The sequence below is a fragment of the Actinomadura rugatobispora genome (assembly GCF_042656285.1).
Classification (GTDB): Bacteria; Actinomycetota; Actinomycetes; order Streptosporangiales; family Streptosporangiaceae; genus Spirillospora; species Spirillospora rugatobispora.
Genome location: NZ_JBHSON010000056.1, coordinates 1 through 57,671, shown reverse-complemented (window position 1 = coordinate 57,671; position 57,671 = coordinate 1). Strand labels below are relative to the sequence as shown.

Below are 57,671 nucleotides of genomic sequence, written 5' to 3'. Positions count from 1 at the left end.
GGCCTCCCGCCGGACGATCGTGTGAGCGGACCGGGCGCCGAACTCGGCCAGTTGCGCGCCTTCTCGCGACAGGTCGCCTCCGGCGGCGAACTCCCACCGCGGCGAGGCCAGGGCGGCGCCGAGCGCGGCGGGTGTGAAGTCGGGCGTGGGCCGCAGCAGCCGCTGCAGCACTTGGGCGTTCCAGGGCACCTGCTGCTCGCCGCCGGGCGTGGCGCCGAGGACCCAAGAGCCGGTGGTGTCCCGGGCGCCCCAGGCGTGGAGCGTGGTCGGCGGCCGGGATCCCGGATGGGGGGCGTTCGGGTGGTCAGGGATGAAGGTGAAGCCGCGGCCGGCCCGGTTGGACAGCACCAGGTCCAGCCCGGGCACCACCAGTCCGCTGCCGTACCTGGGGAACGAGTTGGAGTGCACGAGTACCACGAGGTTGCCCTCGGCGTCGGCCGCGGCGATCGTGGAGGTACCGTCGACCAGCGCGGGCGGGCGGCCGGTGGGGGCGCGAAGACCGGTCAGGGCCGCCCTCACCGCCTCCGGCGCGGAGCCCGCGGCCAGCGCCTCGAGCAGGGCCGGGCCGTAGGTCGGGGCGGGGGTGGCCCAGACCTCCGTCCCCTCGATCAGCGCGTATCCGGCGTCCGTCTCCAGCGGCGGGACCGGCCGCAGGTCGGCCATCTCCAGGACACCGCCGTGCCCGGCGACGTAGGTGCAGATCCGCTCACCGAGCGCACCGGTGAAGAGCTCGGCGCCGCGGCGCGCGAATTCGGCCAGGACGTCGGCCAGGCCGGGCAGGCGCACCCGGGAACCGGGCGGGATCGGGCCGCTGGAGGGAGAGTAGCGGGTGCCCTCCGGCTGCCAGGCGGTGAGCACGTCGAGGGACTCGGCGACCAGCCTGTGGTTGACCGAGGACCAGCTGAAACCGCGTCGGGCCAGGTCGATCGCGGGCTGGGCGAGTGCGGCCAGACCGAGCCGGCCGCGCGCGGCCAGGGCGGCGTAACCGGCGGGGGCGCCGGGCACGCCGACCGACAGCGGGCCGGTCACGGAGCGGGCCCAGCCGCCTGCCGCGGCGGCCTGGTAGAGCCGGGCCGGGGCACGGCCGATGGAGAGCAGGGATGCCGGACGATCGGCGCCTGGCCCCAGGTGCAGGGCCACGACGTCACCCGCCAGGCCGCATTTCGACGGCAGCAGGACGGTCTCGGCCAGGGCGGCGGCCACCGCCGAGTCGAATGCGTTACCGCCCTGGAGCAGCGTCGCGGTGCCGACCGCGGCGGCGGGGCGCACACCGGTCGCGATCGCGCCCAGGGTGCCGGAGGCGACCGCCCGTCGCGCCAGTTCGGCGTGCTGCGTCATTCGCCCGGGTTCACTTGGCTCGGACCGTAGTGGCGCAGTTCGATGGTGTTCCCGTCGGGGTCGTCGACGTACAGCAGGTCGGCCGGGCCCAGCGCGCCCCAGCGGCGGTGCGGGCCGTCGGCGCCCGCGAACTTCTCCTTCAGCGCGTACAGGTCGGTCTCGTCGATGACCAGCGCGAAGTGCGAGACGTTGGTGCCGGTCGCCTCGTTGCGGGCGTCCAGATCGAGGATCTGGCCGGGGCAGACCTCGACGGAGGGGAAGGGCACGGTGCCGGCGCGGAACTCCTCCAGCCGGTGCACGAGAAACCCGAACTTCTCGGTGTACCAGCGCACCGACGCCTCGGGATCGGTCACGCGGAGGACGATGTGGTCGATCTGCTGGACCCGCACGAGCGCGGTGTCGAGGGTGGCGGGGATGGAGGAGTACGCGATCATGGGGATTTTGTATCCCGACGTGGTAAACGGCAAAGACGCGCGTTGTAACAAGCCTGTTTCCGCCTGGCCTGGGGAGATCCGGCCCAGGGAGGAGGATCACGCGATGCGGGCGTCCTCCGTGGTGCATCATGTATCCAAAGATGGTTCTGTCTGATGTCGCCCGGTCACCGGGCACAGGGTGGATGGAGAGCAGAGTGACGACCATCGGCGCCCGGCACCGCAATCTGCGTGACGAAACGGTCGACGAACTACGCCGGCTGATCCTCAAGGGCGACCTCGAGCCGGGTGCCCACCTGACCGAGCTCGCGATCTCCGAACGGCTCGGTGTGTCCCGGCTCCCCGTGCGCGAGGCGTTCCGCCGGCTGGAGACCGAGGGACTGCTGGAGGCGCTGCCCCGGCGCGGCGTCCGGGTGGTGCAGCTGGACAACGACGAGCTGGAAACCGTGCGTGAGATGCGCGTCGCGCTGGAACTGATGGCCGTCAGACGCACGGTCGAGCGCGGCGACGAGGACATCCTCGCCGAGCTGCGGGCCCTGCTCAAGGCCGGAAACGAGCAGTCGCACGAGGTGGACGCCGCGACGTTGGACAAGCTGAACGACGAGTTCCACGAGCTGCTCTCCCGGGGCAGCGGATCCCGGTTCCTCGCCGACTCGCTGCGCGCCGTCCGCAACCAGGCCCACCACCTGGTCGGCGGCAAGAGCGCGGCGGTCGGGCACTCCTGGGAGGAGCACGCCCGGATCATCGAGGCGGTGCTCTCGCGCGACGCCGAGTTCGCCATGCTGCTGATGCGCCGTCACCTCACCGCCCGGCACGAGAACCAGGGCCGCGCCAAGGGCGTGGCCCGGGAGTCCTCGTCCTAACGGGTGAAGTACTCCACCGGCTCGCTCAGGTGAGGGCGGAGAACCCCGCAGGGGGTCGAGCCCGCACTCAAGGCCGTCTTCGACCCCAAGAATCTGCACGCGACAACCGCAACGGACCCTGGTCCTCACCGTCCAGGACAAGGCTCCTGCGAACAGGGTGTCGGCGCCGTCGGCGAGGCAGGTCAGGCCGACGATGTTCGCGGTGATGGGGAGAGCGCTTCGGCGATGCGTGCCAAGGGTCAGATCGCCGACTGTGAGACCAAGCTGGCCCGCCACCGTGCCGCCTTGGAGGCGGGTGCCAACCCGGTCACGGTCGCGACCTGGATGGCCGACACCGAAGCCCAGCTCGCGGCGGCCCAGGCCAAGCTTCGTGCCGCGTAGGGCGGCAGCGCCGGATCTTGACCGGGGAGGCGATCGAGAAGGCTGGTCACTGGGCTGGGTGATCTTGTTAATGCCCTGCGAGACGCCGATGCGGCGGCGCGTCAAGGCGTCTACCATCCCCTGGGCGTCCGGCTCGTCTACGTCCCTCAGAAACGCGAAATCCGGGCCGAGGCGAACCTCGACCCGGATCGGATCATGATGTCCACCGCCCCCATTTGGGGGAACGGTACGTGTCCGAGGGGGGACTTGAACCCCCATGCCCCGTGAAGGGCACTAGCACCTCAAGCTAGCGCGTCTGCCTATTCCGCCACCCGGACATGCCGCAAGGGCGTTGCGGCGGGCTTCACCATACCAAAGGTCCAGACTCGCGGCGAAGTCGAGGACGGGGCACGATGGTCGGGTACGAGACGGCGGCGCGAAGGTGATCACTGTGGACGAGGTCGTCCAGCTTTGTCAGGAACTGATCCGGATCGACACCAGCAACCCGGGTGATCATTCCGGGCCCGGTGAGCGGGTGGCGGCGGAGTACGTGGCGGAGAAGCTGGCCGAGGTGGGGCTGGAGCCGCAGATCTTCGAGTCGCATCCGAAGCGGACCAGCCTCGTCGCGCGGATCGAGGGCGAGGATCCGTCGCGGGACGCGTTGCTCCTGCACGGGCACTTGGACGTGGTGCCTGCGCGCAAGGAGGACTGGACGCACGACCCGTTCGGCGGGGAGATCGCCGACGGGTGCGTCTGGGGGCGCGGGGCCGTGGACATGAAGAACATGGACGCGATGATCCTGGCCGTGGTGCGGCAGCGCCTGCGGGAGGGGCGGAAGCCTCCGCGGGACGTGGTGCTCGCCTTCCTGGCCGATGAGGAGGCCGGGGGCAAGTGGGGGGCCCAGTGGCTCGTTCAGGAGCATCCGGAGCTGTTCGAGGGGTGCACGGAGGCCGTGGGGGAGGTCGGGGGGTTCAGCCTGACCGTCCCGGGCGACCGGCGGATGTACCTGATCGAGACGGCGGAGAAGGGCATCGCCTGGATGCAGTTGACGGCCGACGGGACGGCCGGGCACGGGTCGATGGTGCATCCGGACAACGCGGTGACGGCCCTGGCGGCGGCGGTCGGACGGCTCGGGTCGCACGAGTTCCCGATCCGGCTGACCAAGACGGTGCGGGCCTTCCTGGAGCGCGCCTGCATGGCGTATGGGGTGGAGTTCGATCCGGACGATCCGGAGAAGTGCCTCGCGGAGATCGGCCCGCTCGCGCGCATGATCGGGGCGACGCTGCGGAACACGCTCAATCCGACCCGACTGGATGCCGGATATAAGACGAATGTCATTCCGCAGGAGGCGACGGCCCAAGTGGACGGGCGCTTCCTGCCGGGGTACGAAGCGGAATTCTTCGCCACCGTGGACGAACTGCTCGGTCCGGATGTGCGGCGCGATTTCGTGCACCACGACCATGCCGTGGAGACCGAGTACGAGGGCGCCCTCGTCGCGGCGATGGAGTCCTCCCTGACCTCGGAGGACTCCGGTGCGCTGCCCGTCCCCTACTGCCTCAGCGGCGGGACGGACGCCAAGGCCTTCGCCAGGCTGGGGATGCGCTGCTACGGGTTCGCGCCGCTCCGGCTTCCCCCGGATCTGGACTTTTCGGGAATGTTCCACGGAATCGACGAACGGGTGCCGATTGACGGACTCCAGTTCGGGGTCCGGGTTCTCGACCGCTTCCTTGATCGCGCTTGAGATTTTTTCCGGGGAAAGACTCTTCGTATTGCCGTGCGTGGTGATACGGTTACTTTCCGTACGGGCGATTGGCTCGCCCTTGGGGGTTCCGCAACCGACGGGGAGCACTGGTGGCGCGTGGCGTGGTGAACGGAGGTGCGGTCGCCGTCCTGCTGCGCCGCGGCGCCACCACCGGCCGTAAGGTCCTCCGGCTGTTCGCGGCCGGTGGGCTCCTCGTCGTCGGGTGGTCGCCGGGTGGTACGGCCTGGGCTCATAGTGCCGTGCCGCCCGGCGACGCCCGACGAGCAGCCGCGGATGAGACGCGGGGGCGGGTTGTCTCTGGTGCATGGGCCCGGGGTCGTCCCCTCCGGCGGGGCGTGCGTACGCAGCCTCGCCGAAGACCGCGGGCCCGGCCGTCCGTACGACCGCGGAGACCATCACCGCGGAGGTGATGGACCCGGGTGTTTCTTGGATGTCAGGGCGTACCGTCATGGACGCACAGGGCGCTCCGCATTCGATGTCGCCCCATCGTGTTAGCGCGGCCGCCGTTTCGGGGGCGTCCAAGACCACCCGGGTCAAATCCGTGTCGTTCTGTGAACGCGGCTGTGTTTTCTTCTTCGGCCATGACATGGCTGGTCAGGGGTGCCGTCGCGGGGTGACGGACAGAGCCGGGTGTGATGGTGGGAATGGTGTGCCCTCGGGGATGGTGTTTCTTCGGGGAGTGGTTGGTGGATGGGTATGAGTGTGGTGGGGCCAGCTTTGTTTCTGTGGTGTGGTGATGGGGTGGGTTGACGGCGGCCCGGTAAGTGCGGCTGTTCTGCCCTGAGGAAACGTGCCGTTTTCTATGGTCGTGCGATCGGCGTGACGCGCCGCGGCTTCGGCCCGGTCGGAAGGCGTCGCCGCGGCTGAGCGCGCAGCCGTGCCGCGCCGAGCCGCCGGGCCGGGTTCGCAGACCGGTCGCCGGGCCGGGTTCGCAGACCGGTCGCCGGGTCGGGTTCGCAGATCGGCCGTCAGGTCGGGGTTCGTAGACCGGTCGCCGGGTCGGGGTTCGCAGATCGGCTGTCGGGCCGGGTTCATGGATTGGTGGCCGGGCCGGGTTTGCAGATCGCTGCCCGTCCCGGCGGCGGGACGGGCGGGGCGCGTGACGGCTTCACCCGCTCACCGAAGAGCTGCCGCCTCTTGCGCCGCACACGCTGCCGCAGGACGGTTTCTGCTGGGGCGGTGCCTGGATCCGGATGCGCTTCGCCCAAGGGCCGTTGCCCTTGGAAAGCGGGGGTGCGACTGATGGTCGCGCCGCTCAAGTGCCTGGGCGGCTTGCGCGTTGAACCGCGTCGACGCCGCGGCCGAACCGCTCGGCCTGGGTGATCAGCTCGTCGTCGCCGGGCGGCGCCAGCTCGTCGGCCACGGACGCCAGTCCCCCGCGGCGAAGATCGCGCTGGCGGCGGGCTGCGAAGCGCCCGCGGGCGCCTGCCGGCGCTCCAGTGGCGCAGGGGTGGCGGCTTGGTCCTCGCCTCCACGACACGCCAGTGCCGCTTCCGCCGGGCGGGTGGCCTGCGTCGGGTTTATCGGGGTGGGAGGCTTGGAATCGGAAATTTGGGTGGGGGGAGAGGTGTTGTCGAGGGGGAGTGAGGTCTTGACTACGACCTGTCATCGGTTTGGTGCTTAGTGCTACCATCCGGGCGAGGTGGTCAGAACGTGCGGACCTGGCGGATGATCTTGCGGCGGAGTTGGATTCGGCGGCTACCGTCTGGGTAGAGGCGCAGGCGGTCGAGTTCCCAGCCGCCGTGTTCGGCGTGCTCGGTCAGCACCTGCCGGGCGGTGTCACGCGTGGTGCCGCGCGGCAGTCTCAGAACGAGATAGGTGTACTCCACCATCGCGGACCATTATGACCTGGCCGCGGCCGGCGGGTAAGCCCGGAGGCGGCCTTGGTCCGCGGTTCCGGTGGCGACGTGTCATCCTGTCTGAGGTTCGCAGCGGTGAGACAGGTGGTTCGCTCCCACGGTGGGGGCGATGGGCAACGGTGGGAACTCTCGGGCATGAAAACGTCGTCAAGGAACGTTGTTAGCTAGCTCGTGCAAGAAGACCAGACAGCGAGGTTGGAGCGACTGTGCCAGCCAAGAACGGCACTGCGAAGCGTGGTCAGGGCGGGGGAGACCGGGGAACCGGCACCCGCCTGGTGATCGTCGAGTCGCCCGCGAAGGCGAAGACGATCGCCGGATACCTGGGCGGCGGCTACGTCGTCGAGTCCAGTATCGGCCACATCCGGGATCTTCCCAGGGCCTCGGAGGTGCCGGCCAAGTACAAGGGCGAGCCGTGGGCCAAGCTCGGCGTGAACGTCGAGAGCGGGTTCGAGCCGCTCTATGTCGTCAACAGCGACAAGAGGCAGCAGGTACAGAAGCTCAAGAAGCTGCTGGCCGAGGCGGACGAGCTCTACCTCGCGACGGACGAGGACCGCGAGGGCGAGGCGATCGCCTGGCACCTGCGCGAGGTCCTCAAGCCCAAGGTGCCGGTGCACCGGATGGTCTTCAACGAGATCACCCCGGACGCCATCCGCGCCGCCGCGGCCAACCCCCGCGACCTCAACCTGCTGCTGGTGGACGCTCAGGAGACCCGCCGGATCCTGGACCGGCTGTACGGGTACGAGGTCTCCCCGGTGCTGTGGAAGAAGGTCATGCCGGGCCTGTCGGCGGGACGGGTCCAGTCCGTGGCGACCCGGCTCGTGGTGGAGCGGGAGCGGGAGCGGATCGCGTTCGTCCCGGCGCACTACTGGGACATCCAGGCCGAGTTCGACACCGGCAAGGAGATCGAGGGCGAGCCGCCGGTGTTCAAGACCGGGCTGGTCTCGGTCGACGGGAAGCGGGTGGCGCAGGGCCGCGACTTCGCCTCCGACGGCACGCTGAAGACCCGTGACGTGCTGCACCTGGACGAGGACGCGGCACGCGCCCTGGCCGGGCGGCTGACGGGGCGCCCGTTCGAGGTCAAGTCGGTCGAGCGCAAGCCGTACACGCGCAAGCCGTATCCGCCGTTCCGGACGACCACGCTGCAGCAGGAGGCCAGCCGCAAGCTGAACTTCTCCGCCAAGTACGCGATGTCGGTGGCGCAGAAGCTGTACGAGAACGGCTTCATCACCTACATGCGGACCGACTCGATCACGCTGTCGGAGACCGCGATCACGGCGGCGCGGCGGCAGGCGACGACGCTGTTCGGGGCGCAGTACGTGCCGGACAAGCCGCGGGTGTACCAGAGCAAGGTCAAGAACGCGCAGGAGGCGCACGAGGCGATCCGCCCGGCGGGCGAGACGTTCCGGACGCCGGCCGAGACGGGCCTGAGCGGCGACCAGTTCCGGCTGTACGAGCTGATCTGGAAGCGCACGATCGCCAGCCAGATGAAGAACGCCGAGGGCCAGTCGGTGTCGGTGCGGGTCACCGGCACCTCGACGGGCGGCGAGGTGGCGGAGTTCGGCGCGACCGGCAAGACGATCACCTTCCACGGGTTCCTGAAGGCGTACGTGGAGAGCGCCGACGACCCGTCCACCGACCGGGACGACCAGGAGCGGCGGCTGCCGTCGCTGGCCGAGGGCGACGCGCTGGCGGCGCGGTCGATCCAGGCGGAGGGGCACTCGACCCGCCCGCCGGCCCGGTACACCGAGGCGAGCCTGGTCAAGGAGCTGGAGGACCGGGAGATCGGGCGGCCGTCGACGTACGCCTCGATCATCGGGACGATCATCGACCGCGGCTACGTGTTCAAGAAGGGTACGGCGCTGGTGCCGTCCTTCCTGGCGTTCGCCGTGATCAACCTGCTGGAGCAGCACTTCGGCAACCTGGTCGACTACGACTTCACCGCGCACATGGAGGACGGTCTCGACGAGATCGCCCGGGGCGAGGCGGAGCGGGTCCGGTGGCTGGAGCGGTTCTACTTCGGTGACGGCGACGGCGGCGAGGGCGGTCTCAAGGAGCTGGTCGGCGACATCGGCGACATCGACGCCAAGGGGATCAGCTCGTTCCCGATCGCGGGCACCGACATCATGGTGCGGGTGGGCCGGTACGGGCCGTACCTCGACCGGGACGGCGCGCGGGTCAACATCCCCGAGGACATGGCGCCGGACGAGCTGGACGCGGCCAAGGCCGAGGAGCTGTTCGCGCAGCCGAGCGGTGACCGGGAGCTGGGCGTCGACCCGGGGACCGGGCATGTGATCGTGGCCAAGAGCGGGCGGTTCGGCCCGTACGTGACCGAGATCCTGCCGGAGCCGGAGGCCCCGGCGGCGGGCGCGGACGGCAAGCCGGCGCCGAAGCGGCGGGCGAAGAAGGACGCGCCGAAGCCGCGCACGGGTTCGCTGTTCAAGTCGATGTCGCTGGACACGGTGACGCTGGAGGACGCGCTCAAGCTGCTGTCGCTGCCGCGGATGCTGGGCGAGCTGGACGGCGAGCCGGTGACGGCGCAGAACGGCCGGTACGGGCCGTACCTGAAGAAGGGCGCCGACAAGGGCGAGAGCCGTTCGCTGGGCTCGGAGGACGAGCTGTTCACGGTGACGCTGGAGCAGGCCAAGGAGCTGTTCGCGCAGCCGAAGCAGCGCGGGCGCGGGCGGCAGGCCGCGGCGGCGGCGCCGCTGCGGGAGCTGGGCGATGATCCGGCGAGCGGGAAGCCGGTGGTGGTGAAGGAGGGCCGGTTCGGTCCGTACGTCACCGACGGTGAGACCAATGCCAGCCTGCGTAAGGGTGACGAGGTCGAGTCGGTGACGATCCAGCGCGCTGCGGAGTTGCTGGCGGAGCGTCGTGAGAAGGTGGCCGCGGGCGGGGGGAAGAAGAAGGCGGCGCCTCGGCGTCGCACCTCCGCAAAGTCCGGTTCCTAGGACATCTACGCCGATACCCTGACCGACATGAACAGAACGGGCGCCTCCCGGCCGCTGCGGGCCGCCGAGTCACAGCCGGGCGAGTCGGCGATCAGGCCGTTCCGGCGGCTGTGGATCGCGCTCTCGCTGTCCAGTCTCGGCCACTGGCTGAGCGTTCCGGCGCTGACCGCGCTGGCCGGGACGCTGACCCGCGGCGACGACCTGCCGGTACGGGCGCAGGCGATCGCCGGGGTGCTGGTGCTGATGGTGCTGCCGGCGCTGCTGCTGGGGCCGCTGGCGGTGCTGGTGGCGGGACGGCTCGACCGCCGGATCACCATGGCCGTGGTCGACGTCGTCCGGTTCGCGCTGGTGCTGTCGGTGCCGCTGGTGGACGCGGTGCCGTGGACGCTGGCGGCGGCGTTCCTGGTGGCGTTCGCGACGCTGCTGTGGATTCCGGTGGCGGGCGGGGCGCTGCCCGCCCTGGTCGACGGGGAGCCTGAGGAGCGGTACGAGGAGGCCCGGCGGTCGCTGCTGCGGGGCGTGTACGGCTCGGCGCCGGTCGCCGCGGTGCTGTTCGCCGTGCTGGCGCTGATCGCGGACGCGGTGTTCGGGGTGGCCGAGCGGGCCGATCTGGCGGTGTACGCGACCGCGGTGGTGTTCCTGGTGGCGGCCGCGGTGACGTTCACCGCACGCGAGCTGTCGGCGGTGGATGCGGGCGCGGCCCGCGCGCCGGGTCTGGGCACGATGTCGGCGCCGCTGAAGCTGCTCTTCCAGGGCCAGCGCCGCTCCGGGCGGGCGCTCCCCGACGGGCCCCCGGTCGCCGGGGCCGGCGCGGACGCCGAACAGGCCGGCGCCCACGCCGCCGTGCCGCCGGGCGCGGGCGCGATCCGCGGGCTCGCCCTCGCCGGGACGGTCATCGCGCTCCCGGCCGCGGCCCTCATCGCCGTCGCCCGGCTGCACGCCCGCGACCTGGGCGGCGGGGACGCCGGCTACGGGTCGCTGCTCGGCGGGCTGGCGATCGGCGCGGCCTTCGGGCTGTTCCTCGGCCCGCGCATGCTGGCGCCGTTCAGCCGCCGCCGCCTGCTCGGCCTGGCCGTGATCACCGCCGCGCTGGCGCTGGTCCCGGTGGCGCTGGTGCAGAACCTGGCCGTCGTGGTGTTCCTGGCGGCGTTCCTGGGCCTGGCCTGCGGGGTCGCCTGGGCGGTGGGGACGCGGCTGGCCGGCGACGCCGCCCGCTCGTACGCCTACCTGCGCGCGCTGGCGCTGGTCACCGGGCTGATCGCGGTCGCCGCGGTGCCGCCGCTGGCCGGGCTGATCGGCGCGCACCGGATCTCGCTGGGCGAGGCCGTGTACGACCTCGGCGGCCCCGGCGTCGCGCTGCTGATCGTCGCGGTGCTGTCGGTGCCGGCCGCGGTGGTGGCGTTCCGCCGCCTGGACGACCGGCGCGGCATCCCGCTGCCGCCCGACCTGTCGGCGGCGCTGCGCGGGCACGTCTACACCCCGCCGGAGCAGGCCGAGGCCGGTCCGGCGGTGGTCCGCGACCGGGGCGTGTTCATCGCGTTCGAGGGCGGCGAGGGCGCGGGCAAGACCACGCAGGCGCGGCTGGCCGCGATCTGGCTGCGCGACCACGGCTACGACGTGGTGTCGACGCAGGAGCCCGGCGCCACCAAGATCGGGATGCGGCTGCGGGCGATGCTGCTGGACCGCGAGACCACCGGCCTGTCCGCGCGCGCCGAGACGCTGCTGTACGCCGCCGACCGCGCCGACCATGTGGCCAACGTCATCCGCCCGGCGCTGGAGCGCGGCGCGATCGTGGTCACCGACCGCTATGTCGACTCCTCGCTGGCGTACCAGGGCTTCGGGCGGGAGCAGAACGTGTCCGCGATCGCCCGGGTGAACGCGTGGGCGATCGGGGGGCTGCTGCCCGACCTGACCGTGCTGCTGGAACTGCCGCCGGAGCAGGGGCTGGGCCGGCTGGCCTCCCCGGCCGACCGGATCGAGTCCGAGCCGCCGGAGTTCCACGAGCGGGTCCGGGAGGGGTTCCACGCCCTGGCCGAGGCCGACCCGGACCGCTATCTGATCGTGGACGCGAGCCGTCCGCAGGCCGAGATCACCCGCGAGATCCAGTACCGGATCCGGGAGATCCTGCCCGACCCGATCCCGTCCGGCACCGAGGACGTCACCAGCACCTTCCCGGCGATCACCGACGCCTGACCCCGCGCCCTCCCGGTACGCGCCGTTCCGGTGCCGCCGAGCCCGTAGCCTTGACCCCATGAGCGTCTGGGATGACCTGGTGGGGCAGGGGCCGGTCGTCGAGCAGCTGCGCTCGGCCGTGGAGACCGACGGGAAGATGGCGCACGCCTGGCTGTTCACCGGGCCGCCCGGGGCGGGGCGTTCGGCCGCGGCCAGGGCGTTCGCCGCGGCGCTGCAGTGTGCGGAGAGCCCGCGCGGGTGCGGGCACTGCGCGTCCTGCCACCAGGTGCTCCAGGGCACCCACGCCGATCTCGAGGTGGTGCGGCCCGCGGGGCTGTCGTACGGGGTGAAGGAGACCCGCGAGCTGGTGCTGCGGGCGTCGTCGTCGCCGAGCGGCGGGCGGTGGCAGATCGTGCTGTTCGAGGACGCCGACCGCGCCACCGAGGCGGCCGCGAACGCGCTGCTGAAGGCGATCGAGGAGCCGCCGCCGCGGACGGTGTGGCTGCTGTGCACGCCGTCGCCGGACGACCTGCTGGTGACGATCAGGTCGCGGTGCCGGCTGGTGACGCTGCGCACCCCGCCGGTGGCCGCCGTCGCCGAGGTGCTGGTGCTGCGGGACGGCGTCGACCGGGAGACCGCCGAGTTGGTGGCCCGGGCCGCGCAGGGGCACATCAGCCGGGCGCGGCGGCTGGCGACCGATCCGGAGGCGCGCCGCCGCCGGGCGGAGGTGCTGGCGGTGCCGCGCCGCCTGACCGGGGTGTCGCCGGCCGTGACCGCCGCCGAGGCGCTGGTGAAGGCCGCCGAGGCGGAGGCCAAGGTGATGACCGAGGAGCTGAACGAGAGCGAGACCAGCGCGCTGCGGCAGGCCCTCGGGGAGAGCGCCAAGGGGCGGATGCCGCGCGGCACGGCCGGGGCGCTGAAGGAGCTGGAGGACCGGCAGAAGTCCCGGGCGACCCGGGTGAAGCGCGACTCCCTCGACCGGGCGCTGCTCGATCTGGCGTCCTACTACCGGGACGTGCTGACGCTGCAGCTCGGCGCGGGCTCGGAGCTGGTCAACACCGATCTGGCCGCGGAGCTCCGGACGGCCGCCGGGCGGGGCACGCCCGAGGGCACGCTGCGGCGCCTTGACGCGATCATGGACTGCCGGGAGCGGCTGGAGGCGAACGTGAACCCGCTGCTGGCGGTGGAGGCGCTCACGCTGGCGCTCCGCACCTCCTGAGCCTCTGACCTGCCCGGCCGGCCCATCTGGGGCATTGGGGGCGTTTTCCGGCGTTGGGGCGATAACAGGAGTTCTGCCCTTTCGTTACATATCCGTACGCCTTCCTCAACATCAACACGCGTAGCGTCTCCTGGCTGAGTCCATAAAACGGGCTCATCCCCCCAAACCAGGAGGTGTGCATTGCGGCGCGCCGTGATCACAGCCGCGGCAGCGTGCGCCGTCGTCACCACGACGGCACTCGCGCTGCCCGCGTCGGCAGTACCGAGCAAGCCTCAGGAGCCCGGAACGTCCAGCGAGTACGTCGTCCTCTACAAGGACGGCGCCTCCCTCGACCAGGCCCGGGCGGCCGTGAAGGCGGCCGGCGGCACCATCGTCCGCGAGAACACCGACGTGGGCGTCGCGACGGTCCGGACGTCCAACGCGCGGTTCACCGCCCTCGCCGCCCGGCAGGGCGCGCTGGACGGCGCCGCCGCCAACCGCGTCATCGGCAAGGCTCCCAAGACCCCCTCCGCGCCCGCCGCCGGCAAGGGCGTCGAGCGCGAGACGGGCGTGCGCGGCCCCGTCCAGGTGAAGAAGCCGGCCAAGGGCGAGGAGCCGCTGGCCGACATCCAGTGGGACATGAAGCAGATCAACGCGACCGCCAAGGGCTCGTACAAGACCGAGCCGGGCGACCGGCGCGTGCTGGTCGGCGTCATGGACACCGGCGTGGACGGGAACCACCCCGACATCAAGCCCAACTTCAACGGGAAGCTGAGCCGGAACTTCACCACCGACATCCCGGTCGACGCCAACGGCGGCGAGGTCGACGGGCCCTGCGAGGACGAGCCCGACAAGTCCTGCAACGACCAGGCGGACGTGGACGAGAACGAGCACGGCACGCACGTCGCCTCGACCATCGCGTCCCCGCGCAACGGCCTGGGCATGGCCGGGGTCGCGCCGAACGTGTCCCTGGTCAACATCCGGGTGGGCCAGGACTCGGGCTACTTCTTCCTGCAGCCCACCGTGGACGGCCTGACCTACGCGGCCAAGACCGGCATCGACGTGGTCAACATGTCGTACTACATCGACCCGTGGCTGTGGAACTGCGCCACCAACCCGGCCGACTCCCCCGAGGACCAGGCCGAGCAGCGCACCATCATCAAGGCCACGCAGCGGGCGCTGGACTACGCGCACAAGCGGGGCGTGACGCTGGTGGCGGCGGCCGGCAACGAGTCGGTCGACTACACCAAGACCAACGTGGACTCCTCCAGCCCGGACTTCGCGTCGGAGCCGGGTGAGGCGCCGTACGAGCGGACCGTCCCCGCCAGTTGCATCTCGCTGCCGTCCGAGGGTGAGAACGTCATCCCGGTGTCGGCGACCGGCATCAGCACCCGCAAGTCGTACTACTCCAGCCACGGCAACGGGTACGTCGCCGTGGCCGCCCCCGGCGGCGACAAGGTCGACACCGCCGACGGCAAGCCCGACGACGCGCGCGGCATCTGGGCCGCCTACCCCGAGGCGATCGCCCGCGCCCGCGGCGAGCTGAACCCGGACGGCTCCCCGAAGACCAGCCGCGTCGTGCGCGACTGCAAGGGCGGCACCTGCGCGTACTACCAGTCGATCCAGGGCACCTCGATGGCCTCGCCGCACGCGGCGGGGGTCGCCGCCCTGATCGTCAGCAAGTACGGGAAGCCGGACCGCGCGCGGGGCGGCCTCACCCTGTCGCCGCGGACCGTGGAAGGCGTCCTGCGCGGCACCGCCAACGCCAAGGCCTGCCCGAGCCCCAGCACGGTCGAGTACGTCTGGTACCGGCTGGAGAACGGCCAGTGGGTGAAGTACACGTCCAGCCAGACCTGCGAGGGCGGCAAGGAGCGCAACGGCTTCTTCGGTGACGGCATCATCGACGCCCTGGGCGCCGTCAAGCGCTGAGCGTTGAACACTGAGCGGTGAACGCTGAGCGTTGAGCTGAAGCCGAGCGTGGCCCCCGGCCGGGGAGGGTTCCCGGGCCGGGGGCCACGTCGTTGTCGGAGCATCCGGGGGGCTCGGGCAGGATGGAGCCATGCCGTACCGCGTCACCTTCGTCTGCACGGGCAACATCTGCCGCTCGCCGATCGCCGAGTGGGTCCTGCGCCACCATGTGGAGGAGGAGGGCCTCGAGGTCGAGGTGGACAGCTCCGGGACGGGCCCGTGGCACGCCGGGGACGGCGCCGACGACCGTACCGTCGAGGCCCTGCGGCGCGCCGGATACCGGTCGGCGCACATCGCGCGGCAGTTCGAGGCGGGCTGGTTCGACTCCTACGACCTGATCGTCGCCCTCGACCGCGGGCACCTGCGGGATCTGCGCGCGATGGCGCCGGACGAGAAGGCGCGCGCGAAGATCCGGCTGCTCCGCGAGTTCGACCCGGCCGCGGGCGGCGCCGATCTCGACGTCCCCGACCCGTACTACGGCGAGCACGCCGACTTCGACCACGTCCTCGCGCTGGTGGAGGCCGCCGTGCCCGGCCTCCTCGACGAGATCCGCCGGACGTAGGAGGGGGGCGGGCCGTGCTTCGCCGGGAAAGGGTCGAGGAGCTGCTCGGCGGGGGCGTACGGGTCGAGCATGTCAGTGACCTGGGCTCCAGCCACGCCTGGACGCTCCACCGGGCGGCCCTCTCCGACGGCCGCGAGATCTTCGTCAAGGCGGCCTTCGACCAGCCCGGGGTGTTCGCCGCCGAGGCGGCCGGGCTGCGCTGGCTGGCCGAGGGCCGCGGCACCTCCGGCCCGCCCCCGCCCGTGCCGGAGGTGCTGGCGGACGACGAGCGCATGCTGGTCCTGCCGTGGCTGCCGTCCGTGGCGCCCGGCGCCGAGGCCGCCGAACGGTTCGGGCGCGAACTGGCGGCCATGCACACCTCCGCCCCCGCCCCCGGCGCGTACGGCGCCCCCTGGGACGGCTTCATCGCCGATCTCCCGCTCGACAACACGGTCGTGGAGGGCCAGTGGCCGCGCTGGTACGCCGAGCGCCGCCTGGAGCCGTTCCTGCGCCGCGCGCGGCGATCGCTCACGTCCGCCGACGTGGGGCTGGTCGAGCGCGTCATCGAGGAGATCGACGTCCTCGCCGGCCCGCCCGAGCCGCCGTCCCGCATCCACGGCGACCTGTGGTCGGGCAACGTCCTGTGGACGGACGGCCGCTGCATGCTGATCGACCCGGCCGCGCACGCGGGGCACCGGGAGACCGATCTGGCCATGCTGGAGCTGTTCGGCGCCCCGCACCTGGACCGGGTCCTCGCCGCCTACGACGAGGCCGCGCCCCTCGCGGACGGGTGGCGGGAGCGTGTCCCACTGCACCAGCTGCATCCCCTGCTGGTCCATGTCGCCCTGTTCGGCGAGGGCTACCGGGCGCGGACGGTCGAGGCCGCCCGGGCCGCCCTGGCCATCGCCCACTGACCACGCTCCCCGGAGAGTCTCAGGCGCGGGCCAGTCGGCTCAGGTCGTGCAGCCGCACGGTCCGGTCGCCGTCGGCGCCGCCGGTGGCCATGACCGTCCCGCCGCGGTTCACCGCCAGCCCCCGGACCGGCCCGGAATGGCCGGTCAGCGTGGTGATCGGTGCCCGCTCCGGGCCCTCCCAGGCCGCCGCGAGCACGTCCCACACGCGGACGGTGGCGTCGTCGGACGCGGTCACGGCGATCTTCCCGCCGAGCCCGAACGCCACGGCGTTGACGTCCGCCGCGTGCCCGGCCAGCGGGCCGAGCGGACGGGCGCCGCCGTCGGTGCTCCACAGCCGCAGCTCGCCGCCGTCGACGGTGGCCGCGTGCGTCCCGTCCGGGCTGAACGCCAGCGACTCGCCGGGCGCGCGGTGCCCGTCCAGCGTCGCCACCAGGGGGCTGCGGAACCGCCGCCGCACGTCCCAGAGCCTCGGCTGCCCGCCGTGCCCCCAGGACAGCAGCAGCCTGCCGTCCGGGCTGAAGCACAGGCTCCACGGGTTCTCCCGCTGCCCGGTCAGCACGTGGAAGCGCTCGTTCCGCGCGGTTTCCCACAGCTCGATCTGATACTCGTCGCTCCCGTGGACGGCGGCCGCCACCGCGAGGACGCGCCCGTCGCCGGTGAAGGCCATCTCGCCGGAGGTCTGCTCGGCGTTGTCGCAGTCGACCCGCACGCTGGCCCCGCCGGCCTCGTGCAGCAGCACGCCCTCCCGGACGTCGGACTTGGTCGCCAGCAGCACCCGGCCGTCCTCGCGGCAGCCGACGGCGACATGGGTGAAGCGGCCGTCGGTGTCGAGGACCGGCTGCGGCGCCCGTCCACGCGCGACGATCGAGAACACGGCGCCGTCGCCGACGATCAGCCTGCCGTCGGCGAGGAAAACGGCGAGGGCGTCGTCCGTGCCGCCGGGCGAGCGGGCGACGGTGAGCAGCCTGCGGCCGGTGGCCACGTCCCAGAGCCAGGCCGCGGGCCCGCCGTCCACCGCGGCCGGTACCGCGGTCGCCAGCACCGAGCCGTCCGGGCTGAGCGCGAGCCGGTCGATCGAGCAGGGCAGGTCGTCCAGGGAGGTGGGCTCGCTCCCCTGGACGAACGCAGGCGCCGAGGGGCGTTCGGGGGCGGCGGCGGTTCCAGCCGCGGCGGACAGGAGCCGGGCGGCCTCCTCCGCTGCCATGCGCTGCCCGGGGTCCTTGCGCAGCAGCCCTTCGAGGACGGGACGCAGCGGCCCCGCCCTGCGCGGCGGCTCGGGCTCCTCGGTCATCAGCGCCGCCAGGACGGCCATGGGGGTGGCCCCCTGGAAGGGTGGACGCCCCTCGACCGCGGCGTACAGCGTCGCGCCCAGGGCCCACAGGTCGCTCGCCGGTGACGCGGCGTTCGACCGCACCTGCTCGGGCGCCATGTACGCGGGTGTGCCCAGGATCGCACTGGACGCGGTCAGGACGGTCATCCCCTCGGCGGTGGCGATGCCGAAATCGGTGATCACGACGCGCCCGCCGTCCAGGAGCACGTTGGCCGGCTTCACGTCCCGGTGGACGACCCCGGCCGCGTGCGCGGCGACCAGTCCCGCCAGCACCTGGCCGCCGATCTCCGCCGCCCGCGCGGGCTCCAGCGGGCCGGGCCGCAGCTCGTCGGCGAGGCTGCGGCCGGCGACGAACTCCATGACGATCCAGGGGCGCTCGTCGTGCCAGACGACGTCGTGGACGGTGATGATCGAGGGGTGCCGCAGCCGCGCGGCCGAGCGCGCCTCGCGCATCGTGCGCGCGTACCAGGCGGTCAGGTCGGCGCCGGGGACGCCGGCCGGGGGCAGCACCTCCTTGACCGCGACCTCCCGGTGAAGGACCTGGTCATGGGCGCGCCACACGGCGCCCATGCCGCCGCGTCCCACCGGCTCCGCGAGGCTGTAACGTCCGCGGAGGACGGGGTGCGGATCTTGCGGCATGGGGCGACTCTAGCCGGGACGCCCGGCCGGGCGCCCGGCCCGGCGTTCAGCCGGTGGTCGGAGGGCGGGTCGGACGATCTCCGGCGTGGTGCCGCATTCGCTTCGAGTTGGTAACTCCGCAAACCTGGCTGTTTGTCGCCAGGAAGATGAGATAGAAACGACGGGTCGATGAACGGGGCAGGATCGGAAGGGCGGGTGCGGCGTTACCCCTATGGACGGTAAGCACAAGGATCCGGCTCCGGGCGGCGGGCTCGGCGCCGCCTGGCGGGGCATCGTCCCGATCGGTGTCGCCTCGTTCGTGGCCCTCGCGATCGGCGGCGGCGTGGACATCGTTCACCGGCACCAGAAGTCCGGCGAGAAGGAGCGTTCCGCGCAGCCCGCGGCGGAGCGGGACGAGACGGGGCCGCGCCACGTGGTGGCGATCCGCGGGGCGGGCGGCGCCCTGGTCGTCCGTGACGTCCGCAGCGGGCGCGATGTCGGACTTCCGGTCGCGGCCCCGCGCGCCCAGCGCTTCCAGCGGGTGGCCGCGGCGGGCGACGGCTCGTTCGTGGTGGCCGCGGCGGCGTCCGGGCAGGTGACGTTCCAGCGGCTGCGGCTGAACGAGGACGGCGGCCCCGAGGAGCTCGCGGCGCTGCCGAAGGCGGCCGTGACGGGCGCGTCCACGGCCTGGTCCGACATGGCCGTGGCCCCGGACGGCGACCGGATCGCGTACGTGACGTACCAGAGCGGCGGCATCGGCCGGCTGGAGGTCGTCTCCGCGCAGACCGGGCAGCGCAAGGCGTGGACGACCAAGACCCCCGCCCGCGTGAGCAGCCTGTCGTGGGCCGGTGCGACGCTGTCGTTCGTGTGGAGCCCGACGCGCAAGGTCGGCGGGCGGATCGTCCACCAGGTCAGGACGCTCGACACCGCGGCGGCCCCCGGCGACCTGAAGACCAGCAAGCCGGTGCTGAAGCTGCCCGAGGGCAGCAGCGGCGCGGCCGTGCTGGGCCGGGACGGCCGCACCATCGTGGCGGGCCTCGCGCAGAACGCGCAGATCACGTTGCAGGCGTTCGCGATCGACACGGGCCGTCCGGGCGGGGTGCTGTGGCGGCAGAAGGGGGCGGGGCAGGTCACGCGGGTGTCGGCCGACCACGCCGGGGAGCACCTGCTGGTCCTGGCGAGCGACGGGCGGCTGCACATGGACGGCGCCCAGCCCATGCCCGCGGACGATCTGGTCGACGCCGCCTGGTGACCCGCGGCCGTGACGTGCGGCGGTGAATTCCGTTCGACTTCCGGGTGGTGGAACAACGTAGGGTGTTCCCACGAAACCGGGCGAACGGAGCGAAACCGTGGGCATGGTGATGGCCGTCAGTTTCACCCGCTACGGACGCCTCTACTACCTCGACCCCGGCCCGCACTCGCCCCGGGTGGGCGACAGGGTGCTGGTGCCCACGGACGCGGGTCCCGAGGTGGCCGAGTGCGTCTGGGCGCCGCAGTGGGTGTCGGAGGACATCGACGGGCTGCCCGTCTGCGCCGGGCCCGCCACCGACGAGCACCTGGCCCGGGACGAGGGCAACCGGCGCCGCCGGGCCGAGGGCAGGAGCATCGCCAAGCGCCTGATCCGCAAGCACGAGCTGCCGATGAAGGTCATCGGGGTGGACTACCTCGACGCCGACAACGTCTTCAAGATCTACTTCACCGCGCCGCACCGGGTGGACTTCCGCGCGCTCGTCCGGGACCTGGCCCGCAACATCAAGGCCCGCGTCGAGCTGCGCCAGGTGGGCCCGCGCGACGAGGCCCGCCTGCAGGGCGGCATCGGCCCGTGCGGCCGCGACCTGTGCTGCGCCACCTTCCTCAAGGACTTCGAGCCGGTGTCGGTGCGGATGGCCAAGGAGCAGGACCTCCCGGTCAACCCGCTGCGCATCGCCGGGGCGTGCGGCCGCCTGATGTGCTGCCTCAAGTACGAGCACCCCCTGTACATGGAGTTCAAGGAGAAGGCGCCGCGGCTGGGCGCGGTGGTCGACACGCCCGAGGGGCAGGGGCAGGTCATCGGCTACAACGTCCCGGGCGACAAGATCACGGTGAAGGTCGGCTCGCGGCGCTGCTCGTGCCCCTCGGCGTCGGTGTGCTCGCCGCGCAAGCAGCACGACGCCCACTACGGCGAGTCGTCCGACTGAGGGTGAGCGGGACGGACGCCGAGACGCTGGACGGGACGCCGGTGCGGCGGCTGCGCGTGGGCGACGACCTGGCGGCCTGCACCGAACTCGCGCAGGACCGCGACTGGCCTCCCGAAGAACACAAGTGGCGGCTGCTGTTCCGGATCGGCCGGGTGTACGGGGTGGACGATCCCGCCTCCCCCGGCAGGCTCGCCGGGACGGTCGTGTCGACGCCGTACGGGCGGGACGTCTCCGCGATCAGCATGGTCCTCGTCGCGCGCCGGTACGAGCGGCAGGGCCTGGGCGGGCGGCTGATGAGGCACGCGCTCGACCACTGCGGCACGGCCGGCGCCTGCCTGACGGCCACCGAGTACGGGCGTGTCCTTTACGAGCGGCTCGGCTTCCGCGCGGTCGGGAAGTGCGTCACGTACAAGGGCGAACCGTCTGGACGGGCGGGCTCCGCGGGTGCGGCGTCCCGGCGGTTCGAGGACGGGGACATGGCGGACGTGCTCGCGCTCGACGCCGAGGCGTTCGGCGCTCCGCGGACCGAGCTGCTCCGGCGCCTCCCCTCGTTCTGCGAGGACTTCCGCGTCGTCCGCGGCGAGGGAGACGGGCCGCTGCTGGGATTCGGGGGCGCGTGGCGCAACGGGGACCTGCTGATGGTCGGCCCGGTCACCGGACGGGACGCGACCACCGCGCTCGGCCTCGTCGAGGCCCTCGCCCTCACCGACGGGGTGGCCGGGACGGTGGTGCGGCTCGACGTCGACCGGCGGCATCCCGAGCTGCTCGAATGGGCCGAACGGAACGGGATGAAGGTCGCGTTCACCACGACCGTCATGGAGTACGGCGCGTCGGCCGGCGGCGATCAGTCGCGGCTGTTCGTCCCGGTGATGCAGGCACTCGGCTAGAGGCCGGCGTCGGGGTCAGTGGGAGCGGAAGCGGCCAGGGCCGCCGCGCCACCGTTGCGAGCGGGTGCGCGGGACGGCGCCCGCGCAGCAGCGGCTCTCCCGGGGCGCCGGCGCGGACGAGGCCGGTGATGGCGGAGCCGGGGCGGAGCGGGACGCGGGCGTTTGCGACGTCCGGTGGACGGGGAAATCGCCGCGCAGGATCGCCTCGTGCAGTTCGCGGAGCTCCCGTCCCGGCTCGAGACCGAGCTCCCTGGACAGGATGCGCTGGCCCGTGCGATAGACCTCCAGCGCCTCGCTCTGCCGGCCGGCGCGCACCAGCGCCATCATCAGCAGGCCGCGCATCCGCTCACGGAACGGATGCTCGGTGACCGGCCCCCGCAGGCCGCCGATCAGCTCGTGGTGGCGGCCCAGGAGCAGCCCCACCTCCGCGGCCTCCTCGATGGCGGTGAGCCGCAGTTCCTCCCAGCGGAGCGCGCCCGCGACGATGAGGGCGCGGTCGAGGTCCGCCAGCACCGGTCCGTCCCAGAGCGACAGCGCCGCCCCGAACAGCTCCGCCGCCTCCCGGTGGCGGCCCGCCCGCACGGCCGCCCGCGCCCGCCCGATCGTCCGCGCGGCCGTCACGGCGTCGACCGTGCCCGCCTCGGGCGCGATCCGGTAGCCCGGACCCGCGGTCTCGATCACCCGGCGGGTACAGCCCGCGTCCCGGAACGCGCGGCGCAGCCCGGAGACCGCGATGGCGATCTGGGTCTGGGCCGTGACGGGCGGCTCCCCGTCCCAGACCGCCTCCACCAGCCGGTCCACCGGCACGATCCGGCCCGGCTCCAGCAGCAGCGTCGCCAGGACGAGCCGGGTCCGGCCGTCCCCGAGATCGACCGGTCCCCGCCGCGCACCCGCGCGCAGGGGGCCCAGAATTCGGAACATCACGCTTTCGGTCACCCGATCCGTCACCCTTTCCGTGGCGGTCAATCCGTCTCGATCTCGCGCGGGAACGGCGGGGCGTGCGAGTCAGCGGGGTGTTGCGGGTACCCGGGGCCCGGGTCACCGCAGAAGGTTAGACATCCGGGCAGGCCGAGGGGCCGAGGGAACCGTGAACGGACCGTTCGGATCTGTTCAGAACAAGCACAAGCGCAGGTCAGGGGAGTGTTTCCCCGGGTCAACCAGCGGTGCCGCCCTTACCGCCGGGACACTGCCGCGTGACTGCGGGATCGGGATGCTCGGCGGCCTGGAGATCGCCCGCGGGCACGTACCCCCAGGAGTCCAGCTCCGGACGCTGCGCGGCCCGGTTGCCCCGGGTGTAGTACCAGACGTCGTTGCCGCCGGAATGCGGCTCGCCGCGCGTCCAGCAGATGAACCAGCTGGGATCGGTGTCCAGGACGCCGACCTTCGTCCCGAACCGGGCCTGCTCGTAGACGTCGGCGTGCGGGCGGTTCGGACACTGGTAGAGGTGCGGCCAGGTTCGCTTCATCCGCGAATCCTGGATCGTGCCACGCATGTACTGGCAGTGCGTCGCGGGATCGGGGCGCTCGGCGCCGGGGGCGACCACGAACGCCACCACGCCCGCCGTCAACGCCACGGCCGCCACCGCCGCCCCGGCGACCGCGTACCGGCGAACGCCGCCTCCGCGGGGATCTTGCGGGGCCGCGGCCGGAGGCTCCGGCTCGGTGGCGTCGTCGGGAGCGGGCGGTGGCGGAACGTCGGGCGCGGCGGGCAACAGCACTCTCCTGTGGCGAGGTCGGGTGTGCTCATTGTGACCGCCCGACCGCTCACCCGCTAAGTCCCGCCCCGGCGCCGCGCGCGGTCAGGCGGCGGCCGGCTCCCTGACCGGGGCGGACGGCTCCGGGGCGGACCGGCGCGGCCCGGGGAACGCGTACCGCACGATCTTCTTCCAGGTGCTGCCGACCTGCCTGGCCAGCGGCCCCGTGTGGTACGGCAGCCCGTACCGCTCGCACAGCGCCCGGACCCGGGGCGCGATCTCGGCGTACCGGTTGCTCGGCAGGTCGGGAAAGAGATGGTGCTCGATCTGGTGGCTCAGATTGCCCGACATCAGGTGCAGGAGCGGCCCGCCGCTGATGTTGGCCGAGCCGAGCAGCTGCCGGACGTACCACTCGCCCCGGGTCTCCGCGTCGAGCCGCTCCGCGGTGAAGAACTCGACGTCCCCCGGGAAGTGCCCGCAGAAGATGATCATGTGCGCCCAGACGTTCCGGACCACGTTGGCGGTGAAGTTGGCCGCCAGCGTGCTGCCGAACTGCGGCCCGCTGAGCAGCGGGAACACCAGATAGTCCTTGGCCCACTGGCGGCGGATCTTCCGGCCGATGGCGCGCAGCTTCGCCCGGGTCTCCTCCGGATCGTTCCGGCCCGCCAGAACCTTGTCGATCTCCAGGTCGTGCACCGCGACGCCGTACTCGAAGAACATCGCCAGCAGCAGGTTGACCAGCGGCTGCGGCAGGTTCGCCGGATGCCACCCCTGCTCGGCGGAGACCCGCAGGATCCCGTAGCCGACGTCGTTGTCCCGGCCGACGATGTTGGTGTTGGTGTGGTGCACCACGTTGTGCGAGTGCTTCCACTGCCCGGCGGGCGAGACGTTGTCCCACTCCCAGGTGGTCGAGTGGATCTTGGGGTCGCGCATCCAGTCCCACTGGCCGTGCATGACGTTGTGCCCGATCTCCATGTTCTCCAGGATCTTGGCGACGGCCAGCGTCGCCGTCCCGGCCAGCCAGGCGGGCGGCAGCGAGGAGGCCATCAGCAGCGCCCGCCCGCCGATCTCCAGCCCGCGCTGCCAGCGGATGACGCGGTGGATGTAGGCGGCGTCGCGCTCGCCCAGATCGGCGGTGATCTCCTCGCGGAGCGCGTCCAGCTCGCGGGCGATCGCCTCGTAGTCGGCCGGGGTCAGGTGCGCCACGGTGGCGGAGGCGGTGGCGGTGGTCATGACGTCAGGTCCCCCTCGGAGGTGGTGCGGTCACAGGTCGATCTCCACGGCCCCGGCGGCCGCCGACACGCAGGTCTGGATCATGTGGCCCTCCTCGCCGTGCAGCTCGCCCGTGCGCAGGTCGCGGACCCGCCCGGACCGCAGCCGCCCGACGCAGCTGTGGCAGATGCCCATCCGGCACCCGCTGGGCAGCAGCGCGCCCGCGCCCTCCCCGGCCTCCAGCAGCGGGGTGGCCCCGTCCGCGTCGGTCTCGACACCGCTCGCGGTGAACCGCACGCGCCCGCCCCCCTCCTCGATTCCGGCGTTCGGGAAGGAGGTCTGGAAGCGTTCGATGTGCAGCCCTCCGGCGGCGCCCGCGGCTGCCCAATGGGCGGAGATCTCGTCCAGCATCCCGGCGGGCCCGCACGCCCAGGTCTCGCGGGACGCCCAGTCCGGGCAGAGGTCGTCCAGCGCGGCGGGCTTGAGGCGTCCCTCGACGGCGGTGTGCCGTTCGTGGAGCCGCAGCGTGCCCGGGAAGCGCGCGGCGATCTCGCGCAGCTCCGCTCCGAAGATCACCTCGCCGGGGGTGCGCGCCGAGTGCACCAGCACCACGTCCGGCATGGGCCGCGCGCCGTCCACCAGCGCCCGCAGCATCGCCCGTACGGGGGTGACGCCGCTGCCCGCGGTCACGAACAGGATCCGTCCGGGCAGCGGATCGGGAAGGACGAAGTCGCCCTCCGGCCGCCCCAGCCTGACGATCGTCCCGGGGGCGATCTCGTGGACCAGGTGCCGGGACACCCGACCCTCGGGGCCTGCCTTGACGGTGATCGTGAGCCTGCCGTCGGACCGGGGCGGCGAGGACAGCGAGAAGCTCCGCCAGTGCCGGACGCCCCCGATGTCCACGCCGATCTTCAGCCACTGGCCGGGACGGTGCCCGGGCCAGGTGACGCCCGGCCTGATCAGCAGGGACGCCGCGCCGGGGGCCTCATGCCGTACGGCCTCGATCCGGCCGCGCGGGTCGGCCGCGGACCACAGCGGGTTGAGCAGGGCGAGGTAGTCCTCGGGCAGCAGCGGCGTGGTCAGCCAGCGCGCGGCACCGGCCAGCCGGCGCCGGACCGGCGCGGATCCGGTGGTGGCGAGCGGAGCGGTCAACGGGCCTCCCCCGGGGGCGCTCTAACTTACTGATCCGTAACCTACGGTCGCGTAAACCTGGAGGGCCTAGCAAGAGCCGCCCGGCAAAAGCGACGGCCATCACACCATCGCATGATGTGACATCGCCTGGTGTAAACCGAGATGACAAAGAACCGCGCCCGCTTAGCACCCACTCGCTAAACGTCGCGACACACGCTCCAGGTGCGCTTCTCCGGCCCCTTCGGGGCGAATGCCTAGACTCCGCCGCACGCCCCACACGCCCGACGGACCGTCCCGACGCCGTCACCGACCTGATCAACCGGCTCCGGGGGTGACCAGGCCCGTCTCGTAGGCGACGATGACGAGCTGCACGCGGTCACGGGAGTCGAGCTTGGTGAGCAGCCGCGTCACGTACGTCTTCACCGTGGCCACGCTCAGGTGCAGCTCGGCGGCGATCTCGGCGTTGGTCAGGCCGAGCCCGACCAGCGTCAGCACCTCGCGCTCGCGTTCGGTGACCGCGGTGAGCCCCCGCGCGGGCACGACGGAGGCGAGGCGGGCGGGACTCGCGGCGAAGCGCGCGATCAACCGCCGCGTGACGCCAGGCGCGATGAGACCGTCCCCGGCGGCGACGACCCGGACGGCGGCCAGGATGTCGTCCAGCGCCATGTCCTTGACCAGGAACCCGGCCGCGCCGGCGCGCAGCGCCCCGAACACGTGATCGTCGTCGTCGAACGTGGTCAGCACGACCACGCGCGCCCCGCCGGGACGCGCGGTGATCAGCCGGGTGGCCTCGATGCCGTCCATGACCGGCATGCGCAGGTCCATCACGACGACGTCGGCGTCCTCGGCGAGCCCGACGGCCTCGGCCCCGGTCGCGGCCTCCCCGGACACCTCCAGGTCAGGCGCGTCGGCGATGACCATCCGCAGCGCCGCCCGCACCAACGGCTGGTCATCGGCCAGAACAACACGCACGCTCACCCCCCACCCCCCACCCACTCCGCCCGATCCGCCGAATCCGCAGGAGTCGGCGAAGCCGCGGGATCCGCGGGAGCAACAGGAGCCGCCGTCCCGGCCGGAGCCGCCGGAGCCGCTGTTCCCGCCAAAGCTGTGGGAGCCGACATCCCCACTGTCCCCGCCGTTCCCAGCGAAGCTGCGGGAGCCGTGGGAGCCGGTGGGACGGGTAGGCGGGCGGCTACCCGGAAGCCGCCTCCCGGACGCGGGCCGGCGGCGAGTTCGCCGCCCAGCAGGCCGACCCGCTCGCGGATGCCGACCAGCCCGTACCCATTGCCCACCACGCCACCGGAGCCACTCTTCCCGGGGCCGCTCGCGCCGGCGCCGCGTCCACCGGCCGCGTTTCCTTCGTCCAGAATCTCGACGGCCAGCTCGCCGGCGCCGTGCTCGATGGTCACCTGGCAGCGGCGGGCGCCCGCGTGGCGCAGCACGTTGGCCACCGCCTCCTGGACGATCCGGTAGGCGGACACGTCGATCTCCGGCGGGAGCGGCCGTGGCTCGCCCCGCCACCGCACGTCCACGTGGACGCCCGCGGCGGTCGTCGTGGCGGCGAGGCGGTCGACGTCGGCCAGCCCCGGGGCCGGTTCGAGCGGAGCCTCCCCCGCTTCGGCGTGCCGGAGCGCCCCGAGCATCCGGCGCAGCTCCGCGAGGGTCTCCCGGCCGGCTTCCTCGATGCTGCCGAGCGCCTCGCGCGCCCCGGCCGGCTGGGTGTCGATCACGCGCCGTGCCGCGCCCGCCTGGAGTGCGATGATGCCGATGCTGTGCGCCACCATGTCGTGCAACTCGCGGGCGATCCGGAGCCGTTCGGCGGTGACCGCCTGGGCGGCGGCCTGGGCGCGCAGCCGCTCGGCGTGCAGGCGGGCCTGGCGCGCGGAATTGCCGACCAACCAGGCGATGACCACCGTCAAGACCATGAACGGCTCCGAGGCGATCCCGTTCTCCTCCGACCACAACAGCCGCACCGCCAGGAAACCCGCGAGCATCCCGGCCGCCATGGACGCGGCGGCGACGGAGACGCGGCGGGCCCGGGTCGCCGCGATGAAGCACAGGGCCACGTCCACCGCCAGGAACTGGGCGGAGGGAAGCTCCGGCTGCCGCCACGCCACTGCCGATACGACCGTGCCCGCGATCAGCAGGACGTACCCGGTCACCGGCCGGCGACGCAGCAGTACGCCGCCCGCGACCGCCAGGACGAACGCCAGTCCCAGCAGCGCCTGCGCCGGGAACGAGTCGAGGCCGTCCGCCGGATATTTGTTGGAGTACCCGTGCTCGGGCGGGAACCAGACGAACTCGACGATCGGCCAGATCGCCATTGCGCACCACGTCACGGCCGTCCAGGCGCCCGGCGGGACGCGCTTCAGCACGGAGAACGGCGGCGAGGCGTGCATGCGGTGATCGTAACCGCGTGTTCCGTCCTCGGGATCGGACTGGGGATGTAGGTCCACGGTCGACCCTCAATGTCCGCGCGGGCCCGATGCCCGGCGGCGCGGCGGGCGGCACCGTGGGCCGGGTGATCGAAGCGAGCGAACTGACCAAACGCTACGGAGGCGTCACCGCCGTCGACGGGCTGAGCTTCACCGTGCGGCCGGGACGCGTCACCGGATTCCTCGGGCCCAACGGCGCGGGCAAGAGCACGACCCTGCGCATGATCCTGGGCCTGCACGCGCCCACGGCCGGGACCGTCACCGTCAACGGCCGGCCGTTCCGCCACCGCCCGCGCGGCCTGCGCCACGTCGGCGCCCTGCTGGACGCCGGCGACGTGCACGGCGGCCGGAGCGCCTCCGCCCACCTGTGGGCGCTGGCCCGCGCCAACCGCATACCGCGCTCCCGGGTCGGCGAAGTCCTGGACCAGGTGGGACTCGCCGATGCGGCGCGCCGCCGCATCGGCGGCTTCTCCCTCGGTATGCGGCAGCGCCTCGGGATCGCCGCCGCGCTGCTCGGCGACCCGCCCGTGCTGCTGTTCGACGAACCGCTCAACGGCCTCGACCCGCAGGGCGTGCGCTGGGTGCGCGGCCTGTTCCGCACCCTCGCCGCTGAGGGACGGACCGTGCTGGTCTCCAGCCATCTGATGTCGGAGATGCAGAACACCGCCGATCATCTCCTCGTCATCGGCCGCGGCGCGCTCCTCGCCGAGGGGTCCCCGGACGAGCTCAGGCGGTCCACCCGTACCGCCTCTCTGGAGGAGGCGTTCATGCAGCTCACCGCGGACACCGGTTCCGCCGAGGCCGCCGCCGGGGGCGGCGCCGACCGTCTCGGTGGAGGGAAGGGATGACCGCCGTGAACGCCGCCTCGGGCGTGGTGGTGATCGACGAGCCCCGCGCCCGCTTCCGTGACCTGGTCGCCGCCGAGTGGATCAAACTGCGGTCGCTGCGTTCGACCGCGTGGGCCCTGGCGCTCAGCGCCCTCGTCGTCGTCGCGTTCAACGTGGGCCAGGCCTACGACGACTACCGCGGCTGGACGGGGGAGGACCCGCGGGCGTCCGGGTTCGTCCCGGTCGGCGCGCTGCACGACGCGTTCACCCAGCCCGCCGCCATGTGCCTGGTGTTCGCCGCCGCGGCCGTCGGGGCGGTCGCGATCGCGGGCGAGTACGGCACCGGGATGATCCGCACCACGTTCACCGCCGTGCCCGCCCGGCGTCCGGTGATGGCGGCGAAGGCGGTCGTCGTCACGGCGGTCACGGCGGCGTTCGGCGCGGGCGTCGCCGGGGCGTCGTTCGGGCTGACCCAGGCGATCCTGTCCGGGCGGGACGCGGGCATGTCGATCACGGAACCGGGGGCGTTCCGCCTGGTGGCGGCGTCGGCGCTGCTCGCACCGGTGTGCGCGCTGGTCGGGATGGCCGTGGGTGCGATCGTCCGGCACGCCGCGCCCACGCTCGTCGCCGTGTTCGTGGTCCTCCTGGTTCTGCCCGCCGCGTTCGGCATCGACGGCCACTGGTCGGCGGTCGTCGCCCACGCCTTGCCGTTGAACGCGTGGGAGCGCCTGGGGCAGGCCGTCCAGGACGCCGTTCCCTACCCGTGGACGACCACCGGCGCGTGGACCGTCTACGCGGTCTGGGCCCTGGCCGCCGCCGCGCTCACCGTGGCCGGTGTCGAACGCCGCGACCAATGATCGGGGGCCACGGCGGACGCTCAGCTGAAGTGAGTCTTGGGGCGTTCCTGCTTCACGCCGTCGACGAAGATGTCCACCTTCTCGTTGTAGAAGCAGACCAGGCCGCCCACGCCCTGGCTCTCGGGCAGCGGATGCGGGTACGACCACGCCAGGTCCTTGTGGGCGGTGCCGTTCACCTTGACCGCCCAGTAGACGGCCTCGCCCTTGTAGGGGCAGCCCGTGACGGTGTCCGTGGACTCCAGCAGGTCCCAGCGCACATGCGGCTTGGGCAGGTAGTAACGCACCGGCAGCCCGGTCTCGAACAGCAGCCGGGGGTTGCTGGACTCCGCCACCGTCACGCCGTCGATCTCAACGCGCACGTGCCGCGAGGACGGCAGGACGTCGACCCGCTTGTGAGGGTCGCGCGGATGGACGAACACCTCTTCGTCCTCCTCGAACCAGGCGTCCATGGCGTCCCACTCGAGACGGACCAGGTCGCGGAGCTCCTCCACGGGCGACTCCTCGTAGCGGAGCGCGGCGCCCTCGGCCTGGGTCCCGTCGACCTTCACCGTGTAGAGGGTGGCGTCGCCCCGGCTGGGGGAATGCTTGCCCGCCCCCTCCTTCACCAGCTCCGCCCGTACGTCCTCCACAGGGATGTAGTAGGTCGGGTAGTACGGGATCTCCCACACGAGGAACGGCTTGATCGTGTCCGCGACGAGCCTCCCGCCCAGGTACGCCCTGACGCGCTTCGCGCCCTGCTCGGTCCGGACGCGGGTCTTCTGTGATGTGCCCATGTCCGGGCAACAGCCCTGCACCACCCCCTATTTCGACCACATCCGGCAATCGGCGCCCCTTCGAGGGCTCCCGTCGTCCCTCAGGCCCCCCGCGTCTCTCGCTGCTCTCCGACCGATGTCGTTGGTGCGGTGAGGGCGGCCCGGCGGGGGACGGCGAGGATGGGGATCACAGCGATGGCCGCGATCACGGTCGCCCACCAGAAGGTGTGGGTGAAGGCCCCGTTCAGCTGGGACGAGGCCTGCGCCGTCGCGGTTTCGCGCAGGTTGCCGGACGTGCCGGGGACGGTGTCGCGGATGGCCAGTTGCAGGACGATGGCGAGGCCCGCGGTGCCGATCGAGCTCCCGATGCGTACCAGGATGTTCGCCCCCGTGGTCGCGCCCGGGATGGAGGGGCGCGGGAGCCCCTGGTAGGTGGCCGCCATGAGGCTCGGGGCCATGACGCCATGCCCCAGACCGATGACGAAGATGGCGCTCATCAGGGCGGTGCGACTGGTGTCCGGACCTGCCTGGGTGAGGGCGAGGGCTCCGCACAGGGCCAGCGCCAGGCCCCCGGCCGCGAGCCAGCGGCTGCCGTGCCGGTCGGCCAGACGGCCCGCCAGGGGCATGGTGACGATGGCGCCGAGCCCGAGCGGTGCCAGCAGCCAGCCCGCCTCCAGCGGGGATTCGCCCCGTACCACCTGCGAGTACAGCGGCAGCAGGATCATCAGCCCGAAAACGGCGGCGCTGTAGAGGAACAGCCCACTCGTGGCCGTGACGAACGGCCGGCTCCGCAGCAGGCGCAGATCGATCAGGGCGCTGTCGCCCTTCCGCGAGGCGTGCACGGCGAAGAGCGCGATGAGGAGGGCGCCACCGCCGACCCCCAGCAGGACGCGGACACTGCCGGGGCCCGCCCCGTTCCCGGCCTCCGACAGCCCGTACACCAGCGCCGCCAGGCCCGGAGAGAGCAGCGCGATGCCCAGGACGTCCAGGCGGGCGCCGGGGACGCGCTCAGTGTCGCGCGGCAGCATGCGCACGGCGGCGACCAGGGCGATCACGGAGAACGGCAGGTTGACATAGAACAGCCAGCGCCAGCTCAGATCGTCCACGATCACCCCGCCGAGCAGCGGGCCGAGCACCGGCGCGAGCATGGCGGGCACGGACACGATGCTCATCACCCGTCCCATCCGCTCCAGGCCCGCGGCCTGGGCGAGCATCGTCTGGCCGACGGGCAGCAGCATGCCGCCGCCCAGGCCCTGCAGGACGCGGAACGCGATCAGCGACGGCGCCGACCAGGCCACACCGCACAGCAGCGACCCGGCGGCGAACAGGCCGAGCGCGGTCAGCCACATCGTGCGGGCGCCGAAGCGGCGCACCGACCAGCCGGTGAGCGGGATCGCCATGGAGAGCGCGAGGGTGTAGCCGGTCACCACCCACTGGATGGTGGACAGCGAGGCGTCGAAGCTCCGGCCGAGGGTGTGCACCGCCACGTTGATGATCGTCGTGTCGAGGATCGTCATGATCGCGCCGAGCAGCACGACCACGGCGAGCCGGCGGAGCCGCGGGTCGATGTCCTGCCGCTCCTCCGTGGAGGCCCCGCTCTGGGCTGTGGTCATCAGCTCCCCCTCGACCGATACGCTGTATCGGCAAAACGATACGCCGTATCGGCGAACTTGTACAGCGTATCGATCGAGCCGTACGCCGTACGGGTACGATCGGGGGCGTGGCAGCAACGAACGAGCCGGTGTGGATGCGGCAGCGCGGTGACCGCCGCCGCAAGCTCTCCCGCGAGGCACTGGTCGCCACGGCGATCGAGATCGCCGACGCCGAGGGCCTGGAGGCGGTGTCCATCCGCCGCATCGCCGGAGAGCTGAACGTGCGGGCGATGAGCCTCTACACCCACATCGAGCGCAAGGAGGACCTGCTCGACCTCATGTTCGACGAGGTCGCCGGCGAGCTGGTGATCGAGGATCCGCTGCCGGACGACTGGCGCGAGGCGATCAGCGCGATCGCCAGGCGGGAGCGCGACACGCTGCTGCGCCACCCCTGGATGGTCGATCTCGCGGCGCGCCGCCCCCAGGTCGGCCCGAACGCCCTCAAACACGGCGAGCAGTCACTGGCCGCGCTGTCCCGCCTCGACGTCGGCATGAAGGACGCCTCGAAGATCGTCATGGCGGTCGACCACTACATGACCGGGTACTTCGTCCGCGCGCGCATGCTGCGCGAGCGAGGCGGCGAGCAGCCCTACATGCGCGACATGCTCGCCACCGGCCGCTTCCCCCACCTCGAACGCGCCTTCAAAGAAGGCGCCGAGGACCAGGAACCCTTCGAGCAGGGCCTCACCTGGCTCCTGGACGGCATCGCGCGCGAATACGGAGCGTGACGCTGGCCTCCGCGCTTGCGGGCCCGTAGCGTGGGATTCCCTGCCGAACCAACGGAACCACAGAACGGGGACGACCAGGTGCGGGCAACGACGACCATCGGCGTGGTCATGGCGCTCACGCTTGCCGTGACAGCGTGCAACGGCAGCGCCCAGGAAAAGCCCGCCACACCCCAGACGCCCCCCGCAGGATCCCCGGCCGGCACCGACTCCTTCTACAAGCAGCGCCTCTCGTGGTCCGACTGCGGGGGCGGCTTCCAGTGCGCCAAGGCGAACGTCCCGATCGACTACACCAAGCCGTCCACCGGGCAGATGCGCATCTCGCTCATCAGGCTCCCCGCCCAGAACAAGTCCGAGCGCATAGGGTCCCTCTTCACCAACCCCGGCGGCCCGGGCGGTTCAGGAGTCGACTTCATCCGCCAGGCCGGACGCAGCTTCGGCAAGGACCTGCGGGACCGCTTCGACATCATCGGATTCGACCCCAGAGGCGTGGGCTCAAGCGACCCCGTCCGATGCATGGACGGCCGCCGGCTCGACCAGTACTTCAGCACGGACTCGTCCCCCGACGACCAGCGGGAACTGGACACGCTGGCCGCCCAGAGCAAGGGCTTCGCCGAAGCGTGCAAGGGCCGGGCCTCCGCACACCTCCCCTATGTCGGCACCCTCAACGCGGCCCGCGACATGGACGTGCTGCGCGCCGCCGTAGGAGACGAGAAGCTCACCTACTACGGCGCCTCGTACGGCACGTACCTGGGGGCCTTCTACGCCGAGCAGTTCCCGAAGAAGGTCCGCGCCCTCGTCCTGGACGGCGCGGTCGACCCCAAGGAATCCTCCACGCAAACCCTGGTCGAGCAGGCCAAGGGCTTCGAGACGGCCCTGCGCGCCTTCGTCGCCGACTGCGTGAAGCGCGCCGACTGCCCCCTGGGAAGGTCCGAGGACGCGGCCATCGACAAGATCTCCGCCTTCCTGAAGCAGGTCGACAAGACCCCGCTCAGGAACCGCCAGGACGCCCGCAAGGTCACCGAGTCGTGGACCACCATGGGCATGGCCACGGCCCTCTACCTGAAGGAGTACTGGGCCGTCCTGCGCCAGGCCTTCACCCAGGCATTCCAGCAACAGGACGGCACCCTCTTCATCACGCTCGCCGACCAGATGATCGAGCGCAAACCAGACGGCACCTACAGCAACCAGTCCGAAGCCAACATGGCCGTCAACTGCGTCGACAAGCCCAACCCGCCCAACCTCGCCACCTACGAGAAGTCCGTGGACCAGGCCGAGAAGTCCTCCCCCCTCTTCGGCGCCTTCGTCGTCTGGGGCGGCCTCCCCTGCGTCTACTGGCCCGTCCAGACCAAGCAGCAGCCCAAGCCCATCACCGCCAAGGGCTCCGCCCCCATCCTGGTCATCGGCACGATCCGCGACCCGGCAACCCCGTACAAGTGGTCCCAGAGCCTCGCCTCACAGCTCGACTCGGGCGTCCTCCTGAGCCTGGACGGCGACGGCCACACCGCCTACCTCCAGGCCAACCCCTGCATCTCCCGTGCCACCGACAACTACCTCGTCACCACCAAGCCCCCAAAGGACGGCACCGTCTGCCGCTGATGCACGCTCACCCCGCAAGACCCGGTAGACTTCTGCCCGCCGTCCCGTACGGCAAGCCGCCTTAGCTCAGTCGGCAGAGCGGTTCACTCGTAATGAACAGGTCATCGGTTCGATTCCGATAGGCGGCTCCACGTCAAAGGCCCCTTCCCGGTCCGGGAGGGGGTCTTTTGCTTACGCCCTTGCGCAACTGGGGACGCGGGCGCCGATACGGCTTTGAATTGGCCGCTGCGTGGCCGGGGCCGGTCCGTCTGGGGTAGTCAAGTCCGGGATCGGTCCGGGTTCACTCGTCTGAGGCGTGTAGATGACTGTTGCGGTGAGGTTCACGCACCCGGCTACTCCTTCCTGAAGGGCTGCAGTGAGGCATGGGGGGTGGGGCCGAGTCCCGGCCGACCTGGCGGGGGGCTGTGCGCATCGAGGGTGGGGTCATTGAGGTGTTCAGGTGAACTCGTGTCGTTTCCGTCCAAGACGGCTGGGGTGGCCACGATCTAGCGTGGACCTAGCGGTCCGATTATGAGGAGACAACACCATGCGTAACTTGGTCTACACCGGTTTCATGTCGCTCGACGGCGTCGTGGACTCGCCCGGCGGCGGGCCGGGGGAGGAGCACCGCAGCGGCGGCTGGGTGGTCAAGGACCTCGAGTTCGTCCCGGAAGCCTGGTCGCTGAAGGGCGAGGAGCTCAACGACACGACGGCGCTGATGTTCGGCCGCCGCAGCTACGAGGCGTTCGCGCCGGTCTGGCCCGGCTCGGAGGACCACGCCGACTACAAGGAGCTGCCCAAGTACGTGGTGTCGACCACGCTGTCCGAGGACGCCCTCGTCGACGGGTGGGGGCCGACGACGATCCTGCGCTCGACCGAGGACGTCGCCGCGCTCAAGGAGGGCGAGGGCGGCGCGATCTTCATCCACGGGAGCGCGGAGCTGGCCCGGCGGCTGTCGGACGCGGGTCTGATCGACCAGTACAACCTGCTCGTCTTCCCCGTGCTTCTCGGTGCCGGGAAGAGCGTGTTCGGCCGGGCCGACCGCGACAAGCAGATGCTGGCGCTGCGGGAGTCGGAGAGCTACTCGAACGGGATCCTGAAGCTCGTCTACGACGTCAGGCGCTGATCCAGGTCAAGGGCGATCGGGCCGCCGGTGCCCTCGCGCAACTGCCCGGCGGTGCGTCCGACGTAGGAGCGCAGCGCCCGGGCCAGGTGCGACTCGTCGAAGTAGTCGAGTTTGGCGACGACGTCGGCGGCCGTCTCGCCGAGCGCCAGCAGCTCCGCCGCCCTGCGGGCCCGCTCGATCTGCCGGACGCCGCCCCGCGTCAGCCCGGTCGCGGCGCGGAACCGGCGTTCGACCGTGCGCCCCGAGACGGCCGGGCGGCGGCCCCGCAGCGCCTCGGCGACGAGCGGGTCACGGACCACGATCCCGGTCCGGACGAGACGCCCGACCAGGACCTCGGCGTCGTCGGGGCCGGGCGTCTCCCAGCGCGCGCCGTCCAGCCGGAACGTCCGGCGTGTGGTGTCGGGGAGCTCGATGCCGCCGTTGACCAGTGCCGACGTGGGCACGGCCTGCAACGAGGTGCCCACGGCGAACTCGATGCCCATGAAGGTCACGCCATCCGGCACGGGTGCCGTGCCGGTCCGGGTCTCGGGACCGCTGATCCCCGCGTACGCCCGCCCGTCCTGTTCCCAGAACACTAGGCCCCAGCGCGCCCCTGCGACCGATGTCATCGCCGTGACCTGCTCGCTCGTGCAGGTCCACACGGTGTCGACCCACGGCGAGTCGGACCGGCGCGTCTCGAAGCGCAGTTTCACGGGCGCAGGATACGCCGTTGCTTGAACCGGAGCCGGAAATCGCGTTGTCCTCGCCTGCTCGGGCTGCTGTGATCGGTGAGGATGCCGGCCGAGTTGAAGGAGGGGGATGCGCCGACCATACGGAGCGGGCACCGCTGTGCTCTGATCACAGGGGACGGCGCCGACGCCAGTGAGCGCGGGACGACACCTACCGCTGGCAGCTGAGGAGGCTCGGCTGACAGTGACCGGAACAATGACCCCCAAACCCGGTCGAGGTTCGGATCCGGCGGCTGAGAGATGCCCCGGTGAAGCAGGAAGCGGAAGTAATCGCCGACCCCTGAGGAGGGGGAACGGGCGGTGAACCGGTCCCTCGCCCGCGTCGAGCCTGGGAGCCGCCCGAGCGCGTACGAGCGGCGAGAAACGAACGGAACCCTGCACTCCCGATTGAAGATCACTTCTTCGATCTGGAGGCAGAGCCGTCGGCAGGTCCGCCCAGAACCAGGGTTTCACGTGCGAGAACTGCGGTGCGAGCGTCGTACCGCTCAGCGGTGGGAGCTACCGCAACCACTGCCCGGCGTGCCTGTGGTCCAAGCACGTCGACGTCGTTCCCGGTGACCGGGCTTCGGGCTGCCGCGGAATGATGCGCCCCGAGCGTGTCGAGCACCGCGGCGGTAAGGGGTTCGTCTTGGTCCACCAGTGCGTCGTCTGCGGTTTCGTCCGGCCCAACCGGGTCGCCGAGGATCCGGTGCAAGGCGACGATCTCGGCGCGATCATCGTGCTGATGTCCAGAGCCGGGTAGCGCCGGCGGTGCCCACGAGAACCCCTCGTGGGCACCGCATCAACCCAGCGAACTAGGGCGGTGCCCCTCGGTCGGGTGGCGTTACATGCGCATGCTGCGGCTCGGTTTGCGGGTCACCGGCCTCGAACGCTCGCTGGCCGTCCACGGCAGCCTGACCACGGCCTCGAACTCGTGCACGAGCCCGCGAGGCCGGTCGTCGTCCGGTGGACGTTCTCGCTGCCAAGGGCGTTACGGCCGAGGGCGGGGATGCGGACGTGCTGGCCGACCGATCCCGACGGTTACAAGATCGAGCTCGTGGTGTTACTCGCCGGTGGTTCCGTCGATGCGTTCGCGCAGGAGGTCGGCATGCCCGTTGTGGCGGGCGTACTCCTCGATCACGTGGGTGAGGACCCAGCGGAGTGAGAACGCCTGATCCTCAAAGCGGCCGATGACGTCAAGGGATTCGGCGGCGTCAACGATGGCGCGGGACCGTTCGCACTCCTGCCGCCAGATCTCGAACGCCTCCTCGGCATCGGCGTCCTCGACGTCGAAGGCGGCGGTTCCTCCGTCGGGGCTCTGCCAGTAGCGGGGGGGTGGCCTCGCCTTTCACGACGTTGCGGAACCACGCCCTCTCGCCCTCGGCCATGTGCCGGATCAGCCCGAGCAGGGACAGATTCGACGGTGGCACGGGGCGCGACCTGAGCTGCTCGGCGGTCAGCCCGGCGCACTTCCAGGCCAGGGTGTCACGCTGGAACTGCAGGAAACCGGTCAACGTGTCGCGTTCGCCGCCTTCGCGCGGGGGACTGGCCCTTTCCCGATCATCCACCTGTTACCGTCCCTCGTCGTTCTTGAGCCTGCTGCCGACGTAAGTGATCAGGTGGTTCGGGCACGTGGCGATCCGCTCACCGGTCGGGTAGATGATCGTGAACTCCACGTTTGCACACTCCCGAACCGCCCTGGGCGCATTTGCCTCGGCCGGGTCAGATCGTAGACGGTCTGGCCGCCGATGATGACCGCCTGGTAGTTGGCCTGGACCCAGGCGCTGATCGCAGTGCTGTTGCCGGGCGCGCCACCGCCGGGGGTGCGGCCGGGGCGCCTGCCGCTGGGTGCGTCGGCCCTCGTGCTGCGGGGGACGAAGTAGTGGATTCTGCCGGCCTTGACCTCGTGCTCGAACGTGGTGAGGCCGGGCCAGGGGTCGCCGCCGGAGAAGCCGCCGATCGCCATGATGGCCTTGCCGCTGGCCAGTTGCAGGTTCGACGTGGTGGCCGACCCGATTCCGGCCGCCGCCCAGCGGCTCGTGGTCGCTTGCACCGCCTTGACCAGTTCGGGGTTCACGGCGCTCCGCGTTCCAGTCGAACCTGTGTGGCCGACCTTGCCGGCGGGGCCGGATGTCGGGATTTCGGGTTTGGGTTCCGCCGCGGTGGCCAGCGCGTAGGCGCTGGTGCCGCCGAGGCCGGTCACGAGGGCGCAGGCGAGCGTCACCACCGTGAGGCGGCGGGTCTGGGGTGCCACGAGCGCGATGACGGTGATGACGCCGAGTGCCAGGAGGCTCCAGCGCAGGCCCGGCATCCAGGAACCGGTGCGTTCAAGGAGGGCGAATCCCCAGGCGACGCTCACGGCGACCATCGCGGCGAGCGTGCAGCGGGCTGTCAGGTTCGCCCGGCTCTCCCAGAGCCGGACGCCGGCGAGGGCGATCAGCGCGCCGATCGCGGGCGCGAGGATCACCGAGTAGTAGGGGAGGATGATGCCCTCCATGAGGCTGAAGACCATTCCGATCCCCACCAGCCAGACGCCCCACAGAAGGATCGCGGCCCGGGTGCGGTCGGTGCGCGGCGCCCGCCGGGTCAGCCAGAGACCCGCGATCAGGGCGATCAGCGCGGGGGGAAGCAGCCAGGAGATCTCGCCGCCGAGCTGGTCGTTGAACATCCGGGCGATTCCGGGCTCGCCGCTGAAGCCGGTGCCTGCTCCTCCGCTCGTGCTGTTGCGCTCGTTCCCGAGGATGCGTCCGATCCCGTTGTAGCCGAGCGCCAGGTCGAGGACGGTGTCGTCCTCCGAACCGGCGATGAAGGGCCGGGTGCCCTTGGGCATCAGGTCGACGAGCGCGATGTACCAGCTCGTGGAGACCACGACCGCCATGCCGGCCGCGCCGAGGTGGTTCAGGCGCCGGACGATGCCGGTCGGGGCCGCGACCAGGTACACCAGCGCGAGCGCAGGCAGCACCAGGAACGCCGCCAGCATCTTGGTCAGGAAGCCGAACCCGATGGCGGTGCCCGCCAGCAGAAGCCAGCGCAGGCCGGCCCTCTCGGTGGCGCGCACCGTGCAGTACGCCGCGGCGATGAGCAGCAGGGTGAGCAGGGAGTCGGGCTTGTTGAACCGGAAGATCGACGTGGCGACGGGCGTCAGCGCGAAGACGGCCCCGGCGAGCAGTCCGGCGGCAGGCCCCGACCAGCGGCGCACGGTGGCGTACAGCAGCCCGACCGAAGCGATGCCCTGCAGGGCTTGGGGAACCAGGAGGCTCCAGCTCGAGAATCCGAAGATCTGCCCGGACAGCCCCATCACCCACAGCGAGGCGGGCGGCTTGTCGACGGTGATCCCGTTGTTCGGGTCGAGGGAGCCGAAGAACAGGGCCGCCCAGTCCTGCGAGCCGGCCATCGCGGCGGCGGCGTAGTAGTTGTTTCCGTGGCCGGACACGCTGAGGTCCCACAGGTACAGCAGCGAGGTGAGGGCGAGGAGGGCCAGCGCCGCCGGGCGTACCCACGTCGGCTGGTCGCTCGGGCCGAGCAGGAGCCGCTGGACGGTGCTCCGCTCATCTGACGGCCGGTGTGCGTGCGCACCGGCCGGGGTCGACATGATGATCTTGGTCTCCAGGGGGGACGGAACGTCAGGACTCGGAACGGCGGTGCGGGGCGAACACCCAGCCGCGCAGAAGCAGGAAGCGCGACATCGTCGCGACGAGGTTGGCCAGGACCAGCACCGCCAGCTCGATGTCCTGGCCCGGCGTGGCGACGGCGTGCAGAACGCCGAGCGAGCCGCTGGTCAGCGCGAGCCCGAGGGCGAACACGACCAGCCCTTCGAACTGGTGGCGACCCGCGTTCGACCGTCCGCGCACGCCGAAGGTCAGCCGCCGGTTGGCCGCGGTGTTGGCGATCGCGGTGACCAGCAGGGCCAGCAGGTTGGCCGCCTGTGCGTTCATTCCGGTGCGCAGCAGCATGAAGAGCCCGAGGTAGGCGAGGGTGCTCACCACGCCGATCACGGCGAACCGCGCCAGCTGCCTGGCCAGCCCGCGGGGGACTCCGGGGGCGTCGACCGGGATCGGGTTCCTGCCGAGTTGGGCGCGCAGATGCGCGATGGGCACCGTGCCGGTCGTGAGCGCGCGTCCGAGCCGGAGGATGCCCAGGATGTCGGCCGCCGCGGTCGAGACGATGTCCACTCGGCTGTCGGGGTCGTCGACCCAGTCGACGGGAACCTCGTGGATGCGGGCACCGGAACGTTCGGCGAGGACCAGCAGTTCGGTGTCGAAGAACCAGCCGGTGTCCTGCACGTGCGGCAGCAGCCGCTCGGCGACGTCGGCCCGGATCGCCTTGAAACCGCACTGCGCGTCGGAGAATCGTGCGGCGAGCGTGCCCCGCAGCAGCAGGTTGTAGCAGCGGGAAATGATCTCGCGCTTGGGGCCGCGCACGACCCGGGCCCCCTTGGCGAGCCTGCTTCCGATGGCCATGTCGGAGTGGCCGGAGATGAGCGGTGCGACCAGCGGAGGAAGCGCGGCGAGATCCGTGGAAAGGTCGACGTCCATGTAGACCAGCACCGGGGCGTCCGACGCCGTCCACACTGCGCGCAGCGCCCGCCCCCGGCCCTTTTCCTCCAGGCTGACGGCGACCACCTCGGGAATCTCCGCTTCGAGTGCCTTGGAGATCTCGGGGGTGCGGTCGGTGCTCGCGTTGTCCGCGACGATGATCCGGAACCGGTAGGGGAAACGTTCCGTCAGGTGCTCGTGGAGACGCCGGATGGACGGCTCGAGGCCATTCTCCTCGTTGTGGACGGGAACCACGACGTCCAGGACCGGGGCCGTGCCGCCGGTCGGGATGGGAAGGACGCTGGGGCGGGCTCTGGGCGAGGGGGCGGTGTGCAGTGTCGTCGGCATGGCCCCGAGATTCGGGCCCGGCCCTGGGTCCAGCTTGTGCCGAAGCTGTGCGGCGGCTATGAGCCTCGATGCCTAGCCGTCGGCGGGTTTAAGCACATATCCGGCGCCGCGCTTGGTGTGGATCATGGGCTGGCGCCCCGCGTCGATCTTCTTGCGCAGGTAGGAGATGTACAACTCGACGATGTTGGCCTGGCCGCCGAAGTCGTAGCTCCAGACGCGGTCCAGGATCTGCGCCTTGCTCAGCACCCGCCTCGGGTTGCGCATCAGGAAGCGCAGCAGCTCGAACTCGGTCGCGGTGAGCTGGATCTCCTTGCCCGCGCGGCGCACCTCGCGGGTGTCCTCGTCGAGCGTCAGGTCGCCGACCGTGACGGTGGTGCCCGCGGTGGCCTCCGTGACGCCGGTGCGCCGCATCAGCGCGTGCAGCCGCAGCACCACCTCCTCGATGCTGAACGGCTTGGTCACGTAGTCGTCGCCGCCCGCGGTCAGCCCGGCGATCCGGTCCTCGATGGCGTCCTTGGCGGTGAGGAACAACACCGGGAGGCCGTCGAACCGCCCGCGTATCCTGCGCAGAACTTCCAGGCCGTCGAAGTCGGGCAGCATCACGTCGAGCACGACCGCGTCCGGACGGAATTCCCGCGCGACGCGGACGGCGCTCGTCCCGTCGGGGGCGCTGCGCACCTCCCAGCCCTCGTAGCGCAGGGCGAGTGTCAGCAGTTCGGCGAGGGCGGGTTCGTCGTCCACGACGAGCACCCTGACCGACTGCCCGTCGGGGCGGCGCAGTTCCGGGCGCCCGGAGGCGTTCATGATCGGCATGTCCTCGTCGTCGGTGGCGGCTGTGGCGGCATTCGCGCCGTACCTGTGTATCAGCCGGATGTCCCCGTGGTGGTCCATCACAGCGACAGCACAGGACGCGCACAGGGAACGCACAGATTCGCCGCTGACACTGGAGCCCGCGCCGTGCTGGATCCCGGCGCGGTCCGCAGCGCCGTGACGGTCCGGATAGCATCGGGCGGGCAGCGTCACCGGAGCGCCCGCCGATACCGCCGGGCGCGGCGGGCACACCACGGAGAGTCGCCGGAGCAGAGGTGTGATGTCGTCCGACCTGCGGGCCGAGCCGAAGCTTTCGCGGCGGTCGCTGCGTACCCGGCTGATCGCCGAGCAGCTGGCGCTGCTGGCGCTCGTCTGCCTGGTGATCAGCGTGCTCACGGTGGTGGTGCTGCGCGCGTTCCTCGTGGGCCAGCTCGACGCGCAACTGGACGCGGCGAGTGACCGAACCGTGAGGTGGTGGTCCCTGCCCACCCGCGTCACGCGGTCCCCGGTCGACGCGCCGGGGCAGAGCGTCGGGACCATCAGCGCCCTGATCAGGGGCGGCAGGGTGATCGAGGCCGGCAGAGTGGCGCCTGAGACGGGGGAGCGGGAGCCGTTGAGCGGCCGGCAGCGCGCGGTCCTCGCGGCCGAACCGCCCGACGGCGGCGCGCGCACCCGTGATCTCGACGAGCTGGGGCGCTATCGGCTGACCGCGCGGCACGCCGGCGTCGGATACGTGATCGTCACCGGGCTGCCGCTGGGTTCCGTCGACGACACCGAGGTCCGCGTGAGCGTCGTGCTCGGCGCGGTGTCGCTGCTGGGGCTGGTCACGACCGGTATCGCCGGCGTGGTGATCATCCGGCGGACGCTGCGTCCCCTGAACCGGGTCGCGGCGACCGCGGGCCGGGTCGCCGAGCTGCCCCTCGACAAGGGCGAGGTCGCGCTGCCGGTGCGGGTGCCGCACGCCGACACCGATCCCGGCACCGAGGTCGGGCGGGTCGGGGCCGCGCTGAACCGGATGCTCGGGCACATCGGCGAGGCCCTGTCCGCGCGGCACGCCAGCGAGACGCGCGTCCGGCAGTTCGTCGCGGACGCCAGCCACGAGTTGCGCACTCCGCTCGCGGCCATCCGCGGGTACGCCGAGCTCGCCCAGCGGCACCCGGAGTTGCCGCCCGAGGTCGAGCACGCCATCGGCCGGGTGGACTCCGAGTCCCGCCGGATGACCGTGCTCGTTGAGGATCTGCTGCTGCTGGCCAGGCTGGACTCGGGACGGCCGCTCGAACGCGAGCCGGTGGACCTGTCCCGGCTGGTGCTGGACGCCGTCGGCGACGCGCGGGTGTCCGGCCCCGACCATCTGTGGCGGCTGGAGCTGCCCCCCGAACCGGTCTACGCCGTGGGCGACCAGGTCCGCCTGCACCAGGTGCTGGCGAACCTCCTCGCCAACGGGTGCAGGCACACCCCGGCGGGCACCACGGTCACGACCGGGCTGTCGCCCCAGGGGGGCGCGGTGGTTCTGACGGTCACCGACGACGGTCCGGGGATCTCGCCGGAGATGCGGCCGAAGGTCTTCGAGCGGTTCGTCAGGGGTGACGGCTCGCGTTCCCGTGCCGCCGGCAGCACGGGACTCGGCCTGTCGATCGTGGCCGCGGTGGTCAGCGCGCACCACGGCACCGTGGGGCTCACCAGCCGGTCCGGGGAGACCCGCTTCACCGTGAAGCTGCCCGCCGCGAACATCCCCGGCTGACCCACCCCCGGGCGGCGTTCCCCGGGCGGCGTTCCCCGGGCGGCGTCCCCGCACGGCGTCCCCGCACGGGGCACTCGCAGGCTCACCAGCACGAACGCACCCGCGCGGCCTGGCCGCCGCATCGCGTCGGCGGGCGGTCGATGGCGGTTCACCGCGTCCCGTTTCCGCCGTGAGCGGGCCGTTTCCCGTGCACAGGTTCCGCACAGCCACCGCTCAGCGACCTCCTAAACGCGCCCGTCAATCTTCTTCCTGGCCCACCCGGACGAGCGGTGGCGCATGGCACGGAGTAGTCCACGACCTGGCGACGGCCGATCCGTTCGACGGATCGCGCGTTCTTCTCCTGAAAGGGCACGCGGTGACCACTCGGGATCTCGCAGTACTTGAATCGGAACAACCCGCGTTTTCCCTGGAAGACGCGGCGATATACAAGCCCGCGCCGGGGGCCGGCCCGCGGATGCTGCTCCACATCCTGGAGCACACGGTGATGCAATGGCCGGACCAGCCCGCGATTGATGACGGGGAACGGGTGCTGTCCTATACGGAGCTGGCCCGCGCCGTCCAGGCACGGGCCGTCGAGCTGCGTTCCATGGGCATCGGCGTCGGTGACCGGGTCGGGGTGCGGGTTCCCTCTGGATCCGCCGAGTTGTACGTGGCGATCCTCTCGGTGCTGGCGGCGGGTGCGGCGTACGTGCCCGTGGACGCCGACGACCCCGACGAGCGCGCCGAGCTGGTCTGGCGAGAGTCCGGCGTCTGTGCCGTCATCGGCGCGGGTCGGCGGATCGCCACCGGGCCGATCGTCCCGCCGTCCCGGCGCGGGACGGCCCCCGGCCTCGCCGACGATGCGTGGATCATCTTCACCTCCGGTTCCGGCGGCACCCCGAAGGGCGTCGCGGTCAGCCACCGTGCGGCCGCGGCGTTCGTGGACGCGGAGGCGCGGCTGTTCCTGCGGGACGACCCGGTCCGGCCGGGTGACAGGGTCCTGGCCGGGCTGTCGGTCGCGTTCGACGCTTCCTGCGAGGAGATGTGGCTGGCCTGGCGCCACGGTGCCTGCCTGGTACCCGCGCCGAGGTCGGTGGTGCGGGCAGGTGCGGACCTCGGCCCGTGGCTGGCCGAGCGGCGCGTGACGGTGGTGTCCACCGTTCCGACGCTGGCCGCGCTGTGGTCGCCGAAGATGCTGGCCGGTGTCCGGCTGCTGATCGTCGGAGGTGAGGCATGCCCGCCGGACGTGGTCCGGCGTTTCGCCACACCGGACCGGGAATTGTGGAACACCTACGGCCCCACCGAGGCGACCGTGGTCTCCTGCGCGGCCCGCCTGTACGACGGCGAGCCGGTGCGGATCGGCCTGCCGCTGGACGGCTGGCGGCTCGCGGTCGTGGACCCCTCCGGGCGGCCCGTGCGCTGGGGCGAGATCGGCGAGCTGGTGATCGGCGGCGTCGGGCTCGGCCGCTATCTGGACCCCGGGCGGGACGCGGAGAAGTACGCCGCCATGCCGTCGCTGGGGTGGGGGCGCGCCTACCGCAGCGGTGACCTCGTCCGCGCCGTGCCCGAGGGGCTGGAGTTCGTCGGGCGCGCCGACGACCAGGTGAAGATCGGCGGTCGGCGGATCGAGCTCGGTGAGATCGAGGCCGAGATGCTGGCGCTGCCGTCAGTGGCGGCCGCGGCGGCCGTGGTCAAGCGTACGGCGGGTGGGCTGGACGTGCTGGTCGGCTACGTGGTCCCGGTGGACGGTGACCCCTGCCGCTTCGACAAGGCCGCGGCGGCGCGGCGGCTGCGGGAACGCTTGCCCGCGGCGCTCGTGCCGCGGCTCGCCGTGCTCGAGTCCTTCCCGGTTCGCGGCTCGGGAAAGGTCGATCGCACCGCGCTGCCCTGGCCGCTGCCCGCCGGACGAGATACCGGACCGGTCCGTGCCGACGAGACCACGGCGTGGCTCATGCGGCTCTGGACGGAACTGCTCGGCACCGAGGCGGGACCGGACGATGACTTCTTCGACCTCGGCGGCACCAGCCTGGCCGTGGCGCGGCTCGTGACGACGCTTCGCGAGCGGTACCCCTCGATCTCGATGATCGACGTCTACCGTCATCCGACCCCGGCGACCTTGCGCGGCCTCCTGGCCGGCGCCGGGTCCGCGGGCACCGAGCCATCCGAGGGCGCCGAGGCGGCACCCGCCGACACGGCGCGGCCTGCCGGGGGCGACACCAGGACGCCCAGGTGGACGGGTTGGGTCCAGGCGACGATCCAGACCGTGCTGCTGGGCGTGTCCGGGCTGCGGCTGGTGCTGGCCATCGGGCTGGTGGGCGCCTTGTGCTCCGCGGCGGGCGCCGACCCTGTGCTTCCGGCCCTGCCGTGGTGGGTGCTGCTCGTCGGGCTGCCGGCCTTGTTCACCCAACCCGGCCGGGTGGTCTTGGCTGCCGCCGGAGCGCGCCTGCTGCGTGGGCGGCTGAAGCCCGGCGACCACCGGCGCGGCGGTGGCGGGCACCTGCGGCTGTGGGCGGCGGAGCGGCTGGTGGCCACGCTCGGTGTCACATCGGTGCTCGGCACTCCCCTGGCCGTCCTCTACGGCCGCCTGCTGGGCTGCCGTGTCGGCAAGGACGTCGATCTGCACGCGCTCCCGCCGGTCACCGGGCTCGCCCGGATCGGCGATGGCGCGGCGATCGAACCCGGGGTCGACATGGCCGGCTGGTGGCTGGACGCCGACCGGCTGCGCATCGGCGAGGTGCGGGTCGGCGCGGGCGCCCGGGTCGGGGCGCGCAGCGTGCTGATGCCGGGCACGGCCATCGGTGACGGCGCCGAGGTGCTGCGGGGCGGCTGCGTCACCGGGACGGTCCCGGACGGCGAGTGCTGGGGTGGATCCCCGGCCGCGCGGCGGGCGAGTTCCTCGCAGTGGCCCGCCGCCAAGGCGAGCCGGTCGTGGGCATGGCAGTGCGCCTACCTGCTCGGCACGGGCCTGCGCTCGCTGATCTCCGGGCTCGCCGCGGTGCCTGCCGTGGCGCTGGCCGTCGCGGTCCTGCTCGATGGCACGTCCCTGACGAGCTGGATTCTGACGCTGGCGGCGTGGATGCCGGTGCTGGTCGTGGTGACCACGGTCTGCCACCTGCTGCTGCTCGCCGCGACGATCCGGACCGTCGGTCTGGCGCTGAGCCCTGGCACCTACCGGGTGCACGGCGCGGCCGCCTGGGCCGCCTGGATGACCCACACGCTGCTCGACGACGCGCGCAGGACGCTGTTCCCGGTCTACGCGAGCCTGATCACCCCGCTGTGGATGCGGCTCCTCGGCGCGCGCATCGGCCGCTCGGTCGAGGTCTCCACGGTGCTGGCCCTGCCGAAGCTGCTCGACGTCGGCGCTGCGGCGTTCCTCGCCGACGACGTGCTCGCCGCGCCGTATGAGCTTCGCGGCGGCCGCATGAGGCTGGGCCGCTCGCGGATCGGCTCACGGGCGTTCGTGGGCAACTCCGGGATGGTCGGCCCGCAGCGTGAGGTCGGCGACGACGCGCTGATCGGGGTGCTGTCCGACACGCCCGACTCCGTACCCCCGGGCACGTCGTGGCTCGGCCGCCCGGCGATGCGTCTGCGCCGCAAGACCGAGACCCACGACCCGGCCAGGACCTTCGCCCCGCCGAGGTCGCTCCTGGTGGCCCGTGGCGCGGTCGAGTCGTGCCGCGTCGTGCCGCCGATCCTGTCGGGGCTGCTCCTGCTGGCCGTGGCAGCCGTGCTGCTGTTCACCTGGTCCGTGGCGGGGGCCTGGGCGGCGGTAGTGGTCGCGGGCCCCGTGCTCTTCCTGGCCGGGATCATCGCCGGGGCGGTGACCACGGCGGCCAAGTGGGTGCTGATGGGCAAGTTCTCCACCGGACGTCACCCGCTGTGGAGCGCGTTCGTCTGGCGCAACGAACTCTGGGACGTCTTCATGGAAACCCTCGCCGTGCCCTGGTTGGTCCAGAACTCGCTGGGCACTCCCGTCCTGAACTGGTGGCTGCGCAGCCTGGGAGCCCGTATCGGCCGTGGCGTGTGGTGCGAGACCCACTGGCTGCCCGAACCCGACTTGATCGAGCTCGGTGAGGGCTCCAGCGTGAACCGCGGCTGCGTCCTTCAGACCCACCTGTTCCACGACAGGGTGATGCAACTGGACGCGGTGCGACTCGACCGCGGCGCCACCCTGGGGCCGGTCACGTTCGTGCTGCCCGGCGGCAAGGTGGGTGAGGCCACCACGGTCGGCGCGGGCTCACTGGTCATGGCGGGCGAATGCGTTCCTGGCAGAGACCGCTGGCACGGCACGCCGGTCATCAGGGCCGCATAGCGGCCCCGCCCCAGGCCCCCGGCCACCCCCGAAATCAGGGACATCGGTCTTCCGCCGACCATCACGCTCACACCCTTACCACGGCTGCGTCCACCAGGTCGGCGCGGTGTCGCCCACGCCACAGAGGCCACTGACAAAGGGACGTTCGCGGGACGCGGGGATGGACTGGGTAGGGGTGTGAGTCGGGGGGTGTTGTATGCCTGAGCGGATCCGGCTTCGGCGGGCCAAGGGGTGGCGGAAGCCTGAGGGGGTGGTGGTCGTCGCTCGGCCTTCGCGGTGGGGGAATCCCTGGAAGATCGGCAAGGGGATGACCCGCGAGGAGTCGCAGCGGCGGTTCGAGGAGTACATGCGGGTGCGGCGCGATCCGCCTGAGGGGTGGGTGGACGAGGTCGGCTATCCCGGCGACGAGGAGATCCGGCGGGAACTGGCGGGGAAGGACCTGGCCTGCTGGTGCCCGTTGCCGGAGAAGGGGCAGCCTGACCTGTGTCACGCGGCGGTGCTGCTGCGGATCGCCTCGGGTGTTTAGGCGGTCGTGGCCGGGACGGGGTCCTGGGCGAGGTGCTCGGCGATGACGGCCAGGTGGGTCCGGTGGGCCTGGGTGTGGCGTTCGCGGCCGGCCTCGGTGATTTTGACGAAGACGCCGCGGCGGTCGTCCTGGCACAGGGTCCGTTCGACCAGGTCGTGCTTCTCCAGGCGGGCGACCGTGCGGGAGAGGGCGCTCTGGCTGAGGTACATGTGGGAGAGCAGGTCCTGCATGCGGCACTTGTCGCAGCCCGCGTCGACCAGCCGGTCGAGGGTCTCGAACTCGCTCATGGTGAGCCCGTGCGCCTCCTGGAGCGCGCGGTCGAGGTGGCACGCGATCTGGTTGTAGCTGGTCAGCAGCCGCCGCCAGCGGCCGACCAGGACGCTTCCGGACTCCATGGCGCGCATCCTAGCATGCGCGCGCATCATATGCATCTGCATTAAATTCCTCGACATCAGATGCATGCGCATGTAATCTTCTGCGCCGTGACCATCACCGACACCTCGACCGTCTCCGCGCCGCCGGCGTCCGCGATCGCCGAGCAGAAGTGGACGCCCCGGCTCTGGGGCGTCCTGGCGGTGCTGTGCGCCGTGCTGTTCCTGGACGGGCTCGACGTCTCCATGGTGGGCGTGGCGCTGCCGTCGATCGGAACCGAGCTCGGCCTGTCGACCACCGCCCTGCAGTGGATCGTGAACGGCTACGTCCTCGGGTACGGCGGGCTGCTGCTCCTGGGCGGCCGCACCGCCGACCTGCTGGGACGGCGCCGCGTCTTCCTGATCGCGCTGGCCGTGTTCGCCGTCGCCTCGCTCGTCGGCGGCCTCGTGGACGACGGCGCGCTGCTCATCGCCACCCGTTTCGTGAAGGGCCTGGCCGCCGCGTTCACGGCCCCGACCGCCATGTCCATCCTGACCACCACCTTCCACGAGGGACCCGCCCGCAACCGGGCGCTGTCGGTCTTCTCGGTGTTCGGCGCCAGCGGCTACTCGTCCGGGCTGATCCTGGGCGGGCTGCTGACCAGCTTCGGCTGGCGCTGGACGTTCCTGACCCCCGTGCCGCTGGCGATCCTGGCGCTGGTCGCCGGCATCGCCCTGATCCCCAAGGACCGCCCGGCCGCCGGCGGCGGACACGACCTGGCCGGCGCGGTCACGCTGACCGGCGGGATGCTGCTGGCCGTCTACACCGTGGTCTCCGCGCCCGAACGCGGCTGGCTGGACCCGCTGACCGTGGGCTCGATCGTGCTCGCCGTGCTGCTGCTGGCCGCGTTCGTGGTCGTCGAGAACAGGGTGGCGCACCCGCTGATCCGGCTGGGCATCCTGCGGATCGGCACGATCGTCCGCGCGAACCTGAGCATCGTCGCGCTGTTCGGGTCGTACCTGAGCTTCCAGTTCATGATGACGCTCTACCTGCAGGACGTGCTGGGCTGGTCGCCGCTGCGGATGGCGCTGGCGCTGCTGCCCGCGGGGCTGCTGGTGGCGGTCGGCTCGCCGTTCGTCGGGCGGCTGATCGACCGGTACGGCACGCCCCGGCTGATCCTGGCCTCGATGACCTCGCTGACCCTCGGGTACGCGTGGTTCCTGGCCACGGCCGGGAACGCGCCGCACTACACGGTCACGATCCTGCCGACGATGCTGCTGCTGGGCGGCGGTTTCGCGTTCGGGTTCAGCTCGATCATGGCCCAGGCCACCGACGGCATCCACGACGACGAGCAGGGGCTGGCGTCCGGCCTGGTCCAGACGTCCGGGCAGGTCGGCGCCGCGCTGGTGCTGGCCGCTGTCACGGCGCTGGTGGCGGGCGGCTCCCACACCGGTACGGCCGCGGCTGACTTCGGCCAGTACCACCCGGGGGTGAACCTCGTCACGGGCGTCGCGGTGGTGGGACTCGCCCTCAATCTCATCCCGTTGGTGCGCCGCTGGACCGTGGGCGCCCTCCCCCGGGGAGGGCGCCCACTCTCCTAAGGTCAGCGCGAGCGCTTCCAGAACGCCCGGCGCTCCGGCTTGGCCTTGTCTTCGACGAATGCCTCCAGGGTCTGGATCGTCCGGTCCCACAGTTCGTCGAACCGGGGGTCGGCCTGGACGGCGAGCTCGATGCCCGGAGACGACGCCAACGCCCTGAGGTCGTTCACCAGGACGGACAGGGGCGTGGTGAGCGCGGCGTCCACACCACTGCTCTGCATCGCCCGGGTGAACGTGTCGAGCGTGGGCAGCACCGAGCCCACAAGGTGGGTCTGACGCAGCTCGCGCGAGTCGGCTGCCATCGCCCGGAGGTCCTGGAGCAGCCTGGCGAACTGCCTGCGCGCCTCAGCCAGGTCGCGTTCGGCAGGGCTCTGGGCGGGCGGGGCCGCGCCTGGACGTCCCCCCGGCCGCTTCCTGGCGGTGCCCCTGGACGGGCCGCCGCCTCCCCTCGCCTGCTCCTCCTGCATCCAGTCCATGGCGGGGGCCGGTGCCGGAGGCGGGCTGCCCTGGAAGGACGGGGCCGGGGGCGGGCCGCCGGGGGCCGCGCCGTAACCCGGCTGGGCCGGGGCGCCGGCCGCCGCCGGAGGCAGAGGTGCGGCTCCGTAGGCCTGGGGGGCGGCCATCCTGGGTGCTGCCGGCGGGCCCCCACCCAGGAAGTCCGGTAGGTCGAGGTCGTCCTCCCAGCCATCGGGCGTCTCCACCGGCTGGACGACCCGATGCGGGTCTCCGCCCTCGGTCACGACCCGGCTGTCCACGGCCACGAACGCGGTGAAGCGGCACAGCACGTTGAAGTGCAGCGAGGTCTCGACGATGCGCGCCTCGAGGGCGCCGGACCCGACGACCGCGTACTTGTCCTCCAGGTCGCGCAGGTGCGCGCGGGCCCAGATCGCGCCTGCCGCCGGGGCCTTGGTCTCCGTGCCGACGGCACGCCGTTCCCAGGCCGTCCCGTCGGGCGTGGTACCGCGCACGACGATGCTCCCGGACGGCGCCCCGCGGAACCGGCCCGAGACGACCAGCGGCACGCCGGGGAACAGCGCCCCGATCCGTTCGGGCGCGGTCGTGTCCGGGAGGATCTGCAGCCCGTCCGTCGCCTCCAGCCGCAGGTCCGTGACCAGCGGGGACCCGATGCGGTGGTGGATCTGCTCCATCGCCTCGTCCAGCCGGTCCTCCGACTCGACCAGCTCGAAGCGGCCCTGCCCGGCCTCGGCCAGCCGTCCCAGGAACCCCGCGTTCACGGCCCGGTCGATGCCGACCGTGTGGACGCGGACGCCGTTCAGCCGCGGGACGAGCCCGGCCAGGATCTGGTCCTCGTTCCCGATCTGCCCGTCGGTGATCAGCACCAGCACCCGGTCGCGCGACGGGTCGGCGAGCAGCCCGCACGCCTCCTCCAGCGGCCGCAGCATCTCGGTGCCGCCGCGGGCGCCCAGCCCGGCCAGGTGCTCCACGGCGCGGAACCGGTTGCGGTCGGTGCCGGGCACCAGCCCGGCGCCGAGGTCCCGGGGGCGCTCGATGGTGTGGTCGAACGACAGCACCGCGAACCGGTCGCCGGCCGTGAACGTGTCGACGATCCGGCCGGCCGCCCGCCGTGCCGCGACCATCTTCCAGCCGCCCATGCTGCCCGAACGGTCGAGCAGCAGCACGATGTCGCGGGGCCGCGGGCGGCTCTCCCCGGAGGGCAGCACCGTCAGCGTGAACGTCCCTTCCTGCTCCGTGGCGGTGTCGGGTGTCAGGGCGAGGACGGGTTCCGAGGAGGACTCCGCGGCGTAGTCCAGGCGCAGGATGAAGTCGCGGTTCAGGCGCTCGCCGGGACGCAGGCTGATCCTCGTACGGTCGCCGGACTCGCTCTCGGCCACCACGTGCAGCGCCGAACGCAGCCGCGTCAGCGCCAGCCCCGCCGGGTCGACGTCCACCGTGATCGACAGCCGTACCGGGAGGGGGAAACCGGGCAGCAGCACCGGCGGGCTGATGCGGGACGCGTCGGGCACCGCGTCGGTGTCGGCCGCGACCCCCGCCCCGGCCTGCTCGCCCTCCAGCGGCGCACCCGGGATGTAGCGGGGCGCCACGACCAGCGGGAAGCGGAACGTGGCCGACCCGCCGGTGTCCGTGCCGCCCCCGGTGCCCGCCCCCGTGGCGGCGCCGGGGGCGGGGGTGTCCACCTCGTACGGCAAGGGCTGGTTCAGCGTCAGCCGGATCGTGACCCGCTCGCCGGGCAGGATGTTGCCGACCCGCATGCTGAAGACGTCGGGACGGTCCTCCTCGGCGATCGCGGCCCGCCGGCCCGAGGCGATGGCGGCGTTGTACTCCTGCCGCGCCTGGCCGCGCTCTTTGAGCACGCCGTCCACCACCCGGTCGGCCGCCTCCATGCGCAGCGCGGTCACGGCGGCCCGGTCGGGCAGCGGGAAGATGTAGGTGGCTTCAAGCGGCACGTCGTAGGGGTTGTGGAAACCCTGGACGACCTCGATCCCGGCGGCCAGGCCGGTGATGGAGGCGTGCACGTCGACGGAGTCGAGGGGCAGGTTGCCGCGGCCGGTCGAGAGCGCGCCCAGCCCGCCGTCGGGGACGGGCGGCGCCGCGGTCTCGGGTAGTGGAGCGATGGGCAGTGTCACTGGGTTCTCCCGGAAGGGTCTGCGGGCCGGTGGTCGGGAAGCGGGGAGGGCCGGTCGATCAGGCCCCGCCGCCGCAGCTCCTCCAGGAGCGGGCGGGCGGCCGTCTCGATCGCGGCGAGATCGTCGTCGTTGAGCGCGGACGGGGCGGGGCCGTCCAGCAGGAGGGTGAGCCCGGTCGCGAGCCGTACGCCCTGGACGAGGGAGACGGTTCGCTCTGCCGCCGCCTCCGGGTCGCCGAGCGCCACGGCCGGTGCGGCGGGGGGCGCGGCGGGCTGGGCCGTCCAGAAGCGCGGCCTGCCGGTGTCCTCGCGACGCTGTGACGGGGCCGGGGCCTCCGTGGACGGGACGGGCCCGCCGCCGTCCGGGCCGGGCGACGGCAGCCGGGCGATCTCGCCGAGCCGGTGGTCGGTCGCCCCGGCGAGCTCGACCTGGATCTCGGCGATGGTGCGGCCCGCGGCCTGGCGGCGCTTGACGGCGACGATCTGGAGGAGATGGCGCGTTCCGTACAGGGCGGTGCGGCCCCGCCGGCCGAGCGGCGGGTCGACCAGCCCGATGGTGGTGTACCAGCGGATCAGCCGCTCGTTCGGCATGTCGCGCACCCGCCCGTTGACCCGCACGGACGCGCCGGCGGTGAGGGCCTCGACGGCCCGCTCCGCCAGTTCCGTGATGGTCCAGGTGCTCTCCATGGTTCCGATAGTGACACTGTCATGATGACAGTGTCAACGTCTCGATCCAGGCGAAGCCGCCCAGCGGCGTTCCGGCGCGGGTGCGTCCGCGTTACCGCGCGGCGGGCTGCGGTCGGGCGAGACGGGGCGGAAAAGCGATACGAGGGAGTATCCGTTCGGCGTAATGCTGATCGCGAGAAGGTGATTGGGCGCGCAAAGGAGGTCATGATTCCGTCAGGGTGCCTTGTGGTTTTCGGAATGACGCCCCGGGGTGGTGGTGGGGCGTGCGAGGGTGGGCGCGCCGGGCGTGCAACGCTGCCGCAACCCCCTGCGTGGTAGGCGCTCCGGGCTGCTGGTGCGACGAGTTGGACATTAGCCTCGTACTCCGACAACTCCGAATATATTGAGCAATCTACTCTGCGTTCGGGGAGCGTCCGGAAATGGCCGTGGCAAAGGGCGGGACCCGGCCAGTTCGATCTTTTGAAATGGCATGTCAAGAGAGCCTCGAGGCTTTATTTTTCTGTCCATGGATGACCGACGACTGGCCGAGGCACTGCGCGCCCGCGATCCGGGCGCGTCGGCCGCCGTCTACGACGCGTACGCCGACCGGCTCTACGCGTACTGCTGGTTCCAGCTGCGCGGGCGCGACGCGGCGCAGGTGGCCCTGCGCGACGCGTTCATCGTGGCCGAGGCGCACGTCGACAAGCTGCGCGACCCCGACCGCTTCGGCCCCTGGCTGTACGCCGTCGCCCGGCTGGAGTGCGGGCGCCGGCTGCCCGGCCGCTTCCACCCGCCGGACCTCCCGGTGGCCAGCCACGACCAGGACGACGTCGACCAGCGGGTGATGGCCTGGCAGGCGGTGCTGGCCCTCGATCCGCTCAGCCGTGAGCTGCTGGAGTTGCTGATCCGGCACCGGCTGTCGGTGCCCGACCTGGCCTTGGTCTTCGACCTGCCGGCGAAGGAGGCGCACGCCGCGCTCGACCGGGCGCACGCCGCGCTCAGGGTGTCGCTGGCCGCGGAGATCCTGGCGCACCAGGGCCCGTACGGCTGCGCCGCGCGCGGCCGGCTGCTGCGCGAGCGGCGCGGCGACCTCGACGCCGGGCTGCGCGAGCGGCTGGTGGAGCACGCCGACGGGTGCGAGGTCTGCGGGGCCTCCCTGCCCCGGACGATCTCGGCCGCCAAGGTCTTCGGCCTGCTGCCGCTGGCCGACCCGCCCGCGGAGCTGCGGCTGCGCGTGATGAGCGGCTTCCTCGACCCGGAGCTGATCGGCTACCGGCTGTTCGTGGCCACCCGGGTGACCGATCTCTCCTCCAGCGGCTTCCCGGTGCAGCCGCGCGGGACGCTGTCACCGTCGGGACGCCCCGCCGGCGGGCACCGCTCCGGCCGCTCCTTCCGCCTCCTCCGGAGGCCACGCCACCGGCCACCGAGAAGCGCCTGGACGCCAGGTCTCGATCCATCGCCGACCGGGATCGGCCCGACGCAAGGTATGCCGCCGTCGTTCGGGATGGGTTCGACGTCAGGCGCGGCCCCGGCATCCGGGATGGGGCCGTCGTCGGGCGGCAGGGCGCGAACGGGTGGTGCCGGGTCTCGGTCCGGGACGCGGGGGGTGCCGCGTGGAGTCCGGCCGGCGGTCCGCCTGCCCGATGACGGGGGGCGCCACCGCGCTGCCGGGAGGCTTGCGGCGGGTGCCGTCACGGCCGCCGTGCTGCTCGGCGGCGGCGCCGCGATCGTGCGGGCGCTGGCGCCGCACGCCGCGCGCCCGGGTGCGGTCAACGCCGGGTCCGGGCCGCAGCGCTCCGTGCCCACGGCCGTCCCGCAGCCTTCCCCGACGCTGCCCAGCAGGGGCGGCGACCACACCGGGGTTCCGGTGTCGGCGACCTTCCCGCTGGGGGCGCTGGCCTCGTCCGCCCCGCCCACGGCGCTGCCGTTCCCGCCCGGAGGCGATCCGGTGCCCGGTGGGGCGGACGGCGGCGCGGGGCAGCCGCCGGGCGGCGGCAACGGCACGCTCGCGGTCGCCCCGCTGTTCCTGGACCTGGCCGACGGCTCGGAGGGCACCGTCCTGCTGCGCGCCGAGGGCGGGCCGGTGAACTGGTCCGTCCAGGGGTGGGGTCCGGTGCGGCCCGCCGCCGCGTCCGGCCGTATAGAGGCGGGGCAGACGTTCAGGCTCGACGTGCACGTGTCGCGTTCGGCGCGCTCGCAGGGGGAGGGAGGGCTGACCTTCCAGCCCGGCGGCACGCAGGTGCGCGTGAGTTGGCGTCCCGGGCCGGACCCCTCGCCCACGCCTTCGCCCACGTCTCCGAGCCCCACTCCCACACGCCCGCCCTCTTCGCCCACGCCGGCGCCCAGTCCGACGGAGCCGTCGCCGGCCTCGCCCGCGGGGCCGCAGCCGTCCAGCCCGTCCTCGCCGCCTCCGCCCGAGCCGGACGACGGTTCGGCGCAGGATGACCCGCCGCCCTCCGGCGGGTGACGGCGGACACCAATGCGACAGAGGTTCACATTGTGTGGTGAGTGAACTACTCTCAGTGTCGATCATGCCCGTGTCGATCACTTGCGGTGGGCGTGAACGCGGTGAGGGGGGACCGTGTTTCTCAACGCGGCGATACTCAACAGGGGCGGGGCGGGCGCAGGAACCGGGATGCGCCTGGCCGTGCTCACGCTGGGCGCGGCGGGTTTCATCGGCCTCACGGCCGTCGCCGCGCCGGCGGCGGTGCGCTCCGATCCCGCGCCCAGCGCCGAGGACGTGGCGCGCGGCCGCGAGCAAGTGCGCGAGCGGGCCGCGAAGGTGGGCCGTACCAAGGCCAGGCTGGCGCAGGCGGGAGGCGAGCTGGAACGGCTCGCCTCGACCGCGGCGCTCGCGGTGGAGCGTTACAACGGCGAGCTGGTCAAGCTCGGACAGGCCCGGCGGGCGCACGCCGAGGCGCAGCACCGGGTGGCCGAGGCGGCCCGGCGCGTCGGCGCCGCCCAGACGGAGCTGGCCGGGTTCGCCGCCGACGCGTACCGGGCCAATACCGGGTTCAGCTCCTGGTCGGCGGTCGTGGCGGGCGAGGGCGGACCGCAGGGCTTCATGGACCGCGCCGGTATCGTCGAGATGCTCGCCAAGCGAAGGGCCGGGGCGTTCCAGCGGGTCGAGGTCGCGCGCAACGTCGCCACCCTCTTCCAGCGGCAGGCGCGGGCCGCCTACGACGAGCAGCACCGCGCCACCGAACGCTCCGACGGGGCCAGGCGCGCGGCCGAATCCGCGGTCGCCCTGCAGCAGACGACGGTCCAGGGGATCGAGGACGAGAAGCGCCGCCTGGAGAAGAGCCTCGGGCGGGCACAGGCGCGTGCGGCCGAGCTGGCCCGCGAACGGCAGGCCGCCCTCGAACGCGCCGAGGAACGCCGCCTACGCGAGGCCCTCAAGGCCAAGACGGAAGGGGACGTCCCCAGCAGCGCCCTCTCCGGTTCGAGCCGAGGGGCGGTCGCCGCACGGGCGGCACTCAGATGGCTGGGCACCCCGTACTCCTGGGGCGGGGGCAACGCGAGCGGCCCCAGCTATGGCATCGCCCACGGATCGCGCATCCACGGGTTCGACTGCTCGGGGCTCGCGCTTTACGCGTGGTCCAGGGCAGGCGTTGAGCTCGACCACTGGACGGGCACGCAATGGACGTCCGGCCCGCGCATTCCCCTCGACCGGCTGCGGAAAGGGGACCTGGTGTTCTTCGCCCACAACACCTCCGACCCCGACACCATCCACCACGTGGGCATCTTCATCGGGGAAGGGCGCATGGTGGAGGCCCCGTACACGGGTGCGAGGGTCCGCGTGTCCAGCATCCACCGCAACGGCCTCATCGGCGCGACCCGCCCGGCGGGCTGAACCTGAACCCGCCAGGGGACAGGCCGAGCCGCGCCGGGGGGACGGGGCCCGCGCGAAGCAAAACACTTCCGCACGGACCTGAGCCGTGCGGAAGTGTTCCTCGCGCCTCGACCGGACGGCAGGGAGCGGATCGAAGCCGTCGCGGGGGGATGGAGCGCTCCGGCTAGACGGTTGATTCCAAGGGATCGCCTGCGGAAATGGGGCGAGGGTGTCCATGGTCGGTTGTGACCCCAGACCTGAACACCCTCGCCACCGCACTGTATGTGAGGATCGACGACTGGTTGCG

At 72.3% G+C, this 57,671-nt stretch carries 42 protein-coding genes, 2 tRNA genes and 2 pseudogenes (1 of these 46 running past the window's edge); 25 read left to right on the top strand and 21 right to left on the bottom strand.

The window, feature by feature from the left end; translation table 11 throughout:
- Both ACFPZN_RS33955 and ACFPZN_RS33950 read right to left on the bottom strand, forming a co-directional pair.
- On the bottom strand, positions 1-1,338 hold the 5' portion of the coding sequence (locus ACFPZN_RS33955; protein WP_378286405.1) for a gamma-glutamyltransferase. It extends 60 nt beyond the left edge of the window; the window shows 1,338 of its 1,398 coding nt (coding positions 1-1,338); the start codon lies at positions 1,336-1,338; the stop codon falls past the left edge of the window.
- Complete coding sequence (locus ACFPZN_RS33950; protein WP_378286404.1) at positions 1,335-1,772, bottom strand: VOC family protein; 438 nt, start codon at positions 1,770-1,772, stop codon at positions 1,335-1,337. The genes ACFPZN_RS33955 and ACFPZN_RS33950 overlap by 4 nt, the downstream gene beginning before the upstream one ends.
- 194 nt (positions 1,773-1,966) lie before the next feature.
- Between ACFPZN_RS33950 and ACFPZN_RS33945 the strand changes: the two genes are divergently transcribed.
- Both ACFPZN_RS33945 and ACFPZN_RS33940 read left to right on the top strand, forming a co-directional pair.
- Positions 1,967-2,632: a GntR family transcriptional regulator gene (locus ACFPZN_RS33945; protein ID WP_378286403.1), complete on the top strand. Its 666-nt coding sequence runs from the start codon at positions 1,967-1,969 to the stop codon at positions 2,630-2,632.
- Positions 2,633-2,857: 225 nt separating this feature from the next.
- Complete coding sequence (locus tag ACFPZN_RS33940; protein WP_378286401.1) at positions 2,858-3,013, top strand: hypothetical protein; 156 nt, start codon at positions 2,858-2,860, stop codon at positions 3,011-3,013.
- A gap of 231 nt (positions 3,014-3,244) precedes the next feature.
- Here ACFPZN_RS33940 and ACFPZN_RS33935 read toward each other — a convergent pair.
- Positions 3,245-3,330, bottom strand: a tRNA-Leu gene (locus ACFPZN_RS33935).
- A gap of 104 nt (positions 3,331-3,434) precedes the next feature.
- Here ACFPZN_RS33935 and ACFPZN_RS33930 point away from each other — a divergent pair.
- Positions 3,435-4,733, top strand: a complete 1,299-nt coding sequence (locus ACFPZN_RS33930) for a M20/M25/M40 family metallo-hydrolase (protein ID WP_378286400.1) — start codon at positions 3,435-3,437, stop codon at positions 4,731-4,733.
- Positions 4,734-6,400: 1,667 nt separating this feature from the next.
- On the opposite strand, the gene ACFPZN_RS33925 is transcribed toward ACFPZN_RS33930, so the two are convergent.
- Positions 6,401-6,586, bottom strand: a complete 186-nt coding sequence (locus ACFPZN_RS33925) for a DUF5703 family protein (protein WP_378286399.1) — start codon at positions 6,584-6,586, stop codon at positions 6,401-6,403.
- A gap of 233 nt (positions 6,587-6,819) precedes the next feature.
- Here ACFPZN_RS33925 and topA point away from each other — a divergent pair, with 233 nt between their 5' ends.
- From topA to ACFPZN_RS33895, 6 genes are all read left to right on the top strand, one after another.
- Positions 6,820-9,561: a type I DNA topoisomerase gene (gene topA, locus ACFPZN_RS33920; RefSeq protein WP_378286398.1), complete on the top strand. Its 2,742-nt coding sequence runs from the start codon at positions 6,820-6,822 to the stop codon at positions 9,559-9,561.
- 27 nt (positions 9,562-9,588) lie between these two features.
- The gene (tmk, locus tag ACFPZN_RS33915) at positions 9,589-11,754 is read left to right on the top strand and encodes a dTMP kinase (RefSeq protein ID WP_378286397.1); all 2,166 of its coding nucleotides are present in this window, start codon (positions 9,589-9,591) and stop codon (positions 11,752-11,754) included.
- Between the two features lie 58 nt (positions 11,755-11,812).
- Positions 11,813-12,952, top strand: coding sequence for a DNA polymerase III subunit delta' (locus ACFPZN_RS33910; RefSeq protein WP_378286396.1), 1,140 nt, complete (start codon positions 11,813-11,815; stop codon positions 12,950-12,952).
- A gap of 180 nt (positions 12,953-13,132) precedes the next feature.
- Positions 13,133-14,860 (top strand): S8 family peptidase, encoded by a 1,728-nt coding sequence (locus tag ACFPZN_RS33905; protein ID WP_378286395.1) that lies wholly within the window; start codon positions 13,133-13,135, stop codon positions 14,858-14,860.
- Between the two features lie 130 nt (positions 14,861-14,990).
- Complete coding sequence (locus tag ACFPZN_RS33900; RefSeq protein WP_378286394.1) at positions 14,991-15,461, top strand: low molecular weight protein-tyrosine-phosphatase; 471 nt, start codon at positions 14,991-14,993, stop codon at positions 15,459-15,461.
- Between the two features lie 14 nt (positions 15,462-15,475).
- The gene (locus ACFPZN_RS33895) at positions 15,476-16,354 is read left to right on the top strand and encodes a fructosamine kinase family protein (protein WP_378286393.1); all 879 of its coding nucleotides are present in this window, start codon (positions 15,476-15,478) and stop codon (positions 16,352-16,354) included.
- Positions 16,355-16,373: 19 nt separating this feature from the next.
- Here ACFPZN_RS33895 and ACFPZN_RS33890 read toward each other — a convergent pair whose 3' ends face one another.
- Complete coding sequence (locus ACFPZN_RS33890; protein ID WP_378286392.1) at positions 16,374-18,323, bottom strand: WD40 repeat domain-containing serine/threonine protein kinase; 1,950 nt, start codon at positions 18,321-18,323, stop codon at positions 16,374-16,376.
- 211 nt (positions 18,324-18,534) lie between these two features.
- On the opposite strand from ACFPZN_RS33890, the gene ACFPZN_RS33885 reads away from it, so the two are divergent.
- From ACFPZN_RS33885 to ACFPZN_RS33875, 3 genes are all read left to right on the top strand, one after another.
- Entirely contained in the window at positions 18,535-19,554 is a 1,020-nt protein-coding gene (locus ACFPZN_RS33885; protein ID WP_378286391.1) for a hypothetical protein, read from the top strand.
- A gap of 103 nt (positions 19,555-19,657) precedes the next feature.
- A complete protein-coding gene (locus tag ACFPZN_RS33880) occupies positions 19,658-20,479 on the top strand; it encodes a PSP1 domain-containing protein (RefSeq protein WP_378286421.1) in 822 nt (273 codons plus the stop codon).
- A gap of 2 nt (positions 20,480-20,481) precedes the next feature.
- Positions 20,482-21,366 (top strand): GNAT family N-acetyltransferase, encoded by an 885-nt coding sequence (locus tag ACFPZN_RS33875; RefSeq protein WP_378286390.1) that lies wholly within the window; start codon positions 20,482-20,484, stop codon positions 21,364-21,366.
- Between the two features lie 15 nt (positions 21,367-21,381).
- Here ACFPZN_RS33875 and ACFPZN_RS33870 read toward each other — a convergent pair whose 3' ends face one another.
- From ACFPZN_RS33870 to ACFPZN_RS33845, 6 genes are all read right to left on the bottom strand, one after another.
- Positions 21,382-22,302 (bottom strand): AfsR/SARP family transcriptional regulator, encoded by a 921-nt coding sequence (locus ACFPZN_RS33870; protein ID WP_378286389.1) that lies wholly within the window; start codon positions 22,300-22,302, stop codon positions 21,382-21,384.
- 217 nt (positions 22,303-22,519) lie between these two features.
- On the bottom strand, positions 22,520-23,077 hold the full coding sequence (locus ACFPZN_RS33865; protein ID WP_378286388.1) for a hypothetical protein: 558 nt from the start codon (positions 23,075-23,077) through the stop codon (positions 22,520-22,522).
- 87 nt (positions 23,078-23,164) lie between these two features.
- On the bottom strand, positions 23,165-24,292 hold the full coding sequence (locus tag ACFPZN_RS33860; RefSeq protein ID WP_378286387.1) for a fatty acid desaturase family protein: 1,128 nt from the start codon (positions 24,290-24,292) through the stop codon (positions 23,165-23,167).
- Positions 24,293-24,322: 30 nt separating this feature from the next.
- Positions 24,323-25,423: a ferredoxin reductase gene (locus ACFPZN_RS33855; protein ID WP_378286386.1), complete on the bottom strand. Its 1,101-nt coding sequence runs from the start codon at positions 25,421-25,423 to the stop codon at positions 24,323-24,325.
- A 294-nt stretch (positions 25,424-25,717) separates the two neighbouring features.
- Positions 25,718-26,380: a response regulator gene (locus tag ACFPZN_RS33850; RefSeq protein ID WP_378286385.1), complete on the bottom strand. Its 663-nt coding sequence runs from the start codon at positions 26,378-26,380 to the stop codon at positions 25,718-25,720.
- On the bottom strand, positions 26,377-27,801 hold the full coding sequence (locus ACFPZN_RS33845) for a sensor histidine kinase (RefSeq protein ID WP_378286384.1): 1,425 nt from the start codon (positions 27,799-27,801) through the stop codon (positions 26,377-26,379). Before ACFPZN_RS33845 ends, ACFPZN_RS33850 begins: the two co-directional genes overlap by 4 nt.
- A gap of 122 nt (positions 27,802-27,923) precedes the next feature.
- Here ACFPZN_RS33845 and ACFPZN_RS33840 point away from each other — a divergent pair, with 122 nt between their 5' ends.
- Both ACFPZN_RS33840 and ACFPZN_RS33835 read left to right on the top strand, forming a co-directional pair.
- Entirely contained in the window at positions 27,924-28,685 is a 762-nt protein-coding gene (locus tag ACFPZN_RS33840; protein WP_378286382.1) for an ABC transporter ATP-binding protein, read from the top strand.
- Entirely contained in the window at positions 28,682-29,521 is an 840-nt protein-coding gene (locus tag ACFPZN_RS33835; protein ID WP_378286380.1) for an ABC transporter permease subunit, read from the top strand. The genes ACFPZN_RS33840 and ACFPZN_RS33835 overlap by 4 nt, the downstream gene beginning before the upstream one ends.
- A 20-nt stretch (positions 29,522-29,541) precedes the next feature.
- Here ACFPZN_RS33835 and ACFPZN_RS33830 read toward each other — a convergent pair whose 3' ends face one another.
- A complete protein-coding gene (locus tag ACFPZN_RS33830; protein ID WP_378286379.1) occupies positions 29,542-30,294 on the bottom strand; it encodes a DUF427 domain-containing protein in 753 nt (250 codons plus the stop codon).
- A gap of 80 nt (positions 30,295-30,374) precedes the next feature.
- Entirely contained in the window at positions 30,375-31,886 is a 1,512-nt protein-coding gene (locus ACFPZN_RS33825; protein WP_378286378.1) for an MDR family MFS transporter, read from the bottom strand.
- A gap of 107 nt (positions 31,887-31,993) precedes the next feature.
- On the opposite strand from ACFPZN_RS33825, the gene ACFPZN_RS33820 reads away from it, so the two are divergent.
- The 4 genes from ACFPZN_RS33820 to ACFPZN_RS33805 all read left to right on the top strand — a co-directional run bounded on the left by ACFPZN_RS33820 (position 31,994) and on the right by ACFPZN_RS33805 (position 35,354).
- Complete coding sequence (locus ACFPZN_RS33820) at positions 31,994-32,653, top strand: TetR/AcrR family transcriptional regulator (RefSeq protein ID WP_378286377.1); 660 nt, start codon at positions 31,994-31,996, stop codon at positions 32,651-32,653.
- A gap of 78 nt (positions 32,654-32,731) precedes the next feature.
- Complete coding sequence (locus tag ACFPZN_RS33815; RefSeq protein ID WP_378286376.1) at positions 32,732-34,249, top strand: alpha/beta hydrolase; 1,518 nt, start codon at positions 32,732-32,734, stop codon at positions 34,247-34,249.
- 55 nt (positions 34,250-34,304) lie between these two features.
- Positions 34,305-34,380 (top strand) — tRNA-Thr (locus tag ACFPZN_RS33810).
- 395 nt (positions 34,381-34,775) lie between these two features.
- Complete coding sequence (locus ACFPZN_RS33805) at positions 34,776-35,354, top strand: dihydrofolate reductase family protein (RefSeq protein WP_378286375.1); 579 nt, start codon at positions 34,776-34,778, stop codon at positions 35,352-35,354.
- Here the strand turns inward: ACFPZN_RS33805 and ACFPZN_RS33800 are convergent.
- Entirely contained in the window at positions 35,336-36,046 is a 711-nt protein-coding gene (locus ACFPZN_RS33800) for a helix-turn-helix domain-containing protein (protein WP_378286374.1), read from the bottom strand. The genes ACFPZN_RS33805 and ACFPZN_RS33800 overlap by 19 nt on opposite strands.
- A 490-nt stretch (positions 36,047-36,536) precedes the next feature.
- Here ACFPZN_RS33800 and ACFPZN_RS33795 point away from each other — a divergent pair.
- Positions 36,537-36,824 (top strand): annotated as a pseudogene (locus ACFPZN_RS33795) (RNHCP domain-containing protein); the annotation flags it as partial.
- Between the two features lie 300 nt (positions 36,825-37,124).
- On the opposite strand, the pseudogene ACFPZN_RS33790 reads toward ACFPZN_RS33795, so the two are convergent.
- The 4 genes and pseudogenes from ACFPZN_RS33790 to ACFPZN_RS33775 all read right to left on the bottom strand — a co-directional run bounded on the left by ACFPZN_RS33790 (position 37,125) and on the right by ACFPZN_RS33775 (position 41,835).
- Positions 37,125-37,629 (bottom strand): annotated as a pseudogene (locus tag ACFPZN_RS33790) (DinB family protein).
- 47 nt (positions 37,630-37,676) lie between these two features.
- A complete protein-coding gene (locus ACFPZN_RS33785) occupies positions 37,677-39,653 on the bottom strand; it encodes an ArnT family glycosyltransferase (protein ID WP_378286373.1) in 1,977 nt (658 codons plus the stop codon).
- A gap of 31 nt (positions 39,654-39,684) precedes the next feature.
- A complete protein-coding gene (locus ACFPZN_RS33780) occupies positions 39,685-40,944 on the bottom strand; it encodes a bifunctional glycosyltransferase family 2/GtrA family protein (protein WP_378286372.1) in 1,260 nt (419 codons plus the stop codon).
- 72 nt (positions 40,945-41,016) lie between these two features.
- Positions 41,017-41,835, bottom strand: a complete 819-nt coding sequence (locus ACFPZN_RS33775) for a response regulator transcription factor (RefSeq protein ID WP_378286371.1) — start codon at positions 41,833-41,835, stop codon at positions 41,017-41,019.
- A gap of 199 nt (positions 41,836-42,034) precedes the next feature.
- On the opposite strand from ACFPZN_RS33775, the gene ACFPZN_RS33770 reads away from it, so the two are divergent.
- The 3 genes from ACFPZN_RS33770 (at position 42,035) to ACFPZN_RS33760 (ending at position 48,312) form a co-directional block, all read left to right on the top strand.
- A complete protein-coding gene (locus tag ACFPZN_RS33770) occupies positions 42,035-43,495 on the top strand; it encodes a sensor histidine kinase (protein ID WP_378286370.1) in 1,461 nt (486 codons plus the stop codon).
- Between the two features lie 454 nt (positions 43,496-43,949).
- Positions 43,950-47,786, top strand: coding sequence for a Pls/PosA family non-ribosomal peptide synthetase (locus ACFPZN_RS33765; RefSeq protein ID WP_378286369.1), 3,837 nt, complete (start codon positions 43,950-43,952; stop codon positions 47,784-47,786).
- 196 nt (positions 47,787-47,982) lie between these two features.
- Positions 47,983-48,312 (top strand): DUF4326 domain-containing protein, encoded by a 330-nt coding sequence (locus ACFPZN_RS33760; protein ID WP_378286368.1) that lies wholly within the window; start codon positions 47,983-47,985, stop codon positions 48,310-48,312.
- Here the strand turns inward: ACFPZN_RS33760 and ACFPZN_RS33755 are convergent.
- Positions 48,309-48,707, bottom strand: a complete 399-nt coding sequence (locus ACFPZN_RS33755) for a MarR family winged helix-turn-helix transcriptional regulator (protein ID WP_378286367.1) — start codon at positions 48,705-48,707, stop codon at positions 48,309-48,311. The genes ACFPZN_RS33760 and ACFPZN_RS33755 overlap by 4 nt on opposite strands.
- A 60-nt stretch (positions 48,708-48,767) precedes the next feature.
- On the opposite strand from ACFPZN_RS33755, the gene ACFPZN_RS33750 reads away from it, so the two are divergent.
- Positions 48,768-50,264, top strand: coding sequence for an MFS transporter (locus ACFPZN_RS33750; RefSeq protein ID WP_378286366.1), 1,497 nt, complete (start codon positions 48,768-48,770; stop codon positions 50,262-50,264).
- A 2-nt stretch (positions 50,265-50,266) separates the two neighbouring features.
- Here the strand turns inward: ACFPZN_RS33750 and ACFPZN_RS33745 are convergent, their stop codons facing one another.
- Positions 50,267-52,867 carry a VIT domain-containing protein gene (locus ACFPZN_RS33745; protein WP_378286365.1) on the bottom strand — a complete coding sequence of 867 codons (2,601 nt, stop codon included), beginning with the start codon at positions 52,865-52,867 and terminating at the stop codon, positions 50,267-50,269.
- Positions 52,864-53,553 (bottom strand): MerR family transcriptional regulator, encoded by a 690-nt coding sequence (locus ACFPZN_RS33740; RefSeq protein WP_378286363.1) that lies wholly within the window; start codon positions 53,551-53,553, stop codon positions 52,864-52,866. Before ACFPZN_RS33740 ends, ACFPZN_RS33745 begins: the two co-directional genes overlap by 4 nt.
- A gap of 505 nt (positions 53,554-54,058) precedes the next feature.
- Here ACFPZN_RS33740 and ACFPZN_RS33735 point away from each other — a divergent pair.
- Both ACFPZN_RS33735 and ACFPZN_RS33730 read left to right on the top strand, forming a co-directional pair.
- Positions 54,059-55,999: an RNA polymerase sigma factor gene (locus tag ACFPZN_RS33735; RefSeq protein ID WP_378286362.1), complete on the top strand. Its 1,941-nt coding sequence runs from the start codon at positions 54,059-54,061 to the stop codon at positions 55,997-55,999.
- Between the two features lie 168 nt (positions 56,000-56,167).
- Positions 56,168-57,385, top strand: a complete 1,218-nt coding sequence (locus ACFPZN_RS33730; RefSeq protein ID WP_378286361.1) for an NlpC/P60 family protein — start codon at positions 56,168-56,170, stop codon at positions 57,383-57,385.
- The last annotated feature ends 286 nt before the right edge of the window (positions 57,386-57,671 follow it).

Bases quoted from the DNA above. Each gene is read 5' to 3' on its own strand.
- ACFPZN_RS33950 (WP_378286404.1), bottom strand. From the start codon at position 1,772: ATGATCGCGTACTCCTCCATCCCCGCCACCCTCGACACCGCGCTCGTG.
- ACFPZN_RS33940 (WP_378286401.1), top strand. From the start codon at position 2,858: ATGCGTGCCAAGGGTCAGATCGCCGACTGTGAGACCAAGCTGGCCCGC.
- ACFPZN_RS33925 (WP_378286399.1), bottom strand. From the start codon at position 6,586: ATGGTGGAGTACACCTATCTCGTTCTGAGACTGCCGCGCGGCACCACG.
- tmk (WP_378286397.1), top strand. From the start codon at position 9,589: ATGAACAGAACGGGCGCCTCCCGGCCGCTGCGGGCCGCCGAGTCACAG.
- ACFPZN_RS33910 (WP_378286396.1), top strand. From the start codon at position 11,813: ATGAGCGTCTGGGATGACCTGGTGGGGCAGGGGCCGGTCGTCGAGCAG.
- ACFPZN_RS33900 (WP_378286394.1), top strand. From the start codon at position 14,991: ATGCCGTACCGCGTCACCTTCGTCTGCACGGGCAACATCTGCCGCTCG.
- ACFPZN_RS33890 (WP_378286392.1), bottom strand. From the start codon at position 18,323: ATGCCGCAAGATCCGCACCCCGTCCTCCGCGGACGTTACAGCCTCGCG.
- ACFPZN_RS33885 (WP_378286391.1), top strand. From the start codon at position 18,535: ATGGACGGTAAGCACAAGGATCCGGCTCCGGGCGGCGGGCTCGGCGCC.
- ACFPZN_RS33880 (WP_378286421.1), top strand. From the start codon at position 19,658: ATGGTGATGGCCGTCAGTTTCACCCGCTACGGACGCCTCTACTACCTC.
- ACFPZN_RS33860 (WP_378286387.1), bottom strand. From the start codon at position 24,292: ATGACCACCGCCACCGCCTCCGCCACCGTGGCGCACCTGACCCCGGCC.
- ACFPZN_RS33845 (WP_378286384.1), bottom strand. From the start codon at position 27,801: ATGCACGCCTCGCCGCCGTTCTCCGTGCTGAAGCGCGTCCCGCCGGGC.
- ACFPZN_RS33835 (WP_378286380.1), top strand. From the start codon at position 28,682: ATGACCGCCGTGAACGCCGCCTCGGGCGTGGTGGTGATCGACGAGCCC.
- ACFPZN_RS33830 (WP_378286379.1), bottom strand. From the start codon at position 30,294: ATGGGCACATCACAGAAGACCCGCGTCCGGACCGAGCAGGGCGCGAAG.
- ACFPZN_RS33825 (WP_378286378.1), bottom strand. From the start codon at position 31,886: ATGACCACAGCCCAGAGCGGGGCCTCCACGGAGGAGCGGCAGGACATC.
- ACFPZN_RS33805 (WP_378286375.1), top strand. From the start codon at position 34,776: ATGCGTAACTTGGTCTACACCGGTTTCATGTCGCTCGACGGCGTCGTG.
- ACFPZN_RS33785 (WP_378286373.1), bottom strand. From the start codon at position 39,653: ATGTCGACCCCGGCCGGTGCGCACGCACACCGGCCGTCAGATGAGCGG.
- ACFPZN_RS33780 (WP_378286372.1), bottom strand. From the start codon at position 40,944: ATGCCGACGACACTGCACACCGCCCCCTCGCCCAGAGCCCGCCCCAGC.
- ACFPZN_RS33775 (WP_378286371.1), bottom strand. From the start codon at position 41,835: ATGGACCACCACGGGGACATCCGGCTGATACACAGGTACGGCGCGAAT.
- ACFPZN_RS33770 (WP_378286370.1), top strand. From the start codon at position 42,035: ATGTCGTCCGACCTGCGGGCCGAGCCGAAGCTTTCGCGGCGGTCGCTG.
- ACFPZN_RS33765 (WP_378286369.1), top strand. From the start codon at position 43,950: ATGCTGCTCCACATCCTGGAGCACACGGTGATGCAATGGCCGGACCAG.
- ACFPZN_RS33760 (WP_378286368.1), top strand. From the start codon at position 47,983: ATGCCTGAGCGGATCCGGCTTCGGCGGGCCAAGGGGTGGCGGAAGCCT.
- ACFPZN_RS33755 (WP_378286367.1), bottom strand. From the start codon at position 48,707: ATGGAGTCCGGAAGCGTCCTGGTCGGCCGCTGGCGGCGGCTGCTGACC.
- ACFPZN_RS33750 (WP_378286366.1), top strand. From the start codon at position 48,768: ATGCATGCGCATGTAATCTTCTGCGCCGTGACCATCACCGACACCTCG.
- ACFPZN_RS33740 (WP_378286363.1), bottom strand. From the start codon at position 53,553: ATGGAGAGCACCTGGACCATCACGGAACTGGCGGAGCGGGCCGTCGAG.
- ACFPZN_RS33735 (WP_378286362.1), top strand. From the start codon at position 54,059: ATGGATGACCGACGACTGGCCGAGGCACTGCGCGCCCGCGATCCGGGC.
- ACFPZN_RS33730 (WP_378286361.1), top strand. From the start codon at position 56,168: ATGCGCCTGGCCGTGCTCACGCTGGGCGCGGCGGGTTTCATCGGCCTC.